Source organism: Nocardia sp. NPDC004568 (genome assembly GCF_040609955.1).
Taxonomy (GTDB): domain Bacteria; phylum Actinomycetota; class Actinomycetes; order Mycobacteriales; family Mycobacteriaceae; genus Nocardia.
Genome location: NZ_JBEXLL010000023.1, coordinates 1 through 54,529, shown reverse-complemented (window position 1 = coordinate 54,529; position 54,529 = coordinate 1). Strand labels below are relative to the sequence as shown.

Genomic DNA, 54,529 nt, shown 5'->3' with positions numbered 1-54,529 from the left:
GGCCGGCCGGCACGCCTGTGCCGGAAGGTGTCGTACCCCGCTGCTACCGTGCGATTGTCGTGCGAAAAGCGTTGTGTCTCAGTTCTACCGTGCTCGTGGTCGCGTACTCGCCGTCAAACCTGTTGGTTCGTCCATCCTTCCGGGCCTAGGCGGAGCGCGCGAAAATAATTACACTCGGCGTCAGGCTCTGGCTACGAGCCTGGGCGCACGGGTCGGGTAGCTGGAAGGTGTCGGTGTGGGTATCGAGCTTGTTCCGGGAGTGCAGGGTTCACCCGATCGGGCCGGTCACGGAAGCGACCGGACCCGGATACACGCCGGTTCGGCTCCGCGGTCCGGAGGGCAGTTCGGCCGGACCCGTGACGACTCGTTCACCCGGCCGCACGGCGCCGGCCCCGGAGAGGAAATCGAGTGGGAACTGTCGGGCTCCGCGGGGGAAGCGGGAACACCTCGCGAGCGTGGATCGGTCAGAACTGGAAACGCTCATGGGCAACGAAGCTCCGGACCGCCCCGTGGCTATGGCGGACTATCTGAACGCTGATCCCACCACGACGACCGTCTCGTCGTTCGTCGTCGAGGCGCGTCGGCGCGGGGTCGATCCGTCTCCGTTACTGGATGCCGATTTCCTTCTCCGCGGCGAGGACTAGATCGCTCGGCCGGAGGCCGAACACCTTGCAGATCTTGTACATCTGTGCCATCGTCATCGCCCGTTCGCCCCGCTCGAGCCGGATGATGGTCTTCTTGTTGTAACCGGTCTTCTCGGCGAGCGCTTCCTGACTCCAACCGCGCCGCGCCCGCATCGCGCGGACCTCCGCGCCCAACGCCGCGTCCAGCCGTGCCTCCTCGGTGGTCGCTTCCTCCGACTCCGCGGGCGTCGCATTCATGTCGACCATTCTGGGATCGGGCAGGGTCTGAATCAAGTGCCCGACAGTTTCGGGTCCGCGGCGGAATACCGAATTCATGGTGTACGAAAACGGCCCAATAGTGACTGAAAAAGGTTGAAAAGAGACCAAATAAGGACTACGGTGAAGAGAGCGGTTATCTATCACCGCAGTTCACGCCCCCGCAGCGCCGGTCGCGTCCGCACCGGTGAACACGGCCGGCCTCCCGGGGCGCCGACGACGATCGGCGCGAGGACAGGAGGGTCCGATGGCCTGGAGCGGAGACCCGGTATGGCTGGCCGATGTGCTGCGTGGCGCCGGCCTGGCGGTGATCGAACACGACGGCTGGCGCGAACGCGGCCACGGCGACTTTCTCGACATCCGCGGTGTGCTGTGTCATCACACCGGCGGAGGGGGTCCGAACGACTGGCGCATCGTCCAGGACGGCCGCCCCGATCTACCCGGCCCGCTCGCCCAGTTGGTGCTCGAGAAGGACGGCACCTACCGGGTGATCGCCGTCGGCGTCTGCTGGCACGCCGGGCGCGGGAGCTGGCCGGGCTGGCCGACCGACAACGCGAACTATCACACCATCGGCATCGAAGCCGTGTCGCGTGGCACGCCACCCTGGGATTGGACGCCGGCTCAGCTCGACGCCTACAAGCGCGGCTGCGCCGCCCTGCTCCGGCGGATCGGTCGTGGCGCGGGGGATTGTGTTGCGCACCGCGAGTACTCCAGTGAAGGAAAGATCGACCCGGCGGGGCTGGATATGAACGCCTTCCGCCGGGACGTACAGGCGCTCCTCGACGGAAAGGGCGACCAGATGGCGTTTCTGGAAGAGAAGATCACCAATTATCACGGTGAGCAGGTCACCGTGGGGACTCTGCTGCACTACCTGGACAAGCATGTCGGGCTCACCCTCGATCAGCTCTCCGGTGCCGGGACCGCCCGTGGGGCGAACTTCCCCGGCTGGGATTTCTTGGGCGACCGGACCACCGCCGAGGCGCTGGGCGTCATCGGCGCGGCCCTGAAGATTCCCGGATTCCGCGATCCGGCCACCGACGAACGCGCCTGAGAAAGGACGCGACAACCCCCGCCGCAGTTGGGAGGACAGCATGATCAGCGAAGTGGCTTCTGTCCTCGGCGGTCTGGTCACCGGCGTCGGCGGGGTGTGCGCGGCCGGAATATTCGGCCGGCGTAAACGACGGGCCGACGCGGTCCAGGTGCTCACTCAGGCCGCCGCCCAGATGGTCGAGCCGTTGTCGCGGCAACTCGCGGCGATGACCGCCGAACTCGAAGCACACCGACGGATCGTCGCCGACGCGGAACGGCGCTGCCGCCTCGCCGCCCCCCAGCACGCCAGCTGGGACATCGTCGTCCGCTCCTCGCTGCTCGATCTGGGCGTCGATGTGCCGCCACCGCCGCCGCTCACCAGGGAGATCGGCGAATGACGCAGCGGGGAGTCCCGGCGAACCGGCCGAAGGGTATCGCCCGGCCTGAGCGGACCCTCGGCCTCCGCCGCGGGGCGGTGAGACGATGACCCGGCCACGCGGCCAGGTGATCATCACGGTGGACGCGGTGAGCCCGATCAACAGCGGGGAGCCAGGCGCCGTGGACGAGTCCGGTCGGGTCCGCCGCGACGAACAGCGCGTCGACACGGGTTCCGGCCGGCGGGGGACCCGCAGTCAGTGCGCCGCGAGGGCCCGGTCCGCGGGCGCCGCGGTGATCCGACCCAGCGCGGTGACCAGGACCAGCGCGGCGACCACCGGAATACAGGCGAGGAGGACGATCGTGGTGGTTGACGCGCCGAGCGCGATGAGCGCGCCTCCGATGATCGGTCCCAGTACCGAGCCCAGCCGTCCCATGGACGACGCCCAGCCGACCCCGGTGGCGGCGGTGCGGTCGGGGTACAGCGAGACCGCGAGCGCGGCCTGCCCGATCATGCCGGCCTGCAGCCCGAGGCCGACCCCGCCGAACACGATGAGCAGCAGCGCCTTGTCCGCGCCGAGGAAGCCGGAAACGATCAGGAAGACCACGGCCGCGACGGTGGTGCCCGCCAGCACCGAGGTCATCCGCAGGCGCAGTGCGCCCAACATGAGCACCCCGGCGCCGATGATGCTGCCGACCCCCAGTGCCGCCGACCCCAGCGGGGCCAGGCCCTTGCCGAACCCGTAGCTGGTGAGCAGGGTGGGCAGCCACGACGAGAAGATGTAGTACACCGAGAAGGTGAGGAAGGAGAACCCCCACAGCAGAACGGTCCGCGTGTGGACGCCGGGGTCGAAGAGCCGGGCCACCGAAGCGCTGTGTTTGGCGGCGGCGGGTTCGGTTGTGCCGATGACCTGCTCTTCGTCGGGCAGGCTCAGCCACAACAGCGGGAACAGGACGGCGGAGGCGAGCGCACCGACGATGAATACCGACTGCCAGCCGTAACCGCTCACGAGTCTGCTGCCCAGCAGGCCCGCGATCAGCGCGCCCAGGGAGATCCCCATGGTGACGAACACCGCGATGGATTGCCGGTAGCGGGCCGGATTGAGGGCGGTCGCGTGGGCTACGGCCGCGGGCAGGACCGCGCCGAGGCCGAGCCCGGTGACCAGCCGCAGGGCGGTCAGCTCCCAGATGGACGTCGCGGCGGCGGTGAGCAGCGAGCCCACGGTGAACAGGAGTACGGCGGCGAGAATGACCCGCCTGCTCCCGAACCGGGCGACCAGTTGGCCGACCGCGATATACCCCAGGGCGACGCCGAGGCTGGTGATCGAGAGCGCCGGCGTGAAATGCGCCGCGGGGACACCCCAGTCCTCGGACAGCGCGGGTATCGACAGGCCCAGGGCGATCGTGTCGTAGCCGTCGAGTACGACGGCGACGAAGGTCAGCGCGAGCACGACCCGGTTCGGGCGGGTGACGGTGCTCGCGGTTACGGCTGCGGGGGGTCCGCTCACGGTGGAGTCCTCGGCAATAGTCGGCGCGGGGCGCGTGATCGATGGGGTGGACCGCAGTGCGGTCGTGCGGGAGGAGGCCCGGTGCCTCGACCGCTACGGTCGGGCCCGGTTCGGGATGGGGACGGGGGCCATGGGGTGCTTTCGGTTCAGGGATGTGCAGATGTGGTCGGGCGGTCGTCTCCGCCGGGATGGCTCGGCGCCAAGGCATGTGTAATCGCTTAGCGCTAAGACGTCAATGGGCGATAAGCCTCTCGGCGCCTTCACTCCGGCTGTTTTTGCGGACGAAAACGGCGGAGACGCAGGTCACAGCCTCGGTGACGCCGGTCACGAACATCGAAAAAATTTTCGGCCGCAGGTGTCGGTCCGGGCGCTGTGCTCTCCCGGAGGCGTCGGTCGCGGTGCGTACTACGGTATCCGGAACGCACGCCCCGCTGCGCGGGCGCCAGCCGAGCTCGACCGAACTGGAGGCTCCCCGGATGAAGGGCCCGATCCCGCTACCGATCGTGCTGCTCGGCTACGGACCGGTCGCGCGGAACTACGCCGCCGTGCTCCGTGCCCGCCATGCCGAATTCCGCGGCCGGTACCTGGTGGACCCGTACCTCGTCGCGATTCGCGCCCGCGACGGGCAGATCCGTACCCCCGACGGCGGCGCGCCGCCCGATCGGAACCGCTGGCCGGCCCGCACATCGATCGAGGACTTACTGGCGGACACCGCCCCCGCCGTCGTCGCGCAGGCCGTTCCGTCACACCCGGACAGCGCGGCGGAAGCGCTCGCCGACGGGCTCGCCGCGCTCGCCGCGGGGGCGCATCTCGTGACGGCGACCAAAACGCCGCTGCTGTCCGGGTGGTCCCGATTGCACACGGTGGCCGTCCGATACGGGCGGGGCGTCCGGATCTCCGGTGCGACGGGCGCGGCGCTGCCCGCCGGCGACCTCGCCCGTGCCGGGCTGCGCGGTTTCGAGGTCGCGGAGGTGCGTGGCTGCGTGAACGGCACGGCCGGTTTCGTTCTCGACCGGCTCGGCGAGGGCGTGGCCCCGGCCACCGCCCTCGCGCTGGCCCGGGATCGCGGGATCGCGGAGGCGGACGCCACGGCGGACCTGTCCGGGGTCGATGCCGCCACAAAATTTCGTCTGCTGGCCGGTCTCCTCTGGGGGTGGGATGTGGCAGCGTGCCGGGTCGAGACGGAACCGATCACCGACGGTACCGCCGCCCGGGCCGTGGCCGCTCACGCGCGGGCGGCCGTGCTCCGGCATATCGGGTGGGCCCGCGCCGATGACCCCGGCCGGGTGGTCGTCGCCCTGCGGGAGTTCCCTCGGACGGCCGCGCCCTTCGGTGTCCTGACCGGGCCCGAGAAGGCGATCCAGTTCCGATGCGGCGACGCCGGCGACATCACGGTGTCCGGGGGCCGGTCGAGTCCGCTCGGCGCGGCACTGGCGATGATCAAGGACACCCTCGCGCTCGCGATCGACCCGGCGGCCGGGATCGGCTGACCGCGCGCCGCCGCGGCTCACCGATCGTCGAGCAGCCGGTACAGCGTGGCGCTGACGGCGGTGGTCGTGATCTCCGCCGCGAACTCCGGGTCGCCGTGGGCGTCGAGCAGGACCGCCTGGGTGAACAGCGGGCTCAGATGCGCGGCGACCGTGCGCCGCAACTGGTCCGGCGGCGTACCTGTGCCGCCCGCTGCCGACCAGAGGGTGGCGGTGACGGTGGCGAACAGCTCGTGCAGTGCGCGCAGATTCTCGTCGTGCGCAGCGGCCAGCAGGGGCGGTAGCCGCCGGGTGCGCAGATGCCAGATGATCCGGCCGGCGGCGGCGGTCTGCCGGTGGACGCGGCGGGCCAGTTCGGCCAGCCAGTTCTCCCACTCGGCCCCGTCGTAGTGCGGGAGGGATTCGAAGAAGTCGGCGTAACCGGCGGCGAGGGCCGCCCGGATCAGCTTTTCCCGGGTGGCGAAATGGCGGAAAACGGTGCGGCGCCCGACCTCGGCGTGGGCGGCGATCTCCTCGACGGTGATATCGAGACCGTGCTCGGACATCGCCCGCTGCGCGGCGGCGACGATCGCGTCGGTCGTCACCCGCACTTTCTTCAGCTGCATCGAACTGCGCTGGTCGGTGGTGCCGGTCACGTTTCCCGCTCTCTCCTTGACGCGCCACAGTGTCGCTCCGACACTTGAGAGTGTCAAATGACACTCGTGAGTGCCACCTACGAGAGTTCGAAGGTGAGTCCGATGTCGACCGATACGCGCGAATCCCGGCTCGAACACCGCATCGCGGAGCTGTACCGCACCGACCGGCAGTTCGCCGCGGCCCGGCCCGACCCGGCGGTGACCGCACGAGCGGAGAGACCGGGCGCGCGGCCCTTCGAGGTCGCCCGGACCGTCATGCAGGGATACGCACGGCGTCCCGCGGTCGGCCAGCGCGCGGTCGAATTCGTCACCGATTCACAGACCGGGCGCACCTCGGCGGTACTACTGCCCCGATTCCACACCCTGACCTACGGCGAAGTCTGGGACCGGGCCGGCGCGCTCGCCGCGGCGCTGGCCGGCGACCCGGTGCGGCCCGGTGACCGGGTGTGCGTCCTGGGATTCTCCAGCGTCGACTACACGCTCATCGATCTGGCGCTGGTACGGCTGGCCGCGGTGGCGGTGCCGCTGCAGACCAGCGCGCCGATCGCCCAGTTGCGGTCCGTCGTCGCCGAGACCGCGCCCACCGTGCTCGCCACGAGCATCGACCACCTGGACACCGCCGTCGACCTGGTGCGTACCGGACCCGGCCCGGGCCGGCTGATCGTGTTCGACTATCACCCGCAGGCCGACGACCAGCGAGCGACCTTCGATGCCGCGGTGGCGCGACTGTCCGCCGCGGGCAGTCCGGTACGCGTCGACGACCTGGCCGAGGTCATGGCCCGCGGTGCCGCACTGCCGCCGCCGCGGATGCCGCCCCCCACCGAAGCCGACCCGCCGGCCCTGCTGATCTACACCTCGGGAAGTACCGGTGCACCGAAGGGCGCCGTGATCACCGAGCGTCTGGTGGCCGACCAGTGGCGCGCCGCGACCAGCGAACGGTGGGGTCAGCCCGCCACCGAACCGGCCATCGCACTCGGTTTCATGCCGATGAGCCACATCATGGGACGCGCGATCCTGTCCATGACGCTGGCCCGGGGCGGCACCGTCTTCTTCGCCGCCCGGAGTGATCTCTCGACGCTGCTGGACGATCTCGCGCTGGTCCGGCCCACTCAGCTCGCCTTCGTGCCCCGGATCTGGGAGATGCTGTTCCAGCGGTTCCGTGGCGAAGTGCAGCGTCGTGCCGCCGCCGGCGCCGACCCGGCGACACTGGAGGGGGAGGTCCGCACCGAGTTCCGGGAGAATGTGCTCGGCGGCCGCTTCCTCGCGGCGACGACGGGTTCGGCGCCCATCTCGGGGGAGCTGAGGACGTGGGTCGAAGGCCTGCTCGACTTCCATCTCGTCGACGGCTACGGCTCCACCGAGGCCGGAAGTATCGCCGTAGACGGCCGGATCCGCCGGCCGCCGGTGCTCGATTACGAACTCGTCGACGTCCCGGAGCTGGGATACTTCCGGACCGACCGGCCGTATCCGCGCGGTGAGCTGGTGATCCGCTCGGAGGCACTGATACCCGGTTACTACAAGCGCCCGGACGCCACCGCCGAGGTGTTCGACGCCGACGGCGCATACCACACCGGCGATATCTTCGCCGAGGTCGGCGCCGACGAACTCGTGTATCTCGAGCGGCGCAGTTTCGTGCTGAAGCTCTCCCAGGGCGAGTTCGTGGCAGTGTCCACGGTGGAGGCGGCGCTCGCCGAGAGTCCGTTGGTCCGGCAGATCTACGTCTACGGCAACAGCACCCGCTCCTATCCGCTGGCGGTGGTCGTGCCGACGGAAGAAGCCGTCGAACGGACCCGCGGCGATATCGAGGCTTTGCGGCCGCTGCTCGCCGAATCACTACGGCAGGTGGCGAAATCGGCCGGTCTGCAGTCCTATGAGGTCCCGCGCGACCTGCTGGTCGAGACCAGCCCGTTCACTCCGGAGAACGGGCTGCTCACCGGTATCCGCAAACTCGCCCGCCCGGCGCTGAAACAGCGTTACGGGCCTCGCCTGGAGCAGCTCTATGCCGATCTGGCCGCGGCCGAGGCCGACGAATTGCGCGCACTGCACCGCAGCGGGGACCGGCCGACGGTGGAAACCGTGATCCGCGCGGCCGGCGCGCTCCTGGGCTCGGCCACCGGCGATCTGCGCGCGGACGCGCATTTCACCGACCTCGGCGGTGATTCGCTGTCGGCCTTGACCTTCGCGCAACTGCTGCGGGAGATCTTCGATATCGAGGTGCCGGTGGCGACGATCATCGGCCCGGCCACCGACCTGCGCGCGCTCGCCGATTACATCGACGAGCAGCGGCGCGGCGGTCACCGGCCGACCTTCGCGTCGGTGCACGGCGCCGGTGCCACCGAGGTGTATGCGCGCGATCTGACCCTCGACGAGTTCCTCGACGCTGCAACGCTCGCGTCCGCGCCGGGGCTCCCGGCGCCGAGCGGGCCGGCGCGGACCGTCCTGCTGACCGGCGCCACCGGGTTCCTGGGCCGCTATCTGGTGCTCGAATGGCTGCGCCGGCTGAACGACACCGGCGGGACACTGATCTGCCCGGTCCGGGCGCAGGACGACGTGGGCGCCCGGGCCCGGCTGGACGAGGTGTTCGAGTCCGGTGATCCGGCGTTGTCCGCCCGCTACCGGGAATCGGCCGCCGGGCATCTCGAGGTGATCGCCGGCGACAAGAGCGCGCCTCGTCTCGGCCTGAGCCGAGCCGTGTGGGACCGGCTGGCGGATACGGTCGATGTGATTGTGGATCCGGCCGCGCTGGTCAATCACGTGCTGCCCTACCGTGAGCTCTTCGGCCCCAACGTGGTGGGGACGGCGGAGCTGATCCGCCTCGCACTGACCACCAGGCGGAAGCCGTACACCTACATCTCGACCATCGGCGTCAGTGATCAGATAGATCGGGCGGCGTTCACCGAGGACGCCGATATCCGGGTGATCAGCCCGCGCCGAGCGCTCGACGGCGGTTACGCCAACGGGTATTCGAACAGTAAGTGGGCGGGCGAGGTCCTGCTGCGGGAGGCCGCCGACCTGTGCGGTCTGCCGGTCGCGGTGTTCCGCTGCGATATGATCCTCGCCGATACCGCATACGCCGGTCAGCTCAATCTGCCCGATATGTTCACCCGATTGGTCCTGAGTGTGGAGGCCACCGGGACGGCGCCGGGCTCCTTCTACGAACTCGATGCCGAGGGCCGGCGGCCGCGCGCCCATTACGACGGGCTCCCGGTCGGTTTCATCGCCGAGGCGGTCGCCACCCTCGGGGCCCGGGCCGGTTCCGGTTTCCGGACCTATCACGTGATGAATCCGTACGACGACGGCGTCTCGCTGGACACCTACGTCGACTGGCTGATCGATGCGGGGCACCCCATCGAACGGATCTCCGGCTACGACGCCTGGTTGCAGCGTCTGGAGACCGCGGTCCGGGCGCTACCGGACCGGCAGCGCCGGTATTCCCTGCTGCCGCTGCTGGACAACTACCGTAAACCGCAGCAGGCGGTGCGCGGATCCATCGCGCCGACCGAGCGGTTCCGGGACGCGGTCCGGCACGCGGAAATCGGTGCCGACAAGGACATTCCGCATGTGACACCGGAAATGATCGTCAAGTACACCACCGACCTCGAGCTGCTCGGACTGCTCTGAATCCCGGCCGGCCGCGACGCGGGTGCCCGGCCGGCGCGACCGCGCCACTTCGAGCACCGGACCGCCGGGAACATTTTTCCGATACTCGGCGGGACCGCCCGGCGGATAGTGAGGGTCGACCGGATACCGCGAGCCCTGGGCCGCCCGGATCGACCCCCACCGAACTGCTGACGAGAGGACACCCGTCGTGACGAACCCACCCGAGCCCACCCGGTTACAGAGCGCCCTGGACGATATCCACCGAGCGGGCGTGCCCGGCGTATTCGCCGAGGTACGGGACAGCGAGCGGATATGGCGCGGCGCGGCCGGGGTCGCCGATACCGTGACCGGCCGGCGGGTCACGGCGGATATGCGGCACCGTGTCGGCAGTATCACCAAAACGTTCACCGCCGCGGCGGTACTGCAGCAGGTGGAGCGCGGGCTGGTCGGCCTGGACACCTCGATCGGCCACTACCTGCCGAAGCTGGTCCCCGGCGCCCGCGGTGACGCCGTGACGGTCCGGATGTTGATCAACCACACCAGCGGATTGGCCGAATATCTGCCGTACGCCTACCCGTCCCTGGCCACCTTCCCCGCCGTGGCCGATACGCGGCCCGACAGCCTGGAAGAGAACCGGCACACGCGGTTCGACCCCCTCGAACTGATCGCGCTGGGGGTCTCCGCCCCCGCGGTGGGGACGCCGGGTGGTATCCCGGGCATCTACTCCAACACCAACTATCTGCTCCTGTGCCGGCTCCTGGAACTGGTGACCGGCACGACCGCGGAAAAGTGCATCACGGCCGATGTCATCGAGAAAGCCGGACTGCGAAACACCGAACTCCCGGAGGGGAGCCGGATCGACGGGCCGCATTCGCGGATCTACGAGGCGTGGTTCGGCATGCTCGAGCCGCCCCGCGACTACAGCGATTTCGATATGTCGTGGGTGGGGCCGGCGGCTTCGCTGATCTCGACGGTCGCCGACCTGAACCAGTTCTTCGGCCTGCTGCTCGCCGGCGAGATCGTGGCGCCCTCGTCGCTGGCGCAGATGCAACGCACCGTCCCGGTCATCTCCTTCGAGGGTAAGACGCTCGAGTACGGCTTGGGACTGCACCGCATCGAGGTCCCCGGACGCGGAACGTTCTGGGGTCACGACGGCTCGGTCTGGGGCGCCGGAGCGATATCGATGACCCGCGCCGACGGCGCCCGGCAGTTCTCGGCGGCGATCAATCTGCAGCGCTGGAACCGGCTCGACGAGCGCGGTAGGCCGCAGCCGCATCCCATCGATGGCGCGTTGGCGGCTTTCTACCGGCTCGTGATGTGAGCGCGGGGGCCGGCGGCGGAGCGTTCGCGCTCGCCACCGGCCCCGACGCGGCGTGGGTCGCTCCCGGACGGTGTCCGGGCATGGTTGTATGAGGGCGAGCCGAACCGGAAGGAGCCGGAGAGCGCTGTGACCGACGAGAAGCAGGCAGCACACCGTGCGCTGGTGGACAGCGTCCTGACCGGCGCGGGGAGCGCGTCTGTCGAACAGCGGGCACGAGCTTTCGCCGGCGGCGGTCTCCCACCACCGGTGGACGCCTTGCTGGGCAAGGTCGTCACCCGGCCCGGCCGGATCACCGATGCGGATTTCGGTTCGGCGAAGGCCGCGGGTTTCAGTGAGGACCAGCTCTTCGAACTGGTGATATGCGCCGCGGTCGGCCGCTCGGCCCGGCTGTACGAGGCCGGGCTGGCCGCTCTGGCCGCCGCCGACGCCGGTGCGGCCGAGTAATGCGTCTCGACATTCTCGACCACGGTTACCGCCGGAGCGTCAAGCTGCTGTTCGGGCTCATCCGGGTGTTCTCCGGACACCCTCCACCCGATGCCGCCAAACTGACCTTCTACCGGCCCGCCTTCTACGGGACCGCGGCGAAGAAGTTCACCCAGGAGGCGATGCGCGGGCCCTCGGCGTGGTCGGTCGCCGACCGCGAATTGATGGCGGCCTATGTTTCGCAGGTGAACGGGTCGGCGTTCTGCCTCGGCGCGCACACCGCGACCGCCGGCCGGGCGTACCACGACCCCGCGAAGGTGCGCGCGGTGCTCACCGACCTCGACACGGCCCCGATCGACGACGGACTCCGCGCCACCCTGCGCATGCTGGGTACCTTGACCGGGGAAGGCGCGGTGAGCGCGGCGGATATGCGTGCGGTGCTGTCCGCGGGAGTCGCGCGCGACCGGGTCGCGGACGCGCTGGCGGTCTGCGCCGCCTTCGACACCACCGACCGGCTCGCCGACGCCTTCGGTTTCGAGGTGCTGAGCCCGGCCGGTTTCGAGGCAGGAGCGAAGTATCTGCTGAAACGCGGGTACCGCTAGCGGCATCGCGTCGTTGCGGTGCCGGTGCGCGGGTCGGGCCGCGACCCGCCCGGCGTGGCCGGTCGGCGCCCGCTGGCAGACTGGGCGGATGGCCCGTTCCGCTGTAGACCGTCCGACACCGGCCGACCTGGCGGCCGCGGCCGGCAAGACGATTCCCGATGTGCTGGCGCCGCAGCTGCGTGTGCTGTTCTGCGGGATCAATCCCGGACTGTGGTCGGGTGCGACCGGCCATCATTTCGCCCGGCCGGGAAACCGCTTCTGGCCCGCGCTGTTCCGATCGGGTTTCACGCCGCGCCTGTTCCGCCCCGACGAACAGGACGCACTTCCGGCGCTCGGGCTGGGGATCACCGATGTGGTCGCCCGCACGAGTGTGAAGGCCGACGAGCTGACGAAACAGGAGCTGCGCGACGGTGGCGCCGCGCTCGTCGACCGCGTGCGCCGGAACCGGCCGCGAATCCTCGCGGTGCTGGGCCTGGGCGCCTATCGCACCGCGTTCGGCCGTCCGCGGACCACCGTCGGGCGCCAGGACGAGACGATCGGCGACACCGAGATCTGGGTACTGCCCAATCCCAGCGGTCTCAACGCCCACTACACCTTGGACGCGCTTGCCGCCGAATTCCGCACGTTGCGGATCGAATCGGAGCGATCGGTCGCGCCCGGTCGCGCTGCCGAGTAACGGCGATCAACCACCGGCGACCGAGGGAATGATCATGACCTCGGTGCCGGCGCGCAGCGGTGTGTCCAGGCCCCGCAGTGTCCGGCATTCGTCGCCGTCGACGTAGAAGTTCACATAGCGGCGTAATTCGCCGCTCTCGTCGCGGAGACGGCGCTCCAGCGCGGGTGACCGCTCCCGCAGCACGTCCAGCACGGTGCGCAGCGTCGCGCCGTCGATGGCGAGTTCCTTGTCTCCGCCGACGTAGGTCCGCAGGGCGGACGGCAAACGCACCTGTGCCATAGCGTTATCCGACCACGCGGGCGCGTACACACAGGACGTCCGGCAGTTTGTCGGCCACCAGCCGCCAGTGCTCGCCCTCGTCGGCGCTGCAGTAGACCTCGCCGTTGCGGGTGCCGAAGTAGATCCCCGCCGGGTCGGCGTCGTCGGCGCACATGGCATCGCGCATGACCGCCGCCCAGAACGGTTCCCGTGGCAGCCCCGCGGTCTGGGCAGACCAGGTCTCGCCGCCGTCGGTACTGCGATAGACGGCGCATTCGGCGTTCGGCGGGAAACGGAATCGCTCCATATCCGCGACCAGCGGGAAGGTGTAGACCACCCCGGGGCGCCGCGGGTGCGCCACGATCGGGAAACCGAAATTCGAGGCCGGTAATCCACCGTCGATCGACTGCCAGCTCGTGCCGTCGTCGGTGGTGCGGAAGACTCCGCCGTGGTTCTGCAGATACATCGTGCTCGGAGTCCCGGCGTCCATGGCGACCTTGTGCACGCACTGCCCCCATTCCGGTAGCTCACCGGGCATGAAATCGGCCGTGACGCCTTTGTTGGTGGGCTTCCAGGAGCTACCCCCGTCGGCGGTCTGATAGACCCCACCGGTCGACATGGCGACCGTGATGCGCTCCGCGTCGGCCGGATGCGGGATGATCGTGTGCAACGCCAGCCCGCCGCCACCCGGCATCCATTCCGGGCGGTGCGGATGCTCCCACAGGCCACGGACCAGTTCGAATGTCCGCCCGGCATCGGTGGAGCGGAACAACGCCGACGGTTCGGCGCCCGCGTAGACCACGTCCGGCTCGGCCGCGGTCGCGGGCGCGATCTGCCATACGCCCCGCAGCGCCGCTCCGGTATCCGACGGGAACGCCAATGGCGCGGCGTCCGGTTCGCTCCACGTCCGGCCGAGATCATCGCTGGTCACCATGGTCGGGCCGAAATGGCTGTCCAGTACTCCGGCGAGGACGCGCGGCGTCGGCCGCCGGGTATCGATCGCGAGTGCTTTCACATCGGCCACGGCGAAACGGGGCGGGCTCACCTCCCAGCTCGACCGGCCGTCGGTGCTACGCGCCAGGAACAAACCCTTGCGTGTCCCGATTCCGAGCAGAACGTCCATCGCCGACCTCCAGGTATCACCGCCACGCCGACGCGTGCGAGCCTACCTCGGGGCTGTGACTGGATTCACCGGATCGCGGCAGGCGAGTCGCGCGCGGCCGGGCCGATCAGTTCTGTTCCGGGCGCCGATCGGCTGTCCGCAAGGTAGCCGCCGGGGACGGGAAAGCTTCGGCATCGGCCGTGGTGGGTCGTGCTGATTCGGCGCCCAGGCCTTTCTCCGCGGCGGTCGCGCGGACCGCGTCGACGACGAGCAGCAGTGCGGCACGCCGGGCCGTGTTGGTGCGGTAGGCCAGCGATACGGTCCGGGTGAGCACTTCGCCCAGGGCGACGATATCCACCCCCGGTGGGCGTAATGCCAGGCCCAGATCCGATACCAGCGTCACGCCCAGCCCGGCCGCCACCATCGCCATGGCCGTCGCCTGCTCCTCCACCTCGTGATCGATTCGTGGTTCGAGCCCGACGGATTGGAACGCCAGCCGGGCCGCATGCCCGAAATGCGACCGGGCGGGCGCCAGGATCCACGGGTGCTCGGCCAGTTCGGCCAGGGTCACACTGGCCGACGGCACGGCCCCGGGCGGGACCGCGGCGTAGATCCGTTCGACCGCGATGACGGCACGCTCCAGGCCGCTGTCCCAGGTCATCGGGTAGTTGGAATATTCGAGTACGAACGACAGATCCAGTGCGCCGTCGCGCACCGCGGCGGCGGTGGCCTCCGGCACGAGTTCACGCGTCCGCACCGAGATACCGGGGTGGGTGCGCGCGAGGGCGCTGAGCGCGTCGGGCAGCAGGCCGGAGGCGACCGACGCCCAGACACCGGCGGTGAGTTTCGCCGTCATGGTCTCGCCCGCGTCCTCGAGGGCCTGGGTCGCCCGCTCGACCGACGCGAGGATCTCCTCGGCGTGCTCGGCCAGCAGCACCCCGAGATCGGTGAGCTGCAACCGGCGCCCCCGCCGCTCGAACAGCCGGGTGCCGACATCGCGCTCCAGCTGGGCGAGCTGCTGGGACACCGCTGATGCGGTGTAGTGCAGTGCGGTCGCGGCCGCCGTCACCGTGCCGCGCCGATGCAGTTCACGCAACATTCGCAGACGGGCCAGCGACAGGTCCATGGTTTCGAGCCTAAACGTTGTGCAGCAACGCTGAACACCGCCGTGAACGAACCGTAAATAGACGAACGCGCGGCCGCGAATGCAGGCTGGTGACACCGGAATCGAGCCATCGGCCGGGACGACGTGGTCCGGACAGGGGATTACGCGCGCCCGGCGCTTCTCCGTGGGTGATGGTGTATCCGGCACGAACACGAAGAGGAGGTGGTTCGTCGTGACGACGATGCAGGACCCGGCAGGGGGCGCCGCGCAGATTACCGCGCAGACAGTACCGGCCGTGCCGCCGGCAGTGACCCTCACCCCCGCGGTCCGTCGTTCCGAGCCGTATATGCGCCTGCACTGGACGGACTCGCGGACGGGCGCGGTCGGTTACCTCGTGGTGCACACTCTGCGCGGTGGGCTGGCCACGGGCGGCACCCGCATGCGGGCCGGCTGTACGGTGAGCGAGGTCGAGGACCTGGCCCGCGGTATGGCCAACAAGACCGCGACATTCGACCTGCCGATCGGCGGGGCCAAGGGCGGGATCGATTTCGACCCCAAGGATCCGCGCGCCATCGAAGTACTGGAAAGATTCTGCGAGGCCATGCGGCCGTGGATCGACTCGCACTGGGTGACCGCCGAGGACCTGGGGGTTCCGCAGCATCTGATCGACGAGGTCTTCGAAAGGCTCGGCCTGGGCCAGAGCTACCACGCCGCGATCCGCCGCGCCGCCGATCCCGCCGCGACCCTGGAACGGGTCCGCCGCGGTCTGAACGCGGCGGTCGAGGGCGGGTTCATGCTGGGCGACGTGATCGGCGGCTACGGTGTCGCGCACGCCTGCCTCGCCGCCGCGGTCTGGTGGGGTCGGGTACCCGCCGAGACCACGGTCGCGATCCAAGGTGTGGGCACCATGGGGGGAGCGGCGGCCTATTACCTCCACGAAGCCGGGATGAAGGTCACCACCGTGGCCGATGCCGCCGGGACCCTGCACTGCGCCGACGGGCTCGACATCCCGGCACTGCTGGCCCTGCGCAACGGGTACGGCGAGATCGACAGGTCCCGGTTGCCGGCGGGTGTCGAGCAGCTGCCGCGGACCACGATACTGGCCGCCGATGTCGACATCCTGGTCCCGGCCGCGATCTCCTACGCGATCACGCCGGACAACTCCTACGATGTCCGGGCCCGGATCGTCGTCGAGGCCGCGAACGCGGCCACCACCCCGGAAGCGGAGGCGATGCTCGCCGCCCGTGGTATCCCGGTCCTGCCGGACTTCGTCGCGAACGCCGGAGCCGTGGCCTGGGCATGGTGGCTGTTGCTCGGCGAGGTCGACGATACGCCGGAGAACTCGTTCGACCGGCTCCGCACCATCATGCACAGCAAGGTCGCCTTGCTGCTGGCGGCATGGGCGGAACAGGGCGTGACCCCGCGCGAGACCGGTCACCGCTGGGCCGACGACCCGCCGCCGCTCACCGGACCGGTCGTCATCCCCTGATCCGGGAAACCCGATCCCGCCGGCCGCCGCACCGTCAGCGGCCGGCGGATACCGGGCGCCGGATCTCGACGGCCCGCCGGGCCAGCCACTGGAAGTCGTCCCACAGCTCCGGTGCGTTGCGATCCACACGGTACTTCTCCACGAGGGGTTGCAGCACGTTCCAGCACGTCCGCAGCGAATCGCCCCAGGAGTCGGCCACGACATCGGGCGGTATGAACCCGCTCCGGCACATGATGCCCACGCAGTCGTAGCTGTGACACACTCGTTCGGCGCGCTGGATGTCCTCGTCCGACCACGACGCGAACTCCTGGAATCGCAGGTGCCGCATCACGAATCGGCGGTCCTGGCGCAGTGATTCGTCCTGGAGCATGTCGTAGACGGCCTTGAAAGCGCTGGCGTAGGTGGTTTTTCGCATTTCGACCACCTGCCACACGACGAGTACCGCGGCGACCAGGGCGATCAGCGCTGTCGCTACGCCGGCTGCCGCCGCGACCGCAGACGAGTCCATCCGGCACACCCCATATCACCGACGGCAGAACCGCCTCGAGCGTAACCGATGCGTTGCCGGTCCGCAGTGCCCGGTATCCGGTTCCGAATCGGCGAACGCCATTCCGGCGCAGGTCGTCTCGGGCTCACCGCCGAGTGGTCTCGGTCCACGGTTCCGGCGCGGTGCCCGGCAGACCTGCCGCCGGTGCTCAGGTGTCGGTATCGCGGTAGACGACGATCGGACGATCGGCGCGGTGCAGCAGATTCTGGCTGGTGGACCCCAGCAGCGCGCCGCGGAATCGACCCCAGCCCTTACTGCCCACGATCGCCAATTGCGCGTCATCGAGGGCGTGCAGCAGCTCGCGCGCCGCGGACCCGCGCCGCGAGCGTTCCTCCACTTCCACGTCGGGGAAGTCCTTCCGGTAGGGCGCGATGACGGTCGACAGCGTCTCCGCCTCGGAACGGGCTATCTGCTCCCAGTCGATCACCATCGCCGTCGGGCCCAGGAGTTGTAGCGCCGTGGGAACGGAGTCGCCGACAGCGGTGCTGTCGGACCATACCCGCACCGCGGTGACCGGAACCGAGAACAACCGCGCCCATTCGAAGGCCAGCCGGGTCGCCCCGGCCGACAGCGGGCTCCCGTCGGCGCCCACCACTATCGGGCGGTCGTCGTCGGGCGCGATATGCGCGGTGTCGCCGCGCCATACGGCCACCGGGCATCGCGCGCTGCCGACCACCCGCAGCGCCGTCGATCCCAGCAGCCAGCGTTCCACCATCCCGGCGCCGGTAGCGCCGAGCACGATCAGCGCGGCGTCTTCGGCGGCCCGCAGCAGGGCCGTGGCGGGAGCATCGGTCTCCGCGAGGGAGGTCGTTCGGACACCGGGCGCCCAGTCCCGCAGCGCGGATTCGGTCGTGGCGAGCAGTTCGGCACGGTAGCGCCGGTGCCGTTCGGCCAGTTCGGCGGGATCGAGTGCGATATCGGGCATCGGCCCCGGTGCGGGGGACGAGTGCACCAGGCGCAGGGGAAGGGCGAGCTTGTCAGCGAATCTCGTGGCCCATTTGGCGGCGGCCAACGCGGTGTCGGATCCATCGATACCCACCACGATGTGGCTCGCCGCCGACTTCGCCTGCATCGCACTCCGCCTTTCGTCCCGAGGTTGCCGATCCCCCGCCTGGCACTGCGCGTCCTGGATGTGCACGACGACCACTCGTGGCCACTCCGTCGAGCCCAGGATAGGAGTCGGCACGGAAGCCGAGGCGGGTCGACACGCGGCCCGCGGTCGTTCACCCGCGAGATGCGCGTGGCATGCCGCCCACGCTGCCGCGGGTACCGACCGTGGCTACTCGGTGCCGTCCCGGTCGTCGCCGAGCCCGGCCCGGCGGAAGGCCCGCCGGCTGTGCACGAGGAGTTCCCGCACCGCGGGGCGGGCAGTGTGCTTCCAGATCAGGGCGAGGTAGGCGGCCGTCTCGACGCCCTCGAGGGCGAGAGCGGCGAGCCGGTCGCGGTGGGCCGCGGCCATGGAATCGCTGAGGACGGCGACCGCGAGTCCGCGAGCGGCGAGATCGGCGATGGCGTCGGCGGCGCCGGCCTCGAGCGCGACCACCGGGCGGAGGTCCTGCGTCGCGCAGACGCGGTCCAGCACGGTGCGTACGCCGGTACCGGCGGGCATGCAGACGAGCGGGTGGGCGCACAGCTCGGCGAGGGTGACCCGCTGCCGCGCCGTCAGGGGATGCTCACGGGGGACCGCCGCGACCAGTTCTTCGCGGAGGAGGGGGAGCGCTTCCAATCCGTCGGGTTCGGCGGTCGCCGTACCGATGAGAGCCACATCCAGCGCACCGGCGCGCACGGCCTCGGCGAGCCGGTCGGAATTGTCCTCGAGCAAGGAGATCTCGACACCGGGATGGGCGCGGTGGAAATCGGCGAGTGCGTCGAACAGCGGTGTGACGGTGCAGCCGACCACCATGCCGACGGTGAGCCTGCCCCGGATCAGATCGGTGACCTCGCCGACCGCCTGAGTGACCGCTTCGGCGGCATCGAGGGCGGTGCGGGCGTGTTCGAGAGCGGCTTTTCCCGCCACGGTCAGGGTGGCGGTGCGCGCCGAGCGGTCGAACAGTTCGGCGCCGAGCTCTTTTTCCAGTGCGCGGATCTGGGCGCTGACACCGGACTGGCTGATGTGCACCCGCTGCGCCGCCCGCGTGAAGTTCTGTTCCTCCGCGACCGCGACGAAGTATTCCAGCTGCCTCAGTTCCATAACTGCTGATTCTAGCTTTCAGAAGAACCATCTGTTGGACTTCTGGATATCGCCCGGCCAGGCTGGAAGGCGTCGAATCCACAGCACAGGAGGAAAACGATGCCCGAGTACGAGAAGGCGCTGCGGCCCGAAGACATCACGCGCCTGTTCGTCGAACGATCCAATGCCGGTGACGCGGCGGGAGTCGCCGAACTCTACGAAGAGGACGCGGTCCTGGCCTACCCGCCCGGCAGCCGGACCGTCGGGCGGGCGGCGATCCGCGCGCTGTGGGAGAAGGTGCTGGCCGCCGGATCCCGCTTCGAGCCGGAAGAACCGCTGCCGACGCTGATCTGCGGCGACCTCGCCCTCACCTCGACGCCGCCGAGGGACGGTACCGGTGCCCGCGCGCAGGTCGTCCGGCGCCAGCCCGACGGCAGCTGGCTGCGCGTCCTCGACCAGCCCGAGTTCGTCGCCCCGCCCGCCTGAGCCCGGACAGCTGTTCCGCTAGTTGGTCGTCTCGACCACCTGGGTACCGTCCGCCACCCGGTCGTGCCAGCCCTGTTTGGTGGAACTGGAACCGACCGTGACGGCGATCCCGAGCGCGGCGAAGAACCAGAGCACGCCGCCGATGCAGGGCACCAGGTTGAGCAGCATATAGGCGTTGCGCAGGGCGGATTCCTTGATACTGGGTTTCGCCGCCCCGCCGGAACCGTTGACGTGCAGGCCCAGCAGCTTCTTACCGGGGGTGGAACCGGAGGTCACCTCGAACCCGACGAAGTACAGGAAGGCGAATCCGGCGCCGGGCAGGATCGACACCCAGCCGGGGGTGTGGGCGACCTTGTTCAGCAACCAGAAGAAGATCCCGCCGACGATCGCCGCGACGATCCAGTCGATGAATCGGGCCGCGGCGCGTTTGCCCAGACCGCCGGGGGTGATCCCCGCGGCCGCGGTGAATCGGGGGTCGTATGCTCCGGTGGTCATCGTGTTCCTCCTCGATAGCGACCGCCCCCGGCGGTGTGGGCGCGGTGCCCATCCGGGGGCGGGTTCCACGATCTCATATCTGGTCGTGGCGTTCGATGCGTTCGTCCGCGGTGTGGTTGGGGCCGTGGGGATCCCGGGTTCCACCGCGCTGTCCTTCGCCCCCCGCATCGGCGGCGGCCACGTGCTATGCGGGTGTCCCTTCCGTATGCCGCGGCGGTGCGGTCCGCGGTGTTTCCATGGCCGGCCGGGGCAGCAGGCGTTGCAGGACATCGGTGATCGTGATCAGGCCGACCGGGTCCGCGCCGTCGGCAGGGGTGACGACGGCGAGGTGACTGCGGGTCTCCCGCATGGTGTGCAGGGCCTCGTACACCTTTGTCGCGGAGGTCAGGGTCAGGACCGGACGCATCAGCCGCCGCGCGGTGGTGCCCGGCTCGGCCTGCAGGCTGTCGCGAACGTGGAGGACCCCGTCGATCCGGGTGCCCGCGCGGACCAGCAGGCGCAGATGTCCGGACTCGCGCGCGAGCGCCTGGATGGTCTCCGGGCCGGCGTCCGGGCCGACCGCGGTGGGGTGGGTGCCGGGCCGGACGATATCGGCGACCGTGAGCTGTTCCAGTTCCAGCGCGCTGATGAGATTGCCGTGGTAGCGCTCGTCGAGGGTGCCCACGGTCGCGGAGTGTTCGACGAGATGGCGCAGCGCGGCGGGGTCCTGTCCGGCCTCGACTTCGTCCACCGGGGTCACCCCGACGGCGCGCAGACACCGGTTGGCGGTGCTGTTGAGCGCGGTGAGCAACGGCCGGGTGAACCACATGAAGACGCGCATCGGGACGGCCAGGATCGTGGCCGATTTCTCCGGATGCGCGATCGCCCACGATTTGGGCGCCATCTCACCGACGACCAGATGCAGGAATGTCACCACGATGAGCGCGAGGACGAAGCCGATGACATCGGCGACCCACAGTGGCGCGCCGAGATCCTCGAACAGCGGGGTCAGCCAATGGTGTACAGCGGGTTTGGTGATCGCGCCCAGCGCCAGGGTGCAGACGGTGATGCCGAGCTGCGACCCGGCCAGCAGTACCGACAGCTCCCCGGAACTGCGTAGCGCCGCGCGCGCGGCCGCGCTGCTCGCCGCGGCGTCCTCCAGCCGGTGCCGCCGGGCGGCGATGAGCGCGAACTCGACCGCGACGAAGAACGCGCTCGCCGCGATCAACCCCACCGTCACCGCCGCGACGATCCAGGGGTTACTCATCCGCGGTGTCCTCCGACTCGGGCCGCACGGTGACGAACACCGAGGCGGGCACGTGCTTGTCGACGCGGCGCACGTCGGCGACCAGGAGCCGCGCCGGACGTGGCGGGTCGCTGAGGTAGTCGGCCGGCTCCGCCGGCAAGGGGACGCGAACCCGGTCGCCGACCTCGGGTAGGCCACCGAAGACGCTGATCAGCAGGCCGGCGAGGGTTTCGTGATCCCCCTCGGGCAGGGTCGATTCGAGGAGACGTTCGACCTCGTCGAGGTGGATGTCACCGCGCAGGACCCAGCCCCCGCCCTCGGCGACGATATCGGCGGCGGTGCCCGGATCGTGTTCGTCGGCGATTTCGCCGACGAGCTCTTCGGCGATGTCCTCGACGGTGACGATACCGGCGAAACCACCGTATTCGTCGACGACGAGCGCCATCTCCTCGCGGGCGGCGCCGAGCCGGTCCACCAGTTCTGGCAGCGGCAGCGATGCCGGGACCAGGACCGCGGGGCGCAACCGGGTCTGCGCGGTACCGGCGGGTGCGCTGCCGAGGAGGTCGTGCAGATGGATCACCCCGCGCAGGTCGTCGCTGGAGTCACCGACGACCGGGTAGCGCGTGTGACCCGTGCGCATCCGGGTGAGGACCTCGCGCACCGGATCGTCGATGTGGACCGTGTCGACCCGCGCGCGGGGGATCATGGCGTGTTCGGCGGTGCTGGTCGGGAAATCGAGGATACGGTCGAGCAGCGTGGACAATTCGGCGGGTAGTTCCCCGGAATCCCGGGATGCCGCGACGATGTGCTCGAGGTCGCGGGGAGTGGCCGAATGCTCCACATCGTGCACCGGCTCGATGCGCAGGGCGCGCAACAGCAGGTTCGACGACTGGTCGAAGAGCCGGATCAGCCATCCGAACACCTTCAGGTACAGCGTGGTCGAGGCCGCGAGCCGGCGGGCGACCGGCTCGGGCCGGGCAATGGCGAGGTTCTTCGGTACGAGTTCCCCGAACAGCATCTGCACCACGGTGGAAAACGCGATGGCCAGCACCGCTCCGATGCCGATCCCGACAGCGGCCGGTACCCCGGCATCGCCCAGCAGATCGCCGAGTCCCCGGCCGATGAGCGGTTCGGCGACATAGCCGACCAGCAGCCCCGTGACCGTGATGCCGAGCTGGGCGCCCGACAGCATGAACGAGGTGCGCCGGGTGACCCGCAGCGCTCGGCCGGCGGCCCGGTCACCGGCCGCGGCACCGGCTTTCAACCGGGACCGGTCCACGGCCATGAACGCGAATTCCTGGGCGACGAAATATCCCGTCGCCGCCGTGATCAGCAAAACGACGACGAGGCCGAGGGCGATATTCAGCGCGGTCAGCATTGTCGCGTCCCGGTTCGGCCTCGGGGAGGCTCCTCGCCCCGGCGTGCGCCGGGGTGCCGATTCTTGCGCGATGCGCGTCTCATGAATTCTCTCTGCTCAGGAACGGTGACGGGGGTGAACCGTGGGTCAGGGGTCGGTGGGTGTCAGACGTTGACGCCGTAGTCGCGGGCGATCCCGGCGAGTCCGGAGGCGTAACCCTGTCCGATGGCGCGGAACTTCCACTCCGCACCGTGGCGGTACAGCTCGCCGAACACCATCGCGGTTTCGGTGGAGGCGTCCTCGGACAGGTCGTAGCGCGCCAACTCCGCCCCGTTGGCCCGGTCCACCACCCGGATGAAGGCGTTGCGCACCTGGCCGAACGACTGCTGCCGGGCGTCGGCGTCGTGGATGGACACGGGGAAGAAGATATTGGTGATCGTCGGCGGGGTGGCCGCCAGGTCGACATTGATCACTTCGTCGTCGCCTTCGCCCGCACCGGTGAGGTTGTCGCCGGTGTGCTCGATGGTGCCTTCGGGGGAGCGCAGGTTGTTGTAGAACACGAAGTGCTGGTCGGACACCACTTTCTGGTCCGGACCCGTCGCGATGGCACTGGCGTCCAGGTCGAAATCGGAGCCGGTGGTCGACCGCACATCCCAGCCCAGACCTACCGCCACCGCGGTCAGGTTCGGCGCCTGCTTCGACAGCGAGACATTTCCGCCCTTGGCGAGACTGACACTCATTCCGCTACTCCTGATTCTCGAGACGTCATCGATTGTCCGGTACCGCGGCCGTCGGGGCGGTCGTGGCGAGGCGTCGCGTATTGCCCGGTGTTCGCGTGACCGGTCGCGCGAACACGTGCGCGAAGGCCGTCCGGCGTGGACACCGCCCTGGCTCAGCACGCGCAGGGTGTCCGGCCCACCGGCCGTTCGGTGACGCTGCGCATTTGCCGAGCCCCTCGTGCGGACATATATCCGACACTAGCACGCACCACTGTATGGTTGTCGGTGGCAGAAGGAGGTGCCCGTGCCCGAGTCGCTGCTCAGAATCGGTGAGTTCGCTGCCCGCGCCGAGGTCAGCGCACGCACCATCGACTACTACACCGGGCTGGGCCTGCTGGTTCCGGCCGAACGCACGACCGGTAACTACCGGCTCTACGATGCCGCCGATATCGCCCGCGTCCATCTCATCCGCCGGCTCGAGGCGCAGGGGTTGCCCTTGGAGGAGATCGCCACCGCGCTCGCCGCCGGCCCCGGCGATATCGGGCATGTGCTGGACCGCATCGACGACGACCTGAAACTGCTGCACGCCGCCGCCGAAACCGCTCCGGCCGAGATCCACGGCCTGCTGACGGTGATCAGTGCGCGCATCCACTCGCTGATCACGGTGGCGCTGCAACTGCCGCCCGATATTCCGGTCCTGTGAACCGCGTCCGGGGGGTTGCTACGCCGGCGTAAGCAAATTTCGGAGCTGTCCGAAGAATCCGCCGCCTCCGCGGGCGGGTTCGACTGACCCGGTCCGGCGGCTTCGCCGCGGGTCAACGCAGGAAAGGAACGACTTCGGCGAGCAGGGCGTCGGGGCGGTCGAGCGGGATGATATGGCCCGCACTCCGGGATCAGCCGGCCGACGAGATCGTCGGTGACCGTGCGTAATTGCCGGTACAGCGCGTTGCCCACACTTTCGGTCCCCAAGGCCAGGGTCGGTACGCGCAGCCGGGAATCGGCGACCGCGGCCGCGATCAGGCGGGCGTTCTCGGCCATGGCGCGGTAATAGGCGAAGCCGCCGCGCAGCGCCTCGGTCCCGGTATACGCCCGGATGACGGCCTCACGCAGGTCCGCCGGTATACGGCCGGGCCCGGTCGTGCCCGCCGTGAGGAACCAGTCGATGTACTCGGCTTCATGACCCACCAGCACTGTTTCCGCGAGACCGGGGACCGCGTGGAAGCCGAACCACCAGGGCGGTCCGGCGGCCAGGAATTCCTCCGCGCCCGGTAGTGGGATCAGGAGGGATTCCATCAGGACGGGACAGTGTACTCGCTCGGGGTTCCGCAGTGCGAACAGGAACGCCGCGGGCGCCGAGGCATCCAGGGCCAGTACGGACGCGGCCGGAAGATCGAAGCCGTCGAGCAGGCCCGCGAGATCCGCGGCGAGGGTGGCCGCGTCGTAGCCGTCGCACGGCCGGGCGCTGTCGCCGAGCCCGCGCAGATCCGGTGCGATGACGAGGTGGTCCCGGGCCAGCGCCGGGATCACCCGGTCCCAGATGCGCCGGGTGTGCGGCCAGCCGTGGAGCAGCACGAGCCCCGGGCCGACGCCGGAGACTGTCACGGCCAGTTCTACCGAACTCGCCGTGATCCGCAATTCCTGCGCTGGTGTGCTGGGCCGCATCTCACCTCCTGGGTAACCTTCGGTGATCATGTCACCGTAGGAAAGTGGGCACGGGTGGAGCAAGACGGCACTTTCGTGAAACGGGGTCACCCCGGGGTGACCGCCCGGCGCGGCGATCTGTTCGCGCCGGATTGCCCGACCCGGCAACTGCTGGACCGACTCGGGACGAAATGGGTCTCGATGGTGGTCAAGGTGCTGGCCGAGGACAGTCCGCGTCCGGTACGTTTCGCCGCGCTGCGTCGGCGAATGCCCGGTGTCTCCCAGAAAATGCTGTCGCAGACACTGCGGGGACTCGTCGCCGACGGACTCGTCACCCGGCACGTCGAAGCGACTGTGCCGCCGCAGGTCCACTACGGCCTGACCGAGCTCGGGCAGTCACTGGAACTCGTCCTCGCGGCGATGCGCGACTGGGCCGAAATCCATATGCCGGAGATCAGTGCGCAGCGCGCGTCCGGAACTGAGGTTTCGGTGACCGATGGGCACGGAGCCGGCCGAATGGACAGGTAGCGGCCGGGCGCGCACCTGTGCCGACCGGCTCGCCGACCATGTCCCGGTGTTCGGCGGTGCGCCACCGGGTGCCTCGGCGCAGCGGGGCGGGCGCGGTCCGCCGGATCCGCGACCGCGACACCGGACCTGTGGGCTCAGGCCTCGGGCACCGCCGGGTCGCCCACCTCTACGGGATTGGACGGATCCGCGCTCCACTGCGACCAGGAACCGGGAAACAGGCTCGCGTCCCGCCCCGCCGCGGTGAGCGCGGCGACGGCGATCGCGGCCGTCACGCCGGAACCGCAGTAGACGGCGGGCGGCCGCGCCGGGTCGCCTGCCGGATACCGGCCGAGGATCTCCTCGTCCGGAAGAAACCGGCCGGACTCGTCGATCAGGCCTGTCGCGGGAACATTGCGTGCGCCCGGTATATGCCCCGCCACCGGATCGACCGGCTCGTTCTCGCCCCGGTACCGCTCCGGGGCCCGGACATCGACGAGCGATCCCTGCGCGGCGATATCGGCCAGTTCCTCCTCGGTCACGACAGCGCGCGCACCGGCGTAGAGATCCGGCCGGGTCACGGTGACGTCGCCGGGCGCCGGGATCACCTGGCCGCTCTCCAGGGCGCCGCCGAACTCCCGCCATGCCGTCAGACCGCCGTCGAGGATGCGGACATCGGTCAGTCCGGCGGCGGTGAGCACCCACCAGGCGCGCGCCGAGCCGGCGCGATTCCAGTCGTCGTAGACCACGACCGGAACCCCGGCGCGGACGCCGAGGGCCCGCAGACTCCGTTGCAGTGCCGCACCGTCGGGCAGCGGATGGCGACCGCGGCCGGTCACCGAGTGATCGGACAGTTCGCCGTCCAGGTCGACGTAGACGGCGCCGGGGAGGTGACCGGCCCGGTAATCGGCGCGCCCGTCGGGGCGGTCCAGTCGCCACCGCACATCCAGCAGCGTCACCTCGGTTCCGGCCGCCAGCGTCGCCGCCAGTTCGGCGGCGGTAGTGAACACCTCGGCACGAGTAGTCATCGGAAAGTCTCCACCTCTGCGGCTCGCCGTCACGGGCTGTCCCGCCGCGGGCGACCGATGCCTATCGGCCGGCGACGGCACAGCGGATGCTAGCAGCGGTCCGCGCGGGTCCCGGCGGCCGCGATACCGCCGTCGCCTCGCGACCGCCCTGTCACGATTGGAATCTGCGCGAGGCGAAATCGGCGCCGCACACCGCCACCGCCGAGGCCCACCCGAACCGGACTACACCCCACATCCGACGGCCGTGCCGGGCACCGGATTCTCCGGCTCGAGGTGCGGGCCCGGCCGGCTCGGCGGGTACGCCATGCCGGGCGGCGGCCTGCCGTCTCGACCATCGCTGCCGCGATAATGGTCGGTGCGACCCTGCGGCGTCTCGGTCAGCCGGGTGGTACGAGCTCCGCGGCGATCGCGCGACCCCAGGCGCGACGGCGAGTGCGCGACCCCAGGCGCGACGGCGAGTGCGCGCAGCTCGGCCGTTATGCCCGGTAGGCGGTGCGGGCTGCTTCGACTTCGTCCATGTGTTGTTCGGCCCAGTCCTTGATGGCCCGCATGACCGGTAGTAGCGAGTGCCCGAGTGGTGTGAGTTCGTACTCGACTCGCTGCGGCACGGTCGGCCACACGGTGCGGGTGACCAGGCCGTCGCTTTCCAGGTTGCGCAACGTCTGGGTCAGCATCTTCTGGCTGACACTGGCCAGTCGCCGGCGGAGGTCGCTATAGCGCTGCGGCCCGTCGGCCAGTGCGTTGACCGCCAGACTCACCCATTTGTCGGAGATTCGGTCCAGCAGTCTGCGGGCGGGGCATTCGGCCAGGTAGGCGTCGTATGCGGCGCTGCGCTCGGCGCGCAGTTGCGCTGCGGTCCGGGTGGGCATAGAGGTTACCTCCGGGTGCGGTGGGCACTTCGAAGTGCCGACTTCCGATCAGAGAGTAGCTCTCCGATAGTTGTCTTCATGAGCAAGCGAGAGATGATGCGAGCGGTGGTGGCTCGCGGCTACGGTGGGCCCGAGGTCTTGCAGATCGTCGAGGTGGATATTCCGGAGCCGGGCGTGGGCCAGGTCCGGATCAAGGTCGAGGCTGCGGCCGTCAACCCGGTCGATCTGGCGACGCGGTCGGGCGCGCTGGTCGAAGCGGGGTTGATGGCGCCGCGGGAGATCACCGGTGTGGGTTGGGATGTCGCCGGTGAGATCGAACGGCTCGGCCCGGACGTCGACGGGCTCACTGAGGGGCAGAAGGTGATCGGCCTGCGTGACCTGCTCGATGTGTCGCTCGGCGCGTACGCCGACTATGTGGTGCTCGACGCGGCTGCTGTTGCTGCGGCCCCGACGGGGTTGTCGGCTGTCGAGGCGGCCACCTTGCCGCTCAACGGCCTCACCGCCGCCCAGTCGCTCGAGCTACTGGAACTATCCGAGGACGACACCCTGCTGGTAACCGGTGCGAACGGCGCCGTCGGCGGCTTCGCCGTCCAGCTCGCAGCGCAACAGGGTGTTCGGGTGATCGCCCAGGGGAGTGACGCGGACTTCCTGCGCTCCGTCGGCGCGCGTTGGACACTTCCGCGCGACGCCGACCTGGTGGTCGAGGCGCGCCGACTCGTCCCCGGCGGTGTGCACCGTCCACCACGAATGGATCCACGCCGACGGGAAAGCTCTCGCCGGCATCGCGGGACAGAAGCTCACCGCCCGCGTCGCCGACACTCTCCCCTTGCACGCAGCCGCCGAAGCTCACACCCGCCTTGCTGCCGGTCGACTCGCTGGACGCCTCGTTCTGACACCGTGAACAGCATCGCCGCGGGGCTCGGGTCCGGATGCGATAACAGCCGGGCCAAGTGATCAGGAATCGAGAAGCGCTGGTCACAGCACTGCCATTAGCGTCCTTCGCACCGAGAGTCGCACGGCGGGCGCCGCGCGCGAACCTTTCCGAGGAGGACGCAATGAACTGGAGCAGGCCGGTCCGGCGGACGCACCGCGTGCTGGTGCCCGTTTTCACGGCGACCCTGGTGATCGCCGTGGTCGTCCTGGCGTTGCAGGGTCCGGCGTGGGTGTCCTATCTACCGCTTCCCCCACTGGCCTTCCTGTTCTTCTCCGGCCTCTATCTGCTCGTACGACCTCTCGTCGCGACCCGGCGCGGTGGCGCGGCCGCGGACTTCGTTCGGCCGGCGGATACGGGATCGCCGGACCGGCCGACCGCGTACCGTGTTCGGCAACTCCACCGTTGGTCCGCCGTGGCTTTCGTACCGACCGTGCTGGCGACGGTCGTCGCGCTGTCGCTGCCGGAGCCCCTGGTCTGGGTCTCCTACCTGCCGCTGATCCCGCTGGCCCTGCTCTTCTTCTCCGGGCTCTACCAGTTCGCGCTGCCGTATCTCGGCGCGCGCCGAGGCGCTGCTGCCGAGCCGACCGGTCGACGGACCCCTGCGGCCTGACGTCCACGCACCGGCGCCCCGGGAGCAGCCGACGCCGGTTCGTCCGCCGGGCGGAGCGCGCCGGATCCAGCGCGCCGCCCGCCGTCGCACGGATACCGGGTGATTCCGGCGCGTATCGGTTCAGCGGTAGAGGCCCACCAGCGCGCGTGCGGCCGCATCGACGATCTCGTCCGCGGAGGCTTGCAGGGCGCCGTCGAGCCAGGCGGTGACGAGTTCGGCCATACCGCCGACGAAGAGCAGGCCGGCGGTTTCGTCGGCGTTCTCGCTGCGGTCGCGGGGACCGAAGAATTCCCGCGCCTCCAGCGCGGACTGATGGGCGAGATGGCGCAGGAGTTCCGTCCGGCGCCGGCGCAATTTCGGTACCGCGACCGACTCGACGATGGCGACCCGGCCTTTACGCGGATCGTCGAGCAACTGCTGGACGAAGGCGTGGATCGAGGCCCGGGCGCGCGCGGCCGGGTCCGGGCCGGCGTGCTCGGCGGCCCGCCGGCTGGTCTCCTCGATCTCCGCCGCGATCCCGTCCATCACCGCTTCGAGCAAGGCGTCGAGCCCGGAGAAGCTCTCGTAGAAGTAGCGTTCGCTCAGTCCCGCCGCCGTGCAGACGGCCGTCATCGTGGTCCGCGTGTCCGGGTCCGCCCAGACGGTGAGCCCCGCTTCGAGCAGCCGGGCACGGCGTTCGGCGGCGCGGTCGGCCGCGCTGACGCCCCGGTAGATCCCCGATTGCACGGCCACGTTCTCAGCATGCCACAGGAATCGGCGCACCAAGGTTGACAGGATGCCCTTCCTGAATCACGCTGGTCGTGACCACCGCCACACCAGCACGAGGTGAGCAGATGAAGGCCGAGGCCCTGGAGCCACGCGCAGAAGCCGCTACGACGGGGCCGGCGGCCACGCGGCCGATCCCGGTCCAGCACCGTGACGACCGCGGATTACCCCTGCTCGGGCAGGTGCTGGAGTACGCCAAGGATCCTGTCGCGCTGTGCCGTGGCCGCTGGGAGCGCTACGGTCCGGTCGCGCCGTTTCGCGCGCTCGGCAAGAACGCGGTGATGCTGCTCGGGCCCGAGGCGTGCGGCGCGGCACTACAGAACAAGGACAAAGCGTTCGCCAACGAGCCGGCCTGGTCCGAACTCGTCGGCCCGTTCTTCCACCGCGGTCTCATGCTCATCGATTTCGAGGAGCACCTGGCGCACCGGCGGATCATGCAGGAGGCATTCACGAGATCCCGGCTCGAGGCCTACACCCAGCGCTTGCATCCCGCCATCGAACAGGGTGTGGCGGACTGGGTAGCGGGCACCGAGTTCCCGTCGTACTGGAAACTCAAGCAGCTCACCCTCGATATCGCCGCGGACCTGTTCATGGGCGGTGTGCAGGACACCGGACAGGCCGAGATGGATCGCATCAACAAAGCATTCATCGCCTGCGTGCAGGCCGCGGCCGGGATCGTCCGGATCAACGCGCCGTTCACCCGCTGGGGCCGGGCCTATCGCGGCCGCAAGGTGCTCGAGGATTTCCTCCGCCACTACCTGCCGGCCAAACGCGCTCGGCAGACAGACGACATCTTCTCGGTGCTCTGCCACGTCGAGAACGAGGACGGCGAGCGCTTCGGCGACGACGACGTGGTCAACCACATGATCTTCTTGATGATGGCGGCCCATGACACCTCCACCATCACCACCTCCACCATCCTGCAGTACCTCGGGCAGCACCCGGACTGGCAGGAGCGCTGCCGGGCCGAGGCGCTGGCCCTCGGACCGGCGCCGTCGATGGCCGAGCTGGACGAGCTGGTCTCGATCGATCTGGTGATGCGCGAGGCACTGCGCCTGCGGGCTCCGGTTCCGGTGCTCGTCCGCTACGCGGTGAAGGACACCGTGGTCGAGGGTGTGCGTATCCCGGCCGGCACCGATGTCATCGTGGGGATCCAGTTCACCCACCTCATGGAGGACTACTGGACCGATCCACTGTCCTTCGACCCCGACCGGTTCGGCCCCGAACGCCGCGAGGACAGATCGCACCGCTTCGCGTGGGAACCGTTCGGCGGCGGTGTACACAAATGCATCGGAATGTATTTCGGGGGCCTGGAGGTGAAGGCGATAATGCACAGGCTGCTCCGCAATTATCACTGGACCGTCGATCCCGGCTACGTGCCGCCGATGGATTACCACTCGCTGCCGTTCCCCAAAGACGGTCTGCCGATCACTTTGATCCGTAACTGAACCGCCCGCGGCCGCCCGCCCGGCGTCGTTTACGGTGGAGTTCCTCCCCGATGCGCGTGCGACTGCGACTCCGCGCGCCACTCCGGTGCGCGTCATTCCGGCATGGAGGGGTGCGCGACCACCCGAGCATGCACCGACGCAAGGGTTGCTGCGCGGTCTCGCCGGATCACCGTCGTGTTCGTTTCTTGCCCGGTAAGCCTATCGACCGTGTGGGTAACCAGGAATACGCTGGATATCGTCCACCGTAACGTGGTCTGTCCCATTTCTGGGGTCTCTGGTCTCGGCCGCTCCCGTCGTGAGGTGTAGCGGTATGCGAGGCGGCGAGGAGTGAGCATGAAAGGCGGAGCAAGAATTGCGTTAGGGGTGGGAATCGGATATTTCCTGGGTCGTACCCGCAAGATGCGCTGGGCGATGGGATTGGCGGGTGCGGCGATGTCCAAACGATCCACGGGGCTCGCGGGTGAGCTGCTCGAACGCGGCACATCGACGCTGGGTGGCTCCAAGGAGCTGACCAAGATCACCGATACGGTGCGGGGCGAGCTGCTGGGAGCGGTGCGGTCGGCGGCCGTGACCGCGGCGAGCAACCGACTCGACGCGCTGAACGAACGGTTGCAATCACCGTTGCCGACCGGGGACGAGGACGAGGACGGCGGTGGTCGCCGGCGGGCCGCCGCGACGGAGGAGGATGTCGAGCCCGATTCGAGCGAGGTGGACGAGGCGCCAGAGGAAGAGCTCGACGAATCCCCGGACGAAGAAGAAGCCGAAGAACCCGCACCCCGGCCGCGTGCCCGCCGGACGACCGCGACCAAGACCTCGCGGGCCGGTACTCGCACGTCGACCCGGTCGTCCGGCTCCGGGGAGAGTGGGACGGCCGCGTCGCGGCGCCGGCGCGCCGGCGCCGATACCGACAAGGCGCCCGTGCGGCGGACGAGGCGGTGATCAGGTATGGCAAAAGTACTGCGGGATACCGTCTCGGGCGTCGGCAAAGCGGCCACCGGTACCGCCGGCCGGGCGACCGGAGCCGCGAAATCGGCCGGTTCGACGGCTCGGAAGACCGCGGAGCAGGGTAGCCCCGGCGATCTGCTCCGGCAGTCGGTGCAGAATCTCGCCGGAACCCTCGCCCAACGTGCCGTATCCGGTCTGTCCGGTGGGGTCTCGAATGCGGCCGGCCGGCTGAACGAATATGCCGAAGGACAGGGTGGCGGCAATCTGCTCGCGGCGCTGACGGGAGTCGAGAAGCTTTCCGAGGGCGCTTCCCCGATGCGAGCGGCCATGAGCGCGGGAATGAGCAAAATCGGGAAGTCCGTCAAGGACACGGTGTCCTCTGCCAAGGACGCAATCACCGGCGGAGGCGGCAAGGGCGGCAAGGGGAAGAAACTCAAACTGGCCAATATCGTCGAACACATCGATATCGGTGCCGAGGTCGAACTCGTCTACGACCAGTGGACACAGTTCGCGGAATTCCCCAAGTTCACGAAGAAGCTCGAACAGGTCGAACAGGTATCCGATGAAAAACTCTCCTGGACCGGGCGCGTGTTCTGGTCGCGGCGGACCTGGGAGTCCACGATTATCGAACAGGTGCCGTTCGAGCGGATCATCTGGCGATCCAAAGGGGCCAAAGGCTATATCGACGGCGCGGTCACCTTCCACGAACTGGGCCCGCATTTCACCCGGGTCCTGGTGGTTCTGGAATATCATCCGCAGGGCGTGTTCGAGAAGACCGCCAATATCTGGCGCGCGGCCGGGCGCCGATGCCGCCTGGAACTCAAGCATTTCGAGCGTTACGTCATGACCGAGGCAGTGCTGCGACCCGACGACATCGTGGGCTGGCATGGGGAGATTCGCGACGGCGAGGTCGTCGAGGACGACGAGACCGCGCGTCGCCGGGAACAGGAGGAGGCCGAGGACAGGGAGGGCGAAGGCGAGGAAACGGAGGAAGAAGGCGAAGGCGCGGAAGGTGAAGGCGCCGTGGATGAGGAACCCCCGGACGAGGACGAAGAGGAAGACGAAGAAGAAGCGGACGAGGACGAAGAGCGCGGAGACGATGAGGAGGGCGGCCCCGACGACGAGGAGGCCGAGGACAGTACGGAAGACGGGGATCACGAGGCCCGGGCGTCGCGTCGCCCGCGTACCGGCCGCCGTGCCGCCGCACCGCGCCGTTCCCGCGTGCAGCGAGGAGCGCGAACATGACCATAGAACCCGCGGGCGGTGGCGGCAGCGGTGCAGTCGCCCGTCCGAACTCATCCGGCCTGGCCGAGGTCGTCGACACCATTCTCGACAAAGGACTGGTCGTCGACGCGTTCGTCCGGGTCTCCCTGGTCGGCATCGAACTGGTGACCATCGACGCCCGCGTGGTGGTCGCCAGTGTCGACACGTACCTGCGGTTCGCCGAGGCCGTCAACCGCTTGGAGATCTCCAGTAACGAGCCCAAGGGACTCACCGACCTCGTGGGCGATGTCACCGAGGGCGCGGCCGAGCACAAGACGAAAGGCGCCATCGAAGCGGCGGGGAAAAAGGTGCAGGACTTCCTCGGGGATGTCCAGGACCAGCGCCAGACCTCCCGGGCCTCCAGACGAGGGGAGCGATGATGTCCACCGCGAGCAGTACCACCGAAAGCGATCGCGACCAGCGGACCGGGGTGTACGTGTACGGCATCGTGACCGCCGATGTGGAGCCGGAACCGCACGCCCAGGGCATCGGTGACCCACCCGCCGAGGTCGGCGTCGTACGGCACGGCGATATCGCCGCTCTGGTCAGCGAGGTTACGCTCGACCGCCCCCTGGGCATGCCCGACGATCTCACCGCGCACGCGCGCCTGCTGGACGGGACGGCCGCGGTCGCCCCGGTGCTGCCCCTGCAGTTCGGCGGTGTCGTGACCGATACCGAAGCGGTGGAGAAGGAGCTGCTCGCACCCAACCACGACCAGTTCCGCAGCGCGCTCGACGACCTGGAAGGCCGCGCCCAATACGTGATCCGCGGACGCTACACCGAGAACACGGTGCTCCAGGAGATCCTGGACGAGAACGCCGACGCGGCACGACTGCGCGCGGAGATCCGCGACAAACCCGAAGACGCCACCCGGAACGAGCGAATCCGGCTGGGCGAGATCGTGAACCGGGAGATCGAGGCCAAGCGCGCCGCGGACACCCGCCGGGTGGCGGCCGCGCTGAGCGATCTCGATCCGACCGTGCGGGAGCGTCAGCCCACACACGAAGAGGACGCGGTGCACCTCGCCCTGCTGCTCGAGCTGTCCCGGGAGGACGAGCTGCTGCAAGCGCTGACCGAACTCGGCGAGGAGTGGGCAGAACGGGTCCGGCTGAACCTGATCGGTCCGATGGCGCCCTACGATTTCGTCACCGCCGGCGAAGTCCCGGAGTGAGGACATGGGACTGCTGTCGTCGATCGTCCTGTTGCCGCTGGCTCCGGTCCGCGGGGTGATCTGGCTGGGCGAGGTGATCCAGGAACAGGTCGATCAGCAGTGGCGGAGCCCGGCCGCTGTCCGGCGCGATATCGAGGAGATCGAGCAGGCCGCCGCGGCCGGTGACATCTCCGAGGAGGAGCGGGACCGGGCGTTGCGGGAGGTTCTCTCCCGGATCAGGCGTCCTTCCGGCGGGCTCCCGCCCGCCGGTGAGAGGAGACGGTCACCATGAGCCGCAGATCGACCACCGAAGATGCCGCGGACGTGGATCCGGAGCCGGAGCATCCGCTCACCGCCAGGGAGGCCGCGGCGGCGGCGATCGAGCACCTGAGTGAGCTGACGTCGAAATCGGTGGAGGGGGTGACCTCGATGGAGCCGCTCGAAGACGGCCGGCTGGTGGAGATCGAGGTGCTCGAGGACCACCGCATCCCCTCGTCGGCGGATATGCTCGCGCTCTACGAGGTCGAGATCGACTTCGACGGGAATCTGCTGGCCTACCGCAGAACCGCGCGCTATGCCCGCGGCAGCACCGAGATCGGCGGAAGAGGCCGGCGATGACGGTGGTCGGAGGTGGCGGGTCCTACGAGCCGCAGCCCTATGGCGGTGGGCACCAATCGACCAACCTCGCCGATATCCTCGAACGGGTCCTGGACAAGGGGCTGGTCATCGCGGGCGATATCCAGGTGAACCTGCTCGATATCGAATTGCTCACCATCAAACTGCGACTGGTGGTCGCGTCCCTGGAAACCGCCAAGGCCGTGGGCATCGACTGGTGGGAGACCGACCCGTGGCTCAACAGCAAGGCCCGCACGCTCGAGCGGCAGGATCGTGACCTCGAGTTGGAGAACCGCGAATTACGGGATCGGATAGCCCGACTCGAGGCCGGACGGGACCGGCGCGAAGCCGTCGAAGAGCGTCGCGAATCGCCGGAGAGCGACCGGCCGTGACGGGCGGGACCGGTGTCTGGCTGTATGCGGTGACGGCAGCCGCGGACGCCGCCGCGGGATTCGACGGGCTCACCGGAGTGGCCGGTGAGCCGGTCCGGGTCGTGATCTCCGAGCCGCTGGCCGCGCTCGTGGGTTCGGTACCGCTCGACGTGTTCGGGGAGCAGCCGTTGAGCCGGAATCTGGAGGATCTGGACTGGCTGGCCGCCACCGCCCGGGCGCACGATGTGGTGGTGTCCGCGGCGGTGCGCCGGGCCCCGTCGGCACCGTTGCGGCTGGCCACCGTTTTTCTCGACGACGAGCGGGTGCGGGAGCTGCTCCGGGACCGGCAGGCGGATCTGGAGGCGGCGCTGGTCCTGGTCAGCGGTCGCACCGAATGGGGTGTGAAGGTCTACGGGGATCGTGCCGCACTCACCGCGGCAGTCGCCGAGGCGCGTGCCGAAGACACCGGCAAAGGCGCGGGCGCGGCGTATCTGGCTCGCCGCCGCGCGCAGCTGTCCGCCCAGGAGACCGTGGAACACGATGCGGCACAGCGTGCGGAGGTCATCCATACCCGGCTGAGCCGTCGCGCCGCGGCCGGTCGCCGGCAGCCGACCACCGATCCCGCGCTGAGTGGTCGCAGCGATTGGATGGTGCTCAACGGGACCTATCTGGTCGACGACGAACGCGCCGCGGATTTCGCCGCGACCGTCGACGCCCTCGCTGCCGAATTCCCCGGCCTCCGGCTCGAACTCACCGGCCCGTGGCCGCCGTATTCGTTCGCGGGCGTGGAACGCGAGCCGCGGTGAACAGCGTCGACAGCGAGCGCCGCATCGCACTGGTCGATCTGCTGGACCGGGTGCTGGCGGGTGGGGTCGTCGTCACCGGCGATATCAAGCTCGCCATCGCCGACGTCGATCTGGTCCAGATTTCACTGCGGGCGCTGATCTCTTCGGTCAGCACCCTGTACGGCCCGGGACAGGAGCCACCCGGATGACCGAATTCGACGGTCTGTCACCGCGTATCGACACCGATCCCGAAACAGTGGAACGCGGCCTGGTCACGCTGGTCCTCACCCTGGTGGAGCTGCTGCGTCAGCTGATGGAACGGCAGGCCCTGCGGCGCGTGGACGCCGGTGATCTGAGCGAGGATCAGGTCGAGCGCATCGGCACCACCCTCATGCTGCTCGAACAGCGCATGGACGAGCTGCGGGAGCATTTCGGTCTCACCCCCGAGGACCTCAATATCGACCTCGGCCCGCTCGGACCGCTTCTTCCGGAGAACCCGTCCGGCAGGTGACCGGCACGGATTCGCCGGCTCATCGCGCGCCTACTCCCGGTGTACCCACCGAGGAACACCTGCCAGTCCTTGCTCGCGAACTGCTCGGCGGGGGTCGCTGATCCGGAGCGCCGCATCCGCCGTCCGGGCATAGAATTCGCGAATGGTCCCCGCCGCCAATCTGCTCGCCTTCGTGGCCGCCGCCACCCTCATCGTCGTCGTTCCCGGGCCCGGTGTGCTGTTCACCATCGGGCGCGCGCTCACCCTGGGGCGCCGGGCGGCGTTGATCTCGGTGCTGGGTCATGCGCTGGGCGTCCAGGTCGCCCTGCTGTTCGTCGCGGTGGGGTTGGGCGCGGTACTGGCGGCCTCGGCCACCGCCATGGCGGTCGTCAAGGTGGCCGGCGCGCTGTACCTGATCCATCTCGGTGTGCAGGCCTTCCGGGAGCGGAAGGCGCTGCGCGAGGTGCTGGGCGCGCCCGTGGCGCCGGCGAGCGGACGCCGGGTGTTCCGGCAGAGCGTGATCGTCGGTGTCACCAATCCGAAGGCGATCGTGTTCTTCGCCGCCGTGCTGCCCCATTTCGCCGACCAGTCCTCCGGATCGCTCCCCCTGCAACTGCTGGTGCTGGGCTCGATGTTCCTGGTGATCGCGCTGATCTGTGACAGCACCTGGGCATTGCTCGCCTCCGCGGCGCGCAACTGGTTCGCGCGGTCACCGAAGCGGCTGGAGGCGGTCGGGGGTGCGGGTGGGGTGCTGATCGTCGGGCTCGGTGCGTCGGTGGCGGTGGAGCAGGGCGTCTCCGGTCGCTGAACGCCGGGCGTGGGCCCGTGCCCGTCGGTGCGTACCGTCCCCGGGCCGGGCGCCGACCGCGGGCGCCCGCGGCACCGGAAGCGGCGCCCTGACCGCACCGGCGGCTGTCCCCGGCGAACCGAGCGCGCGGCTCAGGAATGATGGGGGAGCGCGGCATTCATCACCCGGCTCGCGGTGGCCTTGACCGAATCGGGCAGCACATGCGCGACCGTGGCCAGCGCCCGGGTGCCCAGTGATCCGCCGACGACCTTCTGTTCGTCCCGGAGCAGCGCGTCCACACCCTGCCGCGCCACCCGCGCCGGATCCTCCTTGGGGCCCCGCCCCATCGGTGTGTCGAGGAGACCGGCGCGGCGGAAGAAGTCGGTATCGGTCGGTCCGGGCATCAGGGAGGTCACCGTCACCCCGGTATCGCGCACTTCCTCCCGCAGTGCCTCGGCGAAGGACTGGATGAATGATTTCGACGCGTGGTACACCGCCTGGCCGGCGCCGGGCATCATGGCCGCGACCGAGGAGGTGAACAGCAGTCCACCGGCGTCGCGCCGCACCATATCGCCCAGCGTCAATTTGGCCAGGTGCACGGTCGAACGCACATTGAGCGCGATGAGGTCGAGTTCGTCGTCGAGGTCGGTGTCGGCGAAGTTGCCCCCGCGACCGACCCCGGCGTTGAGCGCGACCGCGTCGAGCGGCCGTTCGTCCTGGGTCGCCGCGGAGTACACCTGTTCCACGCCTTCGGGCGTGCGCAGATCGGCCTGGACGGCCCGCACCTCGATCCCGGGGCGACGGACCGTCTCGGCGGCGTCCTCGATTTCCGGATCCTCCGCGGCCATGACCACGTCATAGCCGCGTTCGGCGAACACGGTGGCGAGTTCCAGACCGATACCGCTCGAGGCGCCGGTGACGAGAGCAAGGGGATGTGTCGTGGTCATCTGCGGCGGCTACCCACGTGGCCGCGGATCATGCGGCCGTGCCACGCCGGCCTCGGTCAGCCGCCGCGGTTGTATCCGAGTTCCTCGGCGATCGGGTTGGGCGGAACCTCGATCTCCTGCTCCGCCAGGCCGGGATGGCTGTGGGTGCGATGTTGGGCGGCGCGGTCGGCCGGTGACCGCCGGGGTTCCAGGTTCACCGATTGCAGAACTTCCTGCAGATTGTTGTAGGTCTCCGGTGGAATGGCTTTGAGCGCGCGCACCGTGTCGTTGTCGGCGTGTGCTCGGGTCGCGCAGCGCACCAGGTCCGGTTTCTCGGCCGGAAAATCCGCGTCGGACAGTGCCGCCCGGACTCGATCGGCATCGGTTGCGACCATCGTCGTCCTCCTTGTTCGCCTCGACGATCGGGTGTGTGCGGTGGCGCGGTACCCATCCGGCCCGCCGCTAACCCGAAACGGCGGAGTGCGTCAGCAGGTCACATGGATATCGGCGGTCGAGTCGAACGACACGTGGACGTGGTCGTAGTGATTGGCGGTCGGGTCGCCGCGATCCTCCATGTACGACCAGCCGCTGCCGTCGTTGTATCGCTGCTGCCAGATCACATACGTCACCCCGAAGCGCTCCTTGTTGGCCAGCACGAAGTCGGCGATCGCGTCGCCGCGGGCCGGGTCGGAGGTCATGAAGTCGAGCGCCAGACCCGCGCCGTGATCGCCGTCGTAGCGGCCGTTCGCACCCCCGATATCACCGACGCCGAACGTCTGGTCGATCAGGTGGCCGACCTGCGCGACCTGCGGACGCGCGCCGGCGAGTTCGGTGGAGCACGGGATGACGGGAGGCGCGGGAGGCGCGTGGCGTTTCGCGTACCGGGCAGGCTCCGGAGGTCGAGCGGCCGCGGCCACCGGAGCCGGGGGCGCACCGGGCGCGTTCGGCGCCGTCTCGGGAACCCGGCCGAGGCCGGCCACCGGTATCGGCGCGTCCGGCGCGCTCGTCGCCGTCTCCGGGGGCGTGCCGGGACCGGCGGTGGGGACGGCGGCCGCGTCGACCGCTGCCGCGGCGGGTTGCGCGTCCGGGCCGGGGCGCGCCGTCACCGACAAGGCGATCACCGCCGTCGCCGCGATCGCGCTTCTGGCCAGCGGCGCGATCTTTCTCGCTCGGGCCGGTTTGCGGTGTTGACCAGGCATATTGGTGACTACTCGTAACGCTCGACGACAAGATCACTGTTAGATTACGAAATGGTCGCGATAATGTCACCGTTGCTGGCGCACATGGGTCAGGATGCGGTCCTGTTCGCGCACGTCCACGCGACGCCGCCGGGCACGCGGCCATCGCGATGGGCCGATCGCGGTACGACCTACCGCCCATCGCGGGCCGCTCAGCTGTTATGGTCGGATTCGTTCTGACACGGGGTGCTCCGCGCATGTGGGGCTGAGAACATACCCGAGAACCTGTCCAGGTAATGCTGACGAAGGAATGTCTTGGCTTCACGCGCGCACACCACCGAATCCGGCAGATTCACCGAGTTCCTCTGGGATCGGACGAAAGACCTGCGTGGTGCCATCGATGAACTAGAGTTCCTGCGCCGGCTCGGCGACGGTACCCTTCCGCTCGAGGTGTTCCGTACCTATGTGGAGCAGGATTCGCTGTATCTCGCCGGTTATTCGAAGGTGCTGGCCCTGCTCGCGGCCAAGTCGCCCGATACGCAGGCCGCGCAGTTCTGGGCCGGTTCGGCGGCCACGGCGGTGGCCGTCGAGGCGGAACTGCACAACGACCTGCTCAGCGACAGCCGGCTCCCCGCCAGGGAGGGCGAGCCGGAACCGTCGACGGCCTGCCTGGGCTACGTCTCCTACCTGATCGCCACCGCCGCGACCGAGTCCTACGCCGTGGGCGCGGCGGCCGCGCTGCCATGTTTCTGGATATACGCCGAAGTCGGACGAGGTCTGGCGGCGAGCGCCGCCGAGGTGCTCGCGGCCGACCCCGGCCATCCGTACGCCCAATGGGTGTCCACCTACGGCGCCGCGGAGTTCCAGGAATCCGCGACCGCGGCCCGGTCGTTCGTCGACGCGGCGGCCGCGGCCGCGAGCGAGCGCGACCGCGCGGCCATGGCGACCGCGTTCACCGTGGCCACCCGCTACGAGCTGATGTTCTGGGACACCGCCCTGTATCCGCAGCCCTGGCCCGCCGCATGAGCGGCCGCCTGCGCCGCGCTCTCGCGGTCGCGGTCGCGGTCGCGGTCGCGACCGTGGTGGCGCTGTCCGCGCTCACCGCCTGCTCCGCGGGGCCCGGCGACGGCGAGACCATCCGTTTCGCCCTGGACTGGACCCCGAACACCAACCACACGGGATTGTTCGTCGCGCAGCAGCGCGGCTACTTCGCCGAGGCCGGTTTGGATGTGCAGATCCTGCCGTACAACAACACCGCGGTCGATACGGTCATCGACGCGGGTAACGCCGAATTCGGTATCAGCACCCACAACTCGTCGACCTTCGCCCGGGCTTCGGGAGCGCATACGCTGTCCGTGCTCGCACCGCTGCGACACTGGGCGACCGGAATCGGCGTGAAGGCCGACCGCGCCGACATCACGCGCCCCAAGGACCTGGACGGCAAGACCTATGCCGGCTTCGGTGACCCCGGCGAGGTGGAAGCGCTCCAGCAGGTGATCCGCAATGACGGCGGCCGCGGCGAGTTCACGACCGTCACTCTGGGCACCTCGGCCTACGAGGCCGTCTACTCGGGCCGGGCCGACTTCACCGTCTCCTATCTCGGCTGGGAGGGGATCGAAGCCGAGCACCACGGCACGCCGATGCGGTACTTCCGGTACACCGACTTCGGTTTCCCGGACGCGTACGCCATCGTGGTCGACGCCAATCAGGACTGGCTGGCCGCGAACCCCGACCGCGCGCGGAAGTTCGTGCAGGCCTTGCAGCGCGGTTACCAGTTCGCCGCGGACGACCCGGACGCCGCCGCGGCGGACCTTCTCGCCGCCAACCCCGGCGCGTTCAACGACGAGGGCCTGGTCGTCGAGAGCCAACGGATGCTGGCCGAGCAATTCATGAAGGGCCCCGGCGGCCGGGTGGGCGCCCAGACCCGGGAGCAGTGGGCGGCGAATTCCGGTTTCCTGTACGACAAGGGCCTGCTGACCGGTCCCGACGGCGCCCGGCTGACCGAGGAACCGGACTGGTCGAGCTACTTCACCAATGACTACCTCGCCGCTCCCTGACCACGCCGAACCGGACACCGCGCCCGAAACCGAGCCGGTCGCCCGGCCCGCGCCGGGCCGGGCGACCGGGATCCGCTGGGTGCTGCCCTCCGTCGTGACGGTGGCACTGCTCGTCGTGCTGTGGCAGGTCTATGTCGAGGTCAGCGGTATTCGTCCGCAACTGTTGCCGTCGCCGGCGCGGGTCGTGGCGCAGGGGTGGGCGCACCGTGCCGAGATCGGGGTCCATGCCGCCGCCACCCTCCAGGTGACACTGGCCGGATTCGCGGTATCGCTGAGCCTGGCCTGGCTGCTGGCCGTCGTGGTCGACTTCTCGCCGTGGCTGCGGCGCGCGTTCGTACCGCTGTTCGTCGCCTCCCAGACCCTGCCGATCATCGCGATAGCGCCGTTGATGATCATCTGGTTCGGTTTCGGACTGCTCCCGAAAGTGCTGGTCGTCGCACTCGTCACCTTCTTCCCGATGGCGATCGGGCTGATCGAGGGATTCGCCGCGGCCGACCGCGAGGCGGGTGCGCTACTGCGCAGTATGGGCGCGTCCCGGGTCCAGGTGTTCCGTTACGTCCGGTTGCCGTCCGCGGTGCCCCGATTCTTCACCGCATTGCGGATCGGGATCACCTATGCGGTGGTCGGCGCGGTCTTCGCCGAATACGTCGGGGCCAGCGCGGGCCTCGGCATCTATATGAGTCTGCAGAAGAACTCCTTCCGCACCGACCTGGTACTGGCGGCGGTACTCGTGACCGCGCTGCTCAGTATCGCGCTGTATCTGCTGACCTTCGCGATCGAACGGCTGGTCGCACCGTGGTCCCGCGCGGAGAACAGGAGTCGACGTGACTGAGGCGCGCGGGCACCGGATCGTCGTCGACGGTCTCACCAAATCGTTTCCGCGGCCCGGCCGGCGCCGACCCGACCGGCAGGTGCTCGGCGGTGTGTCGTTCACCGCGCAGCCGGGTGAGTTCGTCTCCGTCATCGGCCCGAGCGGCTGCGGCAAGAGCACCGTCTTCAATATGCTGGCCGGTCTGGAAACCCCCGACTCGGGCAGTATTCGTTTCGGCACGAGCGACGGCGAGCCGACGGCACCGCACTGCGCCTATATGCCGCAGAAGGATCTGCTGTTCCCGTGGCGTACCGTCCTGGACAACACCGTCCTGGGATTACAGGTGCAGGGCGTCCCGAAGCCGGAGGCCCGGCGCCGGGCCCGCGAACTGTTCCCGGTCTTCGGACTGTCCGGATTCGAGGACGCCCGGCCGTCCCAGCTCTCCGGCGGTATGCGGCAGCGGGCCGCATTGCTGCGGACCGTGGTCCAGGAACGCGAACTGTTGCTGTTGGACGAGCCGTTCGGCGCACTGGACTCGCTGACCCGTACCGAGATGCAGGCGTGGCTCCAGGAGGTCTGGCAGCGCTACCGCTGGATGGTGCTGATGATCACCCACGACATCCGGGAAGCGGTGTACCTGTCGGACCGGGTGATCGTGCTGTCGGCGCGACCGGCCACCGTGCGCCGCGACGTGCGCGTCGAGCTGCCGCGGCCACGGGAGCTGTCGATGATCACGACCCCCGAGTTCGTGGCCCTGGAGCAGGACCTGCTCGACGTACTCCACGAGGAAGCACGGCACGCGCTCGCTCAGCGAGACCATTGAGGCCACTCGGAGAATTCGTCGGCCGGTGGTCCAGGATGGTCTGGGTGCCCTGTCCGCGGCGGCGGCTCCGGCGCCGGCCCTGCCCGACGGGCGTTTCCCCGGGCGGTCCCCGGTCAGGAAACCGGCTGATTGCCGCCGGGTGGATGGACCGCCGTAAGAATTCCGGCCCGCCGCGGCCGGTTCGGCGAGACAATCGTCGGACCGCCGGAAGGTCCGCAGCATCGCCTCCCGGGGCACGCGAGATCCGTAGGAGGGCCATGTTCGTTCCGTTCAGTGTCTCCGATTTCCTCGACCGCGCCGAAACCGTGTACGGCGACCGGATCGGTATCGTCGACGAACCCGCCCAGCCCGCGCCCGGCCAGGGTTCGCTGACCTACGCCGGGGTCGCCGACCTCGCCCGCAGACAGGCAACCCGCCTCGACGAACTGGGTATCGGGGCCGGGGACCGGGTCGCGCTGGTCAGCCATAATTCGAGTCGGCTGCTGACCTCGTTCTTCGGAGTGAGCGGCTGGGGCCGGGTGCTGGTCCCGATCAACTTCCGCCTGCGCCCCGACGAGGTGCGCTATATCGTCGAGAATTCCGGGGCCCGGGCCCTGTACGTGGACCCGGAACTCGCGGACTCGCTCGGTGAGCTCGACTGCGAGCACAAGTTCGTGCTGGGTGACGACACCGACCTCTACGCCGCCCCCGGGGCGGTACCGCGGCCGTGGGAACCCGACGAATCCGCCACCGCCACCATCAACTACACCTCCGGGACCACCGCCCGCCCCAAGGGCGTGCAGATCACCCATCGCAGTATCTGGGTCAATGCCGTCACCTTCGGCCTGCACACCACGATCAGCGACCGCGACGTCTATCTGCACACCCTGCCGATGTTCCACGCGAACGGCTGGGGCATGCCCTTCGCGATGACCGGCGTCGGTGCCCGCCACATCGTCCTGCGCAAGATAGACGGGGCCGAGATCCTGCGCCGGGTGCGCGATCACGGCGTCACGGTGCTGTGCGCCGCCCCCGCGGTCGCCGCCGCGGTGCTCGACGCCGCACAGACCTGGGAGGGCGATATCCCCGGCCGCGACCGGGTGCGGATCATCATGGCCGGGGCGCCGCCGCCGACGAGAACCGTCGCCCGTGTCGAGGAGGAACTCGGCTGGGAGTTCATCCAGATCTACGGCCTGACCGAGACCTCACCGCTGCTGACCGTCAACCGTTCCCGGGCGGAATGGGACGACCTCGATCCGGAGACCAGGGCCGGGAAGCTGACCCGTGCCGGGGCACCGGCCCTGGGCGTCCGGCTGCGGGCCGAGGAACCCGAGGAGGGGTCGAGCGAGGTGCTGGCCCGGTCCAATGTGGTGATGGAGGGCTACTGGGACCGCCCCGAGGAGAGCGCGGCCGCGCTGGCCGGCGGATGGTTCCACACCGGCGACGGCGGAACCCTCGGCGACGACGGCTACCTGACCATCGCCGACCGCAAAAGGATGTGATCATCACCGGCGGCGAGAACGTGTCCTCGATCGAAGTCGAGGACTGTCTGTTCTCCCATCCCGCTGTCGCGGAGGTGGCGGTGATCGCGGTACCGAGCGAGAAGTGGGGCGAGACCATCAAAGCGTTGGTCGTGCTGGCCCCGGACGCCGAAGCGAGCAACGCGACCGAGGCCGAACTGATCGCCTGGTGCAAACAGCGGTTGGCCGGCTACAAGGCGCCGACCTCCGTGGAGTTCCGCAGCGAGTTGGCCCGGACCGCGACCGGGAAGCTCCAGAAGTTCACACTGCGCGCACCGTACTGGAGCGGCCGCGGCCGCCAGGTCAACTGATATCCGGCGGGCTTGCGCGAAGCTCACCGCTTGGCGTAGTCGGCGACCCCCTGCCAGTCGATCATGACGCAGGGTTCGTCGCCGAGGGTCCAGGCATCGTGTCGCGTGGCTGTGGCGGCGGCAAGGGAGCGGGCCGCCACAGCCGGATGAGCCGGATGCGCGGGGGCGGAGGACGCCCGTCGGCGAATCGGCTCGCGGGCCGACCGGTCGGCGCTTCCGGTACTGGGCGACTACGCGGGCCCGGCAGGCACTCGGTCGGCCGAGTCGAGCGGTATCGGTTGGAACATCGGGGGCTCGTCTCCGGGAAACAGGGCTGTCGGACCATAGATCCAGTCGGTGAACGAATAGTCGTCTACCGCGCGCTCCCGCAGCAGCACATTGCGCTGCGCGCGCCGGACCCCGTCGAGATGCCAGAGTTCACCCCACGCCCGGGCCGTCAGCACCACCCGCCGGCAGTGTTCCGGCCGGACCGCCTCGTACGCCGCGAGTGCCCCCATCCAGTCGACCGCGCCGTCGACGCCACGCCGCCGCCGCACGTGTTCCGCGAGTACCCACCCGTCCTCGATCGCCATGATCGCGCCCTGCGCCATGTACTGCAGCGGTGGGTGGGCGGCATCGCCGAGCAGCGCGATCCGTCCGTCGACCCAGGTGTCGATCGGATCGCGGTCGTACATCCGCCACCATTTGTCCCGCCACATGTCCGGCAGTCGATCCCGGACGAAATCGCAGGTCGCGGCGAAGGCGGCATCGAGTTCGTCGGGAGTGCCCCAATCGTCGAGTCCGGCGACGGCCTTCGGGGATTCGAAGACCGCGACCTGATTGAGCAGATCGCCGCCACGTAGCCCGTAGTGGACGAAATGGCAGCGCGGACCGACATAGACGACCACTTCGGAGAGGTCCACCGGCCGGTCCACCTCCGCGATCGGCACGGTACCGCGGTAGGCGACATAGGCCGAGGACACCGGCCGGTCGTCGGTGACCAGCGTGCGCGCGACGGAATGCAACCCGTCGGCCGCGATCACGATATTCGCCTCGTGGACCGCACCGGCCTGCGTTGTCGCACCGGCTTTCCCATCGCCCTGCGTGTAGGAGACGACGCGCTGTTCGGTGAGCAGTTCGACACCCGCGTCCCGGCACGCCTCCAAGAACAGCGCGTGCAGATCGCTGCGGTGGATGACCAGGTACGGGAAGCCGTACTCGCGTTCCAGATCGCGCAGATCGAGTGAGGTCAGTTCGCTTCCGTCGACCGCGTCCCGCATCACCATCCGGTCGGGAACGACCCCGCGGGCCTTCACCTCGTCCAGCAGACCGTACTCGTTCAGGATGCGGGTGCAGTTGGGTGCGAGCTGAATCCCCGCCCCGACCTCACCGAACTGTTTCGCCTGCTCCAGGACTCGCACCCGCAGGCCGAGCCGGGCCAGTGCGAAAGCGGTACTCAGCCCGCCGATACCGCCGCCGACGAGGACGACGTCAGGGGTGCTCACGATGAGCCTCCTCTACAACCAGGGGCCGAGGTCGGGGACATCGGCGAGGGAATGGGGACGACCGGCGAGGTAGGCGGCGACCTCGGGAAGCGGCCCACTGGGGATTTCGTCGAGTCCGCGCTTGCCCCGGATGTCGGTGACGAGCGCGAAGAGGAACTCGTCGGGGAGGTCGGCGAAAGTGGTGCCCGTGCCGAGATCCACCGCATGGACACACACCTCGCGCGCCCGTAGCCACGGGATCTCCGTGGCCGGGACGGTCCGCCCCTGCGCGGTGACGACCTCGTTGTGCCAGTCGTCTTCGCTCAGCGCCTCCATCGCGACGGACAGCTTGCGGACCGCCTCGTTCAACCAGGTGGTCAGCTCGTCCGCGGCCAGCGCGGCGCCCGATTCGATATCGGCATTGCGCTGGTCGGGCGAGGAATACATCGGCCTACGTTCACCGGTGCGGGCCCAGTGCACCAAATTCCCGAGCGCGTCCGCGTTGGCCGCGACATGCGTCACCAGATGCTTACGCGTCCACCCGGGCAGGAGGCTCGGCGCCGACATCGACTCGTCGTCGAGCAGAGCGACCTGCGTGACGAACAGCCCCGTCCCGTGCTCGGCCCACTTCAGCGAGTCGGTGTGCGTCCGCCCGGTCACGAGGCCTTCACGACCTTGTTCGCGCACGCCCCCAGCCCGGCGATCCGGGTCACCACGGTTTCCCCGCCGACCAGGTAGACCTTCGGGTCCCGGGCGTGACCGACCCCCGCCGGGGTGCCGGTGGCGATCATGTCCCCGGGGTTCAGCCGGATCACCGTCGACACGTACTGCACCAGGTGAACCGGGTCGAACAGCAGCGTCCCGGTGTCGTCGTGCTGCATGACCTGCCCGTCGACCAGCGTCTCGACCTCGAGCGCCGGCCGCACCCCGCCGACCTCGTCCGGGGTGACGACATAGGGTCCGACCGGGGTGGAGGAATCCCAGATCTTGCCCTGCGTCCATTCGATCGTCCGGAACTGCCAGTCCCGCACCGATACATCGTTCATCACGGTGAACCCCGCGATGGCCGCCGCGGCTTCGGTCTCGGTGGCCCGCCGCACCGGCTTGCCCACGACCACCACCAGCTCGACCTCCCAGTCCAGGGCGTCGGTCTCGGCCGGTTTCACGATCGGATCGTTCGGCCCGATGAGGCTGTCGGCGAACTTCGGGAAAAGGGTGGGGTAGCCGGGGAGTTCGCGCCCCATCTCCTTGATGTGGTTGGTGTAGTTGTGCCCGACGCAGATCACCTTCGACGGGTTCGGCACCACCGCGGCGAAATCCGCGCCGGCCGCCGGCCACGTCCGCCCGGTGGCCTCGGCCGCGCGGGTGGCCCAATCGTCGTGGGCGAACAGGGCGCCGAGGTCGTCGTAGCCGAGGTCGACGAGCGTGTCACCGTCGAGGCGCACCGCGCGGGTGCCGCCGTCGACGCGCAGGGTGGCGAGTTTCATCGGGTGATCTCCTGACGGTCGAGCCGGAGCGCCTCGAAAACGGGCGCGTCCGAGAAACGGAAAAGGTCCAGGGCGCCGGAATCGGAATCGGTGGATCCGGCTTCCGATCTGGCGGAGAAGGGTTCCCACGAGGGGACGACGAACAGGTCACCGCGGGTGACCGACCAACTCGTGTCTCCCACGGTCACCGTGCCGGACCCGTCGAACACCTGATACACCGACGACCCGGTCTCGCGGACCGGCGCGGTTTCCGAACCGCGGGTGACCCGGTGGAATTCCGCTCGCATGGTCGGCAGCACATCGGTGCCGTCGTGCGGATTGGAGAACCGCACCGCCGCGTGCCCGGGTTCGACGGTCCCGCCGTACCCTTCCTGCTCCAACAGCAGCTGATCGGTCAACGCGGCATCCGTGTGCTCCCACTTGTAGGCCAGCAGCGGTGACCCCGGCGCCACCGCACCCACCGACAGCGGCCGCAACCCCGGATGCCCCCACAGTCGCTCCGACCGCGACCGCTCCGGCGTGATCCGTTCCGCGGCGCTGATCTCCGCGCGCCCGAACTGGAAGAACTGCGATTCCATGACGTACTGGAACGGAATGTCCAGTCCATCGATCCAGGCCATCGGCTCCGTGGTCGCATTGTGGTGCGCATGCCAGTTCCACCCCGCCTGCGGCAGGAAATCACCGCGCCGCATCGGCACCGCGTCCCCGCGCGCCGTATCCCCGGTGCCACCGACCACCGTCCACACCCCCGAACCCTCCACCACGAACCGGAAGGCATGCTGCGTGTGCCGGTGCTCCGGGGCGTCCTCCCCGGGCATCAGATACTGGATCGCCGCCCACAATGTCGGCGTCGCGAACGGCCGCCCACCGAGCGCTGGATTGGCCAGCGCGATCGCCCGCCGCTCACCCCCGCGGCCGACCGGCACGATATCGCCCGCCTGCGCCGCCAGCCGCAGCAGATTCTCCCACCGCCACAGATGCGGCACCGCCCGCGACCGCGGATGCGCCGGCATCAGATCACCGATCTCGGTCCACAGCGGAACCAGCAACTCCTGCTCGAAACCGCGGTACAACTCCTCCAGGGCGGGAGTGACGTCCGGCTGGTCCGGCGCCGCGACCGCCCGCAGGCGGACGGGGGTGTCAGTGGTGCTCATATCGCCTACAGTGGCCCTTGCCGAGAAAGCAGAACAGCTAATTCTGGAGAGCAGAACGGAAAGTATGAGCACCACGGCACCGAAGACGCCCCCGGCATACGTCGTGACCAGCGCGGACCACGCGCTGCGGGCAGCGGTGATGCTGCAGCTGGAGGGCGGGTCGACGGTCAGTCAGGTCGCCGAACGGCTCGGGGTGGCGCGGTCGACGGCCCATCGGTTGTTACAGACGCTGGTGTATCGGGACTTCGCGGTGCAGGACGAGCAGCGGGTCTACCACCCGGGGCCGGTGCTCGAGCTGGCCACGCATTCACAATCGCGGACGTCCCGGCTCCGGGCGGCCGCGCTGCCCCATCTGCAACGGCTGGTCGATCTGGTGGGGGAGTCGGCGAACCTGACGATTCGGGCGGGGGACACGGCTCGGTTCATCGCCAGTGTCGAATGCCGGCAGGCGCTGCGGGTGGGGTCGAGGGAGGGGATGGTCTTCCCGGCCCATCGCACGACCGCCGGTCTGGTGCTGCTCGCGGAACTCGAACCGGCCGAGCTGGACGAGCTCTACGACGAAGCACGGTACGCCGAGCGTCCCGACGAGCGACCGGACCTGCCGAGTCTGCGCGCCCAGCTCGCCAAGGTGCGCCGGGCGGGGTTCGCGCTGAACGACGGGCTGTCGGAGCGCGGAGTGGTCGCGGTCGGGGTTCCGGTGCGGGAGGCGGACGGGACCGCGCTGGCGGGTCTGTCGGTATCGATGCCCTCGGTCCGCTACCTCCCGAGTCGGCTACCGACCCTGGTCGCTACCTTGCACCGGGCCGCCGGCGGGATCGAAGCGGACCGAGGCGCCGACCGAGGAACGCCGCCGCAGCCCGGGCGGCACGAGTAGGAGAGGCCGGCTCCACACTCGTCACCGCGGCGGTGGTCAGAGTATCGGTGTCGATCGCTCCAGTCCGGGGATCTCGCCGTTACGGAACGCATCGACGAAAAGCTCGTGGTCGGTGCGCGTGCGAAGAGCGTATGACTGGCCGAAATCCACCATATCGCGCACGAATTCGTCCTCGTCGGAGCCGATGGCCGCCATGATCGCCTCTTCGCTCTGGAAATCGACCAGTGTCTGATCGGAGTCGGCGTCGGAGACGCAATGCATACCCGCGGTCGCCTGGCCGAGATATTCGATCACCGGTTGCATTTCCTCCGGCTCGGTGAGATCGGACCAGTCGAGGTCGTGTACGTACGGTGAGAGTTCGGAGACGATATATCCGTTGCCGCCGATCTCGGTGTAGCCGAGCCAGGGGTCGGCATGTGCCTGGAGGGCGCGCTGGGACACGGCGGTGCGGTGCCCGTGGTGCCGGAAATAATCTCGGATCCGCTCGTCTTGCACGATCCGGCCGGGCGCGGCGATATTCCCCTGTTTCATGGACAGGATCACGTCGTTCTCCAGCGCCTCCGTCTGCCCCTCGACGAGGATGTTGTACGCGGGCAGCCCCGCCGACCCGATCCCGAAGCCTTTTCGGCCGACGATATCCTTCACCTGGTAGGTGATGCTCCGAAACCGCTTATGTGTCGGAATCGTCTCCAGGTATCCGGTGAAGGCGTCCAGCACCAGGGCGTGCTCTTCTTCGTTCAGGGAGCGGACATCCTTGCCCGGCCGGAATCGGCGTTCGTAGTTCTCGACCATGGTGGTGCTCGCCAGTAGCGCGGTGCGGGTGTTCATCCGGGCGTCCAGCAACACATCGTGCACGGGGCCCTCGGTATTGCGCAGATGCAGTTTGAAATCCTGCTCGTTCTGGGTGCCCTCGTGAAAGGCGCGCACCATCCGCACATAAGAGCGCGCGTAAGTCGTGGTCAGTGCCTCGATATCGGCATCGGAGACGGTCTTGCGGCGGGCCAGCAGCGCCACGCTGGCGCAGAACCGTTTGATATCCCAGGTGAACGCGCCGAGATACGCTTCGTCGAAATCATTGACGTCGAAGACGAATTGGCCGGCGGAATCCATATAGGTGCCGAAATTCTCCGCGTGCAGATCGCCCTGGATCCAGATCCTGCCGGTGCGCTCATCGGCCCACCGGTCCTCGGTGGCGGCCATATCGTTGTAGAACAGACAGGCGGACCCGCGGTAGAAGGCGAACGGGTTGTCCGCCATTTTGCGGAACTTCTTGCGGAACGCGTCGGGGTCGGCGGCGATCATGTCGCCGAAGGCGTCGGTGAAGACCTCGACGATCTCGGCCTTACGATCGCCCGCACTGTCCTCGCTGGTCCCGTCGTCCATACCCACGATCTCGGCCCCGTCCTCTCGTCATGATCTCGTTGCCGTCCCGGCGCCGGGCCACCGAGGCGCTGGATTCGATCGTGCCAGAACCCGTTCCGCGGTGTGCCCCCCGCTACGGCGAGCGCGGCGAATTCCTCGTCCGGCGAACCGGCGACCGGCCGCGTCCTGCTGTAGAGAGCGAAATACAGCATGAACAGCGGCCCCACACGCCGCGGCCGGAGCGGAGGCCGCCGATAGCGTTGTTCACGCAGCCCCCGGCGTCGCATGCGAGGACGACACGGCAGCCGCCGGCCGCAGCCGCGCGAGGATTCCATCGAGGTCGATGGCGAACATCTCGGGCCGGAAGACGTGGCCGCCGGACACCTCGTACCATTCGTGCGGGATGCCGGCGTCGCGCAAGCGCGCCCGGAATTCCCGCTGGCCGGCCAGCACCTGCGTCTCGTTCACGCTGTCGAACCAGTCGACCGGATCCGGACTGGTGCCGGCGACCAGGAAGATCCGCTTGTTCCGGTAACTGTCGATCCGCTCGACCGGGTTGTCGGCGCTGACCCTGGCCTGGTTCCAGAACGGCGCACCGTAGACCGTGCCGCCGCCCAGTTCCACGGCCGCCGACGACAGGTTCGCCCAGTGCACCACCAGGCCGAAATCGCGACGCAGACTCGCCGGGCCGGAATGGCTGCTGACCGAAGCGAAATGACCGTAGTACTTGGCCGTGTACTTGAGCGCGCCGAAGCCACCCATCGAGAACCCGGCGACCGCGCGGCCGTCGTACTCGGCGTAGGTGCGGAAATTCGCGTCGATCCAGGGGAGCAGCTGGGCGATGTGGAAGGTCTCCCAATTGCGCGGGCCGACGAACGAGCTGACCGGGTTGGAGTACCAGCCCGCGCGCCCACCGTCGGGCATGACGACGATGATCGGCTTCCCGGCGGTGAGGTCACGAATACCCAGAAAGTCGAACTGGCGGAAATCCTCGCCGCCACCGTGGAAGAGATAGAGGACGGGGTAGGTGAGTCCACTGGTCGAGTAGTCGTCGGGGAGCAGGACGTTGACCCCTGGGTTCCAACCGATCGCACCTGTCTGGAAGCGGTAATACCACATTCGAGGGTCGCTCTCGTCACGGTCCACGATCGTCAGTCCGAATCCGTCGCCGCGTCCGACGAATATCACCAGTACCTCGCCGACGCCGACGACCTCGGGATCGGCGAGGCCGTTCACGGCGGCGATCAGCGGGGAGAACGAGGAGTCGCCGTAGTAGCGCAATGCCAACTCCGGCAGCGTGTCCCCCGCGCGTACCTTGTATCTGATGATCTCGGGGATGATCAGTTCTTGCCCGACGTGGAGGGTGTCGGGCTCGGTGATCGCGCCGGCGGTGGTGATCAGGCGGTGTAGTCCCGCGTCGCCGTAGAAGCGTAGAGCCAAGTCCGGCAGCGTGTCCCCGGCGACCGCCGTGTGCCGGGTGAAATCCGGGATGATCAATTGTTGCCCGACGTGGAGGGTGTCGGGCTCGGTGATCGCGCCGGCGGTGGTGATCAGGCGGTGTAGTCCGGCGTCACCGTAGAAGCGTAAAGCCAAGTCGGGCAAAGTTTCCCCCGTGACAACCATATGAGTTCTGACCATTCGAATCACCCCTTCGATAGCATATTGCTCTAGTCTCCAACGCGGGTAATTCGTTGTCCAGTACTTCACAAAACTGTATGTGCAGCGAAAACAATTGCCCGACGGCGGAGTTCGGTGGCAAGATCGGCGGCGCTCCGATCGATCGGGTGTGACCGCAAGCACTTCCGGTCGCGGGGTTTTGCGCGCCTGTTCTCCTGACTCCGAAGGCCGCGGCGAGCAGCGACACCGGGCCCGGGCCTGTGGCCGGTTCCGCAACCCGGACCGGAGCTGAGTGTTCGCCCCGCGACGCCCGCAGCCGTCGATCGACCGGTGCCACCTGACACCCCCCGCGATATGCGCCTGCTTCCCACCGGGTCACCCGCCGCGATGTCGACGATGCGTAGGACGTCCCGAAGTGGGTAGTTCAGCATGCGCAGTACGTCCTACCAGCGCAAACAACGCACTACGCGGTAACTGCGCGGATCCGGCCACCGATATATCGAGGAGGACTCAGTGATGTACACGATCGGTCACCACAGGGGCGGGATACGGCGGTGGGGGGCGGGCGCGGCGCTCGCGGCAATCCTCGTCTGGGGTGGTTCCGCCGCGGCGGCCGCGCAGCCGGCGCCCGACGAACAGTCATTGGAAGCGGCACGGCAGGCGCTGATGGGGGCGACGGTCGAATCCGTCGAGGTCGACCTGTCCAGCGGTGCTCCCGAACTGGAGGTCGACCTCCGGACCCGTGACGGTGCCGGCTACGAGGTGACGGTCGATATGAGCACGGCCACGGTGCTGTCGGTCGAACCGGACGACGACTGAGCCGGTCGTCGGCGTCCGGACGGTGGACCGGGCGGCCGAACCACCACGCCGTGTGGGACGGAAGGCGGGTTCGACCGACAGGTCCGGTACCGGCGCTCGGGCGGTGCGGAGCGCATCGGCCGGATGCCGAGGCAGTTCGAAGCCCGGGAGGTCGTCGGTTACCGCTACCTGCGGCAATCAGCGCGGATCCGCGCCGCGGCCCTCCGGAAACGGCCGCGGATGTACTCGACGCCCTCGGGCAGGGACGGGAACCCCTGTCGTCGGGCCGCCGAATGACCTGGAGTTCGACGTCGGCGCCACCGGGCGAACGAAACCGGTGCACTGGCCGAGTGGCCGCGCCGCCCGGCGCGGGCCGGGGGGGAGTCGCCCCCCGCCCCGGGCGGCCGGCCGCGGCGAAAGCGCGACCGATGTCGGTCGCCTGGGTGAGTATGGGCC

The 54,529-nt window shown here is 69.1% G+C and carries 57 protein-coding genes, 3 pseudogenes and 1 riboswitch; of the genes and pseudogenes, 34 read left to right on the top strand and 26 right to left on the bottom strand.

The window, feature by feature from the left end; all coding sequences use genetic code 11:
• Window positions 1-605: 605 nt before the first annotated feature.
• On the bottom strand, window positions 606-881 hold the full coding sequence (locus ABZV91_RS13570) for a helix-turn-helix transcriptional regulator (RefSeq protein WP_355240141.1): 276 nt from the start codon (window positions 879-881) through the stop codon (window positions 606-608).
• Between the two features lie 265 nt (window positions 882-1,146).
• On the opposite strand from ABZV91_RS13570, the gene ABZV91_RS13565 reads away from it, so the two are divergent.
• The gene (locus ABZV91_RS13565; RefSeq protein ID WP_355240138.1) at window positions 1,147-1,950 is read left to right on the top strand and encodes an N-acetylmuramoyl-L-alanine amidase; all 804 of its coding nucleotides are present in this window, start codon (window positions 1,147-1,149) and stop codon (window positions 1,948-1,950) included.
• A gap of 40 nt (window positions 1,951-1,990) precedes the next feature.
• Window positions 1,991-2,326, top strand: coding sequence for a hypothetical protein (locus ABZV91_RS13560; RefSeq protein WP_355240135.1), 336 nt, complete (start codon window positions 1,991-1,993; stop codon window positions 2,324-2,326).
• 234 nt (window positions 2,327-2,560) lie between these two features.
• Here the strand turns inward: ABZV91_RS13560 and ABZV91_RS13555 are convergent, their stop codons facing one another.
• A complete protein-coding gene (locus ABZV91_RS13555) occupies window positions 2,561-3,811 on the bottom strand; it encodes an MFS transporter (protein ID WP_355240132.1) in 1,251 nt (416 codons plus the stop codon).
• Window positions 3,812-4,287: 476 nt separating this feature from the next.
• Between ABZV91_RS13555 and ABZV91_RS13550 the strand changes: the two genes are divergently transcribed.
• Complete coding sequence (locus tag ABZV91_RS13550; protein ID WP_355240130.1) at window positions 4,288-5,301, top strand: hypothetical protein; 1,014 nt, start codon at window positions 4,288-4,290, stop codon at window positions 5,299-5,301.
• 17 nt (window positions 5,302-5,318) lie between these two features.
• On the opposite strand, the gene ABZV91_RS13545 is transcribed toward ABZV91_RS13550, so the two are convergent.
• Window positions 5,319-5,933: a TetR/AcrR family transcriptional regulator gene (locus tag ABZV91_RS13545; protein ID WP_355240127.1), complete on the bottom strand. Its 615-nt coding sequence runs from the start codon at window positions 5,931-5,933 to the stop codon at window positions 5,319-5,321.
• Window positions 5,934-6,035: 102 nt separating this feature from the next.
• On the opposite strand from ABZV91_RS13545, the gene car reads away from it, so the two are divergent.
• From car to mug, 5 genes are all read left to right on the top strand, one after another.
• Window positions 6,036-9,554, top strand: a complete 3,519-nt coding sequence (gene car, locus ABZV91_RS13540) for a carboxylic acid reductase (protein WP_355240124.1) — start codon at window positions 6,036-6,038, stop codon at window positions 9,552-9,554.
• Between the two features lie 187 nt (window positions 9,555-9,741).
• A complete protein-coding gene (locus ABZV91_RS13535; protein ID WP_355240121.1) occupies window positions 9,742-10,854 on the top strand; it encodes a serine hydrolase domain-containing protein in 1,113 nt (370 codons plus the stop codon).
• Between the two features lie 126 nt (window positions 10,855-10,980).
• Window positions 10,981-11,298, top strand: coding sequence for a hypothetical protein (locus ABZV91_RS13530; RefSeq protein ID WP_355240118.1), 318 nt, complete (start codon window positions 10,981-10,983; stop codon window positions 11,296-11,298).
• A complete protein-coding gene (locus ABZV91_RS13525; protein WP_355240116.1) occupies window positions 11,298-11,879 on the top strand; it encodes a carboxymuconolactone decarboxylase family protein in 582 nt (193 codons plus the stop codon). Before ABZV91_RS13530 ends, ABZV91_RS13525 begins: the two co-directional genes overlap by 1 nt.
• A gap of 88 nt (window positions 11,880-11,967) precedes the next feature.
• The gene (gene mug / locus ABZV91_RS13520) at window positions 11,968-12,555 is read left to right on the top strand and encodes a G/U mismatch-specific DNA glycosylase (protein ID WP_355240113.1); all 588 of its coding nucleotides are present in this window, start codon (window positions 11,968-11,970) and stop codon (window positions 12,553-12,555) included.
• 6 nt (window positions 12,556-12,561) lie between these two features.
• Here mug and ABZV91_RS13515 read toward each other — a convergent pair whose 3' ends face one another.
• The 3 genes from ABZV91_RS13515 to ABZV91_RS13505 all read right to left on the bottom strand — a co-directional run bounded on the left by ABZV91_RS13515 (window position 12,562) and on the right by ABZV91_RS13505 (window position 15,041).
• Window positions 12,562-12,834 (bottom strand): MoaD/ThiS family protein, encoded by a 273-nt coding sequence (locus ABZV91_RS13515; RefSeq protein WP_355240110.1) that lies wholly within the window; start codon window positions 12,832-12,834, stop codon window positions 12,562-12,564.
• A gap of 4 nt (window positions 12,835-12,838) precedes the next feature.
• Window positions 12,839-13,936: an exo-alpha-sialidase gene (locus ABZV91_RS13510; RefSeq protein WP_355240107.1), complete on the bottom strand. Its 1,098-nt coding sequence runs from the start codon at window positions 13,934-13,936 to the stop codon at window positions 12,839-12,841.
• Between the two features lie 106 nt (window positions 13,937-14,042).
• The gene (locus ABZV91_RS13505; protein WP_355240104.1) at window positions 14,043-15,041 is read right to left on the bottom strand and encodes a LysR substrate-binding domain-containing protein; all 999 of its coding nucleotides are present in this window, start codon (window positions 15,039-15,041) and stop codon (window positions 14,043-14,045) included.
• Between the two features lie 325 nt (window positions 15,042-15,366).
• On the opposite strand from ABZV91_RS13505, the gene ABZV91_RS13500 reads away from it, so the two are divergent.
• On the top strand, window positions 15,367-16,509 hold the full coding sequence (locus tag ABZV91_RS13500) for a Glu/Leu/Phe/Val dehydrogenase dimerization domain-containing protein (protein WP_355240213.1): 1,143 nt from the start codon (window positions 15,367-15,369) through the stop codon (window positions 16,507-16,509).
• 34 nt (window positions 16,510-16,543) lie between these two features.
• On the opposite strand, the gene ABZV91_RS13495 is transcribed toward ABZV91_RS13500, so the two are convergent.
• From ABZV91_RS13495 to ABZV91_RS13485, 3 genes are all read right to left on the bottom strand, one after another.
• Window positions 16,544-17,017 carry a hypothetical protein gene (locus tag ABZV91_RS13495; protein ID WP_355240101.1) on the bottom strand — a complete coding sequence of 158 codons (474 nt, stop codon included), beginning with the start codon at window positions 17,015-17,017 and terminating at the stop codon, window positions 16,544-16,546.
• A gap of 187 nt (window positions 17,018-17,204) precedes the next feature.
• Window positions 17,205-18,128 (bottom strand): universal stress protein, encoded by a 924-nt coding sequence (locus ABZV91_RS13490; protein WP_355240098.1) that lies wholly within the window; start codon window positions 18,126-18,128, stop codon window positions 17,205-17,207.
• Between the two features lie 207 nt (window positions 18,129-18,335).
• Window positions 18,336-19,247, bottom strand: a complete 912-nt coding sequence (locus ABZV91_RS13485; RefSeq protein ID WP_355240096.1) for a LysR substrate-binding domain-containing protein — start codon at window positions 19,245-19,247, stop codon at window positions 18,336-18,338.
• Between the two features lie 99 nt (window positions 19,248-19,346).
• Between ABZV91_RS13485 and ABZV91_RS13480 the strand changes: the two genes are divergently transcribed.
• The gene (locus ABZV91_RS13480; RefSeq protein WP_355240093.1) at window positions 19,347-19,712 is read left to right on the top strand and encodes a nuclear transport factor 2 family protein; all 366 of its coding nucleotides are present in this window, start codon (window positions 19,347-19,349) and stop codon (window positions 19,710-19,712) included.
• 18 nt (window positions 19,713-19,730) lie between these two features.
• Here ABZV91_RS13480 and ABZV91_RS13475 read toward each other — a convergent pair whose 3' ends face one another.
• From ABZV91_RS13475 to ABZV91_RS13460, 4 genes are all read right to left on the bottom strand, one after another.
• A complete protein-coding gene (locus ABZV91_RS13475) occupies window positions 19,731-20,207 on the bottom strand; it encodes an RDD family protein (protein WP_355240090.1) in 477 nt (158 codons plus the stop codon).
• A gap of 184 nt (window positions 20,208-20,391) precedes the next feature.
• Window positions 20,392-21,453 carry a hemolysin family protein gene (locus tag ABZV91_RS13470; RefSeq protein ID WP_355240087.1) on the bottom strand — a complete coding sequence of 354 codons (1,062 nt, stop codon included), beginning with the start codon at window positions 21,451-21,453 and terminating at the stop codon, window positions 20,392-20,394.
• Window positions 21,446-22,810 carry a hemolysin family protein gene (locus tag ABZV91_RS13465; protein ID WP_355240084.1) on the bottom strand — a complete coding sequence of 455 codons (1,365 nt, stop codon included), beginning with the start codon at window positions 22,808-22,810 and terminating at the stop codon, window positions 21,446-21,448. The genes ABZV91_RS13470 and ABZV91_RS13465 overlap by 8 nt, the downstream gene beginning before the upstream one ends.
• Before the next feature lie 143 nt (window positions 22,811-22,953).
• Window positions 22,954-23,529: a TerD family protein gene (locus tag ABZV91_RS13460; protein WP_355240081.1), complete on the bottom strand. Its 576-nt coding sequence runs from the start codon at window positions 23,527-23,529 to the stop codon at window positions 22,954-22,956.
• Window positions 23,530-23,812: 283 nt separating this feature from the next.
• Here ABZV91_RS13460 and ABZV91_RS13455 point away from each other — a divergent pair, with 283 nt between their 5' ends.
• On the top strand, window positions 23,813-24,211 hold the full coding sequence (locus tag ABZV91_RS13455; protein WP_355240078.1) for a MerR family transcriptional regulator: 399 nt from the start codon (window positions 23,813-23,815) through the stop codon (window positions 24,209-24,211).
• A 398-nt stretch (window positions 24,212-24,609) separates the two neighbouring features.
• Here ABZV91_RS13455 and ABZV91_RS13450 read toward each other — a convergent pair.
• Window positions 24,610-25,170, bottom strand: a pseudogene (locus ABZV91_RS13450) (alpha/beta fold hydrolase); the annotation flags it as partial.
• Here ABZV91_RS13450 and ABZV91_RS13445 point away from each other — a divergent pair.
• The gene (locus ABZV91_RS13445; protein ID WP_355240075.1) at window positions 25,057-25,677 is read left to right on the top strand and encodes a helix-turn-helix domain-containing protein; all 621 of its coding nucleotides are present in this window, start codon (window positions 25,057-25,059) and stop codon (window positions 25,675-25,677) included. The pseudogene ABZV91_RS13450 and the gene ABZV91_RS13445 sit on opposite strands and share 114 nt — an antisense overlap.
• Before the next feature lie 134 nt (window positions 25,678-25,811).
• Here ABZV91_RS13445 and ABZV91_RS13440 read toward each other — a convergent pair whose 3' ends face one another.
• On the bottom strand, window positions 25,812-26,681 hold the full coding sequence (locus ABZV91_RS13440) for a sulfurtransferase (RefSeq protein ID WP_355240072.1): 870 nt from the start codon (window positions 26,679-26,681) through the stop codon (window positions 25,812-25,814).
• Between the two features lie 476 nt (window positions 26,682-27,157).
• Window positions 27,158-27,550, bottom strand: coding sequence for a helix-turn-helix domain-containing protein (locus ABZV91_RS13435; RefSeq protein ID WP_355240069.1), 393 nt, complete (start codon window positions 27,548-27,550; stop codon window positions 27,158-27,160).
• A gap of 78 nt (window positions 27,551-27,628) precedes the next feature.
• On the opposite strand from ABZV91_RS13435, the pseudogene ABZV91_RS13430 reads away from it, so the two are divergent.
• The 3 genes and pseudogenes from ABZV91_RS13430 to ABZV91_RS13420 all read left to right on the top strand — a co-directional run.
• Window positions 27,629-27,856: pseudogene (locus ABZV91_RS13430) on the top strand (NADP-dependent oxidoreductase); the annotation flags it as partial.
• 328 nt (window positions 27,857-28,184) lie between these two features.
• Window positions 28,185-28,451: a zinc-binding dehydrogenase gene (locus tag ABZV91_RS13425; RefSeq protein ID WP_355240211.1), complete on the top strand. Its 267-nt coding sequence runs from the start codon at window positions 28,185-28,187 to the stop codon at window positions 28,449-28,451.
• Between the two features lie 154 nt (window positions 28,452-28,605).
• The gene (locus tag ABZV91_RS13420) at window positions 28,606-29,094 is read left to right on the top strand and encodes a hypothetical protein (protein WP_355240066.1); all 489 of its coding nucleotides are present in this window, start codon (window positions 28,606-28,608) and stop codon (window positions 29,092-29,094) included.
• A gap of 120 nt (window positions 29,095-29,214) precedes the next feature.
• Here ABZV91_RS13420 and ABZV91_RS13415 read toward each other — a convergent pair whose 3' ends face one another.
• Window positions 29,215-29,826, bottom strand: coding sequence for a TetR/AcrR family transcriptional regulator (locus tag ABZV91_RS13415; RefSeq protein ID WP_355240063.1), 612 nt, complete (start codon window positions 29,824-29,826; stop codon window positions 29,215-29,217).
• A gap of 101 nt (window positions 29,827-29,927) precedes the next feature.
• On the opposite strand from ABZV91_RS13415, the gene ABZV91_RS13410 reads away from it, so the two are divergent.
• From ABZV91_RS13410 to ABZV91_RS13355, 12 genes are all read left to right on the top strand, one after another.
• Window positions 29,928-31,307 (top strand): cytochrome P450, encoded by a 1,380-nt coding sequence (locus tag ABZV91_RS13410; protein ID WP_355240060.1) that lies wholly within the window; start codon window positions 29,928-29,930, stop codon window positions 31,305-31,307.
• Window positions 31,308-31,670: 363 nt separating this feature from the next.
• The gene (locus ABZV91_RS13405; protein ID WP_355240057.1) at window positions 31,671-32,246 is read left to right on the top strand and encodes a hypothetical protein; all 576 of its coding nucleotides are present in this window, start codon (window positions 31,671-31,673) and stop codon (window positions 32,244-32,246) included.
• Between the two features lie 156 nt (window positions 32,247-32,402).
• Window positions 32,403-33,497, top strand: coding sequence for an SRPBCC family protein (locus ABZV91_RS13400; RefSeq protein ID WP_355240054.1), 1,095 nt, complete (start codon window positions 32,403-32,405; stop codon window positions 33,495-33,497).
• Window positions 33,494-33,895 (top strand): gas vesicle protein GvpJ, encoded by a 402-nt coding sequence (gvpJ, locus tag ABZV91_RS13395; protein WP_355240051.1) that lies wholly within the window; start codon window positions 33,494-33,496, stop codon window positions 33,893-33,895. Before ABZV91_RS13400 ends, gvpJ (ABZV91_RS13395) begins: the two co-directional genes overlap by 4 nt.
• On the top strand, window positions 33,895-34,686 hold the full coding sequence (locus tag ABZV91_RS13390) for a GvpL/GvpF family gas vesicle protein (protein WP_355240208.1): 792 nt from the start codon (window positions 33,895-33,897) through the stop codon (window positions 34,684-34,686). Before gvpJ (ABZV91_RS13395) ends, ABZV91_RS13390 begins: the two co-directional genes overlap by 1 nt.
• Window positions 34,687-34,690: 4 nt before the next feature.
• Window positions 34,691-34,957 (top strand): gas vesicle protein GvpG, encoded by a 267-nt coding sequence (locus ABZV91_RS13385; RefSeq protein WP_355240048.1) that lies wholly within the window; start codon window positions 34,691-34,693, stop codon window positions 34,955-34,957.
• On the top strand, window positions 34,954-35,283 hold the full coding sequence (gvpO, locus tag ABZV91_RS13380) for a gas vesicle protein GvpO (RefSeq protein ID WP_355240045.1): 330 nt from the start codon (window positions 34,954-34,956) through the stop codon (window positions 35,281-35,283). Before ABZV91_RS13385 ends, gvpO begins: the two co-directional genes overlap by 4 nt.
• Window positions 35,280-35,672 (top strand): gas vesicle protein GvpJ, encoded by a 393-nt coding sequence (gene gvpJ, locus ABZV91_RS13375; RefSeq protein ID WP_355240042.1) that lies wholly within the window; start codon window positions 35,280-35,282, stop codon window positions 35,670-35,672. The genes gvpO and gvpJ (ABZV91_RS13375) overlap by 4 nt, the downstream gene beginning before the upstream one ends.
• Entirely contained in the window at window positions 35,669-36,457 is a 789-nt protein-coding gene (locus ABZV91_RS13370; RefSeq protein WP_355240039.1) for a GvpL/GvpF family gas vesicle protein, read from the top strand. Before gvpJ (ABZV91_RS13375) ends, ABZV91_RS13370 begins: the two co-directional genes overlap by 4 nt.
• Window positions 36,454-36,645 (top strand): gas vesicle protein, encoded by a 192-nt coding sequence (locus tag ABZV91_RS13365; protein WP_039829105.1) that lies wholly within the window; start codon window positions 36,454-36,456, stop codon window positions 36,643-36,645. The genes ABZV91_RS13370 and ABZV91_RS13365 overlap by 4 nt, the downstream gene beginning before the upstream one ends.
• Window positions 36,642-36,947, top strand: coding sequence for a gas vesicle protein K (locus tag ABZV91_RS13360; protein ID WP_039829106.1), 306 nt, complete (start codon window positions 36,642-36,644; stop codon window positions 36,945-36,947). Before ABZV91_RS13365 ends, ABZV91_RS13360 begins: the two co-directional genes overlap by 4 nt.
• Before the next feature lie 142 nt (window positions 36,948-37,089).
• Window positions 37,090-37,734 carry a LysE family translocator gene (locus ABZV91_RS13355; RefSeq protein ID WP_355240035.1) on the top strand — a complete coding sequence of 215 codons (645 nt, stop codon included), beginning with the start codon at window positions 37,090-37,092 and terminating at the stop codon, window positions 37,732-37,734.
• Window positions 37,735-37,865: 131 nt separating this feature from the next.
• On the opposite strand, the gene ABZV91_RS13350 is transcribed toward ABZV91_RS13355, so the two are convergent.
• From ABZV91_RS13350 to ABZV91_RS13340, 3 genes are all read right to left on the bottom strand, one after another.
• Complete coding sequence (locus ABZV91_RS13350) at window positions 37,866-38,660, bottom strand: SDR family NAD(P)-dependent oxidoreductase (protein WP_355240032.1); 795 nt, start codon at window positions 38,658-38,660, stop codon at window positions 37,866-37,868.
• 56 nt (window positions 38,661-38,716) lie between these two features.
• Window positions 38,717-39,034 (bottom strand): DUF2795 domain-containing protein, encoded by a 318-nt coding sequence (locus ABZV91_RS13345; RefSeq protein ID WP_355240030.1) that lies wholly within the window; start codon window positions 39,032-39,034, stop codon window positions 38,717-38,719.
• Window positions 39,035-39,124: 90 nt separating this feature from the next.
• Complete coding sequence (locus tag ABZV91_RS13340) at window positions 39,125-39,838, bottom strand: hypothetical protein (RefSeq protein WP_355240027.1); 714 nt, start codon at window positions 39,836-39,838, stop codon at window positions 39,125-39,127.
• A gap of 211 nt (window positions 39,839-40,049) precedes the next feature.
• Window positions 40,050-40,145, top strand: a riboswitch (TPP riboswitch).
• Here ABZV91_RS13340 and ABZV91_RS13335 point away from each other — a divergent pair.
• The 5 genes and pseudogenes from ABZV91_RS13335 to ABZV91_RS13315 all read left to right on the top strand — a co-directional run bounded on the left by ABZV91_RS13335 (window position 40,133) and on the right by ABZV91_RS13315 (window position 45,318).
• Window positions 40,133-40,843, top strand: coding sequence for a TenA family protein (locus ABZV91_RS13335; protein WP_355240024.1), 711 nt, complete (start codon window positions 40,133-40,135; stop codon window positions 40,841-40,843). It overlaps the preceding riboswitch by 13 nt.
• Window positions 40,840-41,874, top strand: a complete 1,035-nt coding sequence (locus ABZV91_RS13330) for an ABC transporter substrate-binding protein (protein ID WP_355240021.1) — start codon at window positions 40,840-40,842, stop codon at window positions 41,872-41,874. Before ABZV91_RS13335 ends, ABZV91_RS13330 begins: the two co-directional genes overlap by 4 nt.
• Window positions 41,852-42,706, top strand: a complete 855-nt coding sequence (locus ABZV91_RS13325) for an ABC transporter permease (protein ID WP_355240018.1) — start codon at window positions 41,852-41,854, stop codon at window positions 42,704-42,706. Before ABZV91_RS13330 ends, ABZV91_RS13325 begins: the two co-directional genes overlap by 23 nt.
• The gene (locus ABZV91_RS13320; RefSeq protein ID WP_355240015.1) at window positions 42,699-43,508 is read left to right on the top strand and encodes an ABC transporter ATP-binding protein; all 810 of its coding nucleotides are present in this window, start codon (window positions 42,699-42,701) and stop codon (window positions 43,506-43,508) included. Before ABZV91_RS13325 ends, ABZV91_RS13320 begins: the two co-directional genes overlap by 8 nt.
• Before the next feature lie 257 nt (window positions 43,509-43,765).
• Window positions 43,766-45,318: pseudogene (locus ABZV91_RS13315) on the top strand (AMP-binding protein).
• Window positions 45,319-45,548: 230 nt separating this feature from the next.
• On the opposite strand, the gene ABZV91_RS13310 reads toward ABZV91_RS13315, so the two are convergent.
• From ABZV91_RS13310 to ABZV91_RS13295, 4 genes are read right to left on the bottom strand one after another with little or no spacing between them, the layout of a single operon-like run.
• A complete protein-coding gene (locus ABZV91_RS13310; RefSeq protein WP_355240012.1) occupies window positions 45,549-46,802 on the bottom strand; it encodes an FAD-dependent oxidoreductase in 1,254 nt (417 codons plus the stop codon).
• Between the two features lie 12 nt (window positions 46,803-46,814).
• Window positions 46,815-47,441 (bottom strand): maleylpyruvate isomerase family mycothiol-dependent enzyme, encoded by a 627-nt coding sequence (locus ABZV91_RS13305; protein WP_355240009.1) that lies wholly within the window; start codon window positions 47,439-47,441, stop codon window positions 46,815-46,817.
• Window positions 47,438-48,268, bottom strand: a complete 831-nt coding sequence (locus ABZV91_RS13300) for a fumarylacetoacetate hydrolase family protein (RefSeq protein WP_355240006.1) — start codon at window positions 48,266-48,268, stop codon at window positions 47,438-47,440. The genes ABZV91_RS13305 and ABZV91_RS13300 overlap by 4 nt, the downstream gene beginning before the upstream one ends.
• A complete protein-coding gene (locus tag ABZV91_RS13295; RefSeq protein WP_355240003.1) occupies window positions 48,265-49,422 on the bottom strand; it encodes a cupin domain-containing protein in 1,158 nt (385 codons plus the stop codon). The genes ABZV91_RS13300 and ABZV91_RS13295 overlap by 4 nt, the downstream gene beginning before the upstream one ends.
• 64 nt (window positions 49,423-49,486) lie before the next feature.
• On the opposite strand from ABZV91_RS13295, the gene ABZV91_RS13290 reads away from it, so the two are divergent.
• Window positions 49,487-50,296, top strand: coding sequence for an IclR family transcriptional regulator (locus ABZV91_RS13290; protein WP_355240000.1), 810 nt, complete (start codon window positions 49,487-49,489; stop codon window positions 50,294-50,296).
• 36 nt (window positions 50,297-50,332) lie between these two features.
• Here the strand turns inward: ABZV91_RS13290 and ABZV91_RS13285 are convergent, their stop codons facing one another.
• Both ABZV91_RS13285 and ABZV91_RS13280 read right to left on the bottom strand, forming a co-directional pair.
• The gene (locus tag ABZV91_RS13285; protein WP_355239997.1) at window positions 50,333-51,679 is read right to left on the bottom strand and encodes a DUF2252 domain-containing protein; all 1,347 of its coding nucleotides are present in this window, start codon (window positions 51,677-51,679) and stop codon (window positions 50,333-50,335) included.
• Window positions 51,680-51,922: 243 nt separating this feature from the next.
• Window positions 51,923-53,296, bottom strand: coding sequence for an alpha/beta hydrolase-fold protein (locus ABZV91_RS13280; RefSeq protein ID WP_355239994.1), 1,374 nt, complete (start codon window positions 53,294-53,296; stop codon window positions 51,923-51,925).
• A gap of 492 nt (window positions 53,297-53,788) precedes the next feature.
• On the opposite strand from ABZV91_RS13280, the gene ABZV91_RS13275 reads away from it, so the two are divergent.
• Window positions 53,789-54,094: a hypothetical protein gene (locus ABZV91_RS13275; protein WP_355239992.1), complete on the top strand. Its 306-nt coding sequence runs from the start codon at window positions 53,789-53,791 to the stop codon at window positions 54,092-54,094.
• The last annotated feature ends 435 nt before the right edge of the window (window positions 54,095-54,529 follow it).

Excerpts from the sequence above, each read along its gene's own strand:
- ABZV91_RS13420 (WP_355240066.1), top strand. The coding sequence starts at position 28,606 with ATGAACTGGAGCAGGCCGGTCCGGCGGACGCACCGCGTGCTGGTGCCC.
- ABZV91_RS13515 (WP_355240110.1), bottom strand. The coding sequence starts at position 12,834 with ATGGCACAGGTGCGTTTGCCGTCCGCCCTGCGGACCTACGTCGGCGGA.
- ABZV91_RS13480 (WP_355240093.1), top strand. The coding sequence starts at position 19,347 with ATGCCCGAGTACGAGAAGGCGCTGCGGCCCGAAGACATCACGCGCCTG.
- ABZV91_RS13340 (WP_355240027.1), bottom strand. The coding sequence starts at position 39,838 with ATGCCTGGTCAACACCGCAAACCGGCCCGAGCGAGAAAGATCGCGCCG.
- ABZV91_RS13490 (WP_355240098.1), bottom strand. The coding sequence starts at position 18,128 with ATGCAGGCGAAGTCGGCGGCGAGCCACATCGTGGTGGGTATCGATGGA.
- mug (WP_355240113.1), top strand. The coding sequence starts at position 11,968 with ATGGCCCGTTCCGCTGTAGACCGTCCGACACCGGCCGACCTGGCGGCC.
- ABZV91_RS13510 (WP_355240107.1), bottom strand. The coding sequence starts at position 13,936 with ATGGACGTTCTGCTCGGAATCGGGACACGCAAGGGTTTGTTCCTGGCG.
- ABZV91_RS13350 (WP_355240032.1), bottom strand. The coding sequence starts at position 38,660 with ATGACCACGACACATCCCCTTGCTCTCGTCACCGGCGCCTCGAGCGGT.
- ABZV91_RS13390 (WP_355240208.1), top strand. The coding sequence starts at position 33,895 with ATGTCCACCGCGAGCAGTACCACCGAAAGCGATCGCGACCAGCGGACC.
- ABZV91_RS13460 (WP_355240081.1), bottom strand. The coding sequence starts at position 23,529 with ATGAGTGTCAGTCTCGCCAAGGGCGGAAATGTCTCGCTGTCGAAGCAG.
- ABZV91_RS13525 (WP_355240116.1), top strand. The coding sequence starts at position 11,298 with ATGCGTCTCGACATTCTCGACCACGGTTACCGCCGGAGCGTCAAGCTG.
- gvpO (WP_355240045.1), top strand. The coding sequence starts at position 34,954 with ATGAGCCGCAGATCGACCACCGAAGATGCCGCGGACGTGGATCCGGAG.
- ABZV91_RS13485 (WP_355240096.1), bottom strand. The coding sequence starts at position 19,247 with ATGGAACTGAGGCAGCTGGAATACTTCGTCGCGGTCGCGGAGGAACAG.
- ABZV91_RS13435 (WP_355240069.1), bottom strand. The coding sequence starts at position 27,550 with ATGCCCACCCGGACCGCAGCGCAACTGCGCGCCGAGCGCAGCGCCGCA.
- ABZV91_RS13565 (WP_355240138.1), top strand. The coding sequence starts at position 1,147 with ATGGCCTGGAGCGGAGACCCGGTATGGCTGGCCGATGTGCTGCGTGGC.
- ABZV91_RS13560 (WP_355240135.1), top strand. The coding sequence starts at position 1,991 with ATGATCAGCGAAGTGGCTTCTGTCCTCGGCGGTCTGGTCACCGGCGTC.
- ABZV91_RS13280 (WP_355239994.1), bottom strand. The coding sequence starts at position 53,296 with ATGGTCAGAACTCATATGGTTGTCACGGGGGAAACTTTGCCCGACTTG.
- ABZV91_RS13500 (WP_355240213.1), top strand. The coding sequence starts at position 15,367 with ATGCGCCTGCACTGGACGGACTCGCGGACGGGCGCGGTCGGTTACCTC.
- ABZV91_RS13295 (WP_355240003.1), bottom strand. The coding sequence starts at position 49,422 with ATGAGCACCACTGACACCCCCGTCCGCCTGCGGGCGGTCGCGGCGCCG.
- ABZV91_RS13360 (WP_039829106.1), top strand. The coding sequence starts at position 36,642 with ATGACCGAATTCGACGGTCTGTCACCGCGTATCGACACCGATCCCGAA.
- ABZV91_RS13440 (WP_355240072.1), bottom strand. The coding sequence starts at position 26,681 with ATGACTACTCGTGCCGAGGTGTTCACTACCGCCGCCGAACTGGCGGCG.
- ABZV91_RS13330 (WP_355240021.1), top strand. The coding sequence starts at position 40,840 with ATGAGCGGCCGCCTGCGCCGCGCTCTCGCGGTCGCGGTCGCGGTCGCG.
- ABZV91_RS13345 (WP_355240030.1), bottom strand. The coding sequence starts at position 39,034 with ATGGTCGCAACCGATGCCGATCGAGTCCGGGCGGCACTGTCCGACGCG.
- ABZV91_RS13495 (WP_355240101.1), bottom strand. The coding sequence starts at position 17,017 with ATGGACTCGTCTGCGGTCGCGGCGGCAGCCGGCGTAGCGACAGCGCTG.
- ABZV91_RS13385 (WP_355240048.1), top strand. The coding sequence starts at position 34,691 with ATGGGACTGCTGTCGTCGATCGTCCTGTTGCCGCTGGCTCCGGTCCGC.
- ABZV91_RS13470 (WP_355240087.1), bottom strand. The coding sequence starts at position 21,453 with ATGAGTAACCCCTGGATCGTCGCGGCGGTGACGGTGGGGTTGATCGCG.
- ABZV91_RS13410 (WP_355240060.1), top strand. The coding sequence starts at position 29,928 with ATGAAGGCCGAGGCCCTGGAGCCACGCGCAGAAGCCGCTACGACGGGG.
- ABZV91_RS13290 (WP_355240000.1), top strand. The coding sequence starts at position 49,487 with ATGAGCACCACGGCACCGAAGACGCCCCCGGCATACGTCGTGACCAGC.
- car (WP_355240124.1), top strand. The coding sequence starts at position 6,036 with ATGTCGACCGATACGCGCGAATCCCGGCTCGAACACCGCATCGCGGAG.
- ABZV91_RS13475 (WP_355240090.1), bottom strand. The coding sequence starts at position 20,207 with ATGACCACCGGAGCATACGACCCCCGATTCACCGCGGCCGCGGGGATC.
- ABZV91_RS13355 (WP_355240035.1), top strand. The coding sequence starts at position 37,090 with ATGGTCCCCGCCGCCAATCTGCTCGCCTTCGTGGCCGCCGCCACCCTC.
- ABZV91_RS13505 (WP_355240104.1), bottom strand. The coding sequence starts at position 15,041 with ATGGACCTGTCGCTGGCCCGTCTGCGAATGTTGCGTGAACTGCATCGG.
- ABZV91_RS13285 (WP_355239997.1), bottom strand. The coding sequence starts at position 51,679 with ATGGACGACGGGACCAGCGAGGACAGTGCGGGCGATCGTAAGGCCGAG.
- ABZV91_RS13550 (WP_355240130.1), top strand. The coding sequence starts at position 4,288 with ATGAAGGGCCCGATCCCGCTACCGATCGTGCTGCTCGGCTACGGACCG.
- ABZV91_RS13325 (WP_355240018.1), top strand. The coding sequence starts at position 41,852 with ATGACTACCTCGCCGCTCCCTGACCACGCCGAACCGGACACCGCGCCC.
- gvpJ (WP_355240051.1), top strand. The coding sequence starts at position 33,494 with ATGACCATAGAACCCGCGGGCGGTGGCGGCAGCGGTGCAGTCGCCCGT.
- ABZV91_RS13570 (WP_355240141.1), bottom strand. The coding sequence starts at position 881 with ATGAATGCGACGCCCGCGGAGTCGGAGGAAGCGACCACCGAGGAGGCA.
- ABZV91_RS13465 (WP_355240084.1), bottom strand. The coding sequence starts at position 22,810 with ATGCTGACCGCGCTGAATATCGCCCTCGGCCTCGTCGTCGTTTTGCTG.
- gvpJ (WP_355240042.1), top strand. The coding sequence starts at position 35,280 with ATGACGGTGGTCGGAGGTGGCGGGTCCTACGAGCCGCAGCCCTATGGC.
- ABZV91_RS13300 (WP_355240006.1), bottom strand. The coding sequence starts at position 48,268 with ATGAAACTCGCCACCCTGCGCGTCGACGGCGGCACCCGCGCGGTGCGC.